Origin of the sequence: Pseudoxanthomonas sp. PXM02 (assembly GCF_014851805.1) — a bacterium.
Lineage (GTDB): Bacteria > Pseudomonadota > Gammaproteobacteria > Xanthomonadales > Xanthomonadaceae > Pseudoxanthomonas_A.
The window spans coordinates 856692-914362 of sequence record NZ_JACVAK010000002.1 but is presented as its reverse complement, the minus strand read 5'-3'; the positions used below and the strand labels follow the sequence as shown (position 1 = coordinate 914362).

The window sequence follows — 57671 nt, the reverse complement described above, 5'->3', positions numbered from 1 at the left end:
CGCCTGGGCGAGAAGCCGCTCTACTACGCGCACGACGATCGCCGCGTGCTGTTCGGGTCGGAACTGAAGTCGCTGCTGCAATCGCCCGACTGCCCGCGCGACCTCAACAACGATGCGCTGCGTGCGTACCTGACGTACGGCTACGTGCCCTGCCCGCACAGCGTGTTTTCCGGTGTCCACAAGCTGCCGCCCGCGCACTTCCTGCGCTATCGCGACGGCCAGGTCAGCCTGCAGCGCTACTGGCAGCCCAGCCTGTCGCCGAAGATCACGCTCGACGAAGCCGAAGCCTCGCAGCAGCTGGAAGAGCTGCTCGACCGCGCGGTCGCGAGCCGGCTGGTCTCCGATGTTCCGTTCGGCGCCTTCCTCAGCGGCGGCCTGGATTCCAGCACCGTCGTCGCGCTGATGGCGCGTCACCTGGGCCAGCCGGTGAAGACCTTCACCATCGGCTTCAAGGAAGCGGCCTACAACGAACTCGACGACGCGCGCCGCGTCGCGAAACACCTGGGCACCGAACACCACGAACTGGTGGTCGAACCGGATGCCGTCGACCTGCTGCAGACCCTGGTCTGGCATTTCGACGAGCCGTTCGCCGACTCCTCCGCGGTACCGACTTTCCTGGTGTCGCAGCTGGCCCGCGAGCACGTGAAGATGGTGCTCACCGGCGACGGTGGCGACGAGATGTTCGGTGGCTACGACCGCTATCTCAAGCTGATGAAGCTTGAGAGCCTGGGCGCGATGCGTGGACCGGTCGCGGCAGGACTGTCGTTGGCTGGCGCGCTGGCACCCAATCCCTACGGCGAACGCATGGCGCGCGTGGGTGAACGTCTCCGCCTGCCGTTCGACGAACGCTACCTGAGTGGCGTGGCCGTCATGCGGCCCGACATCGCGCAACGCCTGCGCCCGCAAGCCGGCGGCAAGGACCATTTCCGCCTGCCGGCGCTCGAACAGCCCGGCAGCGACCTCGGCGCCGGCGACGAAACGCTGGATCGCGCCGTCGCCATCGACCTGCAGAGCTACCTGCCCGACGACATCCTGGTGAAGCTCGACCGGATGGCGATGGCCGCATCGCTGGAAGGGCGCTCGCCGTTCCTGCAGCCGGACCTGGTGCAGTTCGCGCTGTCGCTGCCCGTGCACCTCCGTGTCCGCGACGGTCGTGGCAAGCACCTGCTGCGCGAAGTGGCGGGCAAGTGGCTGCCGCCACGTGCGATCACCAAGCCCAAGCAGGGTTTCGCGATTCCGCTGGCGGACTGGTTCCGCGGCCCGTTGCGCACCCTGGCCGCCGACACGTTCGGCAGCCGCGCGTTCCGCGAACGCGGCCTGCTGCAACCTGCCGCCGCGCAGGCACTGTTGCACGACCACGTGGAACGTAACATCGACCGCAGCGAAGCGCTGTGGCAATCGCTCTGCCTGGAACTGTGGGCACAGCGCTTCCTGGACGGCGACGCCGCCGCCGGAGCCTGAGCCATGTGGATGCGGCTGCTGCTGGCGGTGCCCCTGCTGTTCATGCCGAACATGCTCCACCTGTCGGTGGAGACCGGCATCCCGGGCCTGAACCTCGCCAACATCATCTTCATCATCGTGCTCGGCGCACTGCTGATGGGCGGCAAGCGCTATGCACCGCTGGAACCGCGCGGCTACCTGACGCCTGCGCTGCTGCTGCTGTTCGCCGCCCTGACCATCGCCTTCCTGATCGCGCAGGCCACCATGCCGCGCAACTTCATGGAGGACTTCACCTACCTCAAGAACCTGATCTTCTATCCGCTGCTGTACTTCGTGTACCGGCGCTGCGGACAGGATGCGAAGGGCACGCGGCAGCTCATCATCTTCGTGATGATCGTGGCCGCCGTCGCCGGCCTGGAGGCGATCCGCGAAGGCCTGGACTACGGCTTCGGCAACTACAACGAATCACGGCGCGCCTCGGGTCCGTTCGGTACCGACTACTCGACCGCCAATCGCGCGGGCGTGTTCTACGCGATGTTCCTGCCGATGTTCATCGCGATGGCGCTGTTCTTCCGCAAGCAGAAGTTCTGGCGGCTGGCGGCGATCGGCGGCTGCGGGATCATGGTGATCGCCATCATGGCGACCTACTCGCGCCAGTCCTACCTGATCGCGCTGGTCGCCTTCGCGCTGCTGCTGGTCCGCCGCAACGTGGTGCTGGCGGTCATCATCGCCGCGCTGATGGTGCCGGCGATCGGCCTGCTGCCGGAGAGCGTGACCCAGCGTGTGGCCGAAACCGAGCAACAGGACTCCGTCGGCGAAGAACAGCTCGACGTCAGTACCGCCAGCCGCTTCGAGATCTGGGGCGGCGCCACGCAGATGTGGACCGAGCATCCCATCGGCGTGGGCCTCAACCGCTTCAAGCAGCACATCGGCACTTACGTGCCGCGCTATGCCGGCTACGACGCGCACAGCATCTACTTCCTGATGCTGGCCGAATGCGGCCCCCTGGGACTGCTGGCCCTGCTGTTCCTGCTGTGGCGCGTGCTGTGGATGGGTGTGCGCTTCACCCGCTCGGTGCCCGCCAGCGATGCGGAGGGCAAGGCGCTGTCGTTGGGCTTCATCCTGCTCGCCGTTTCGACGGGACTCGGTAACGTCTACGGCAGCCCGTTCTTCGAAGGCGCCGTGATGGCCAACTTCTGGGCGCTGTGCGGATTGATGGAGCACTACTTCGCACTGAAGCGCCGGGCGCCCGCACCGGGTGCGGCGCTCGTGCCCGGCGCTGCCGCCGGCGCCCCGGCACCCGCGATGCAGGGCATCGGTGACCGGTTCCCGCTGGCGGCGCGCATGGCGCCCCGCCGCTACGGCAAGGACAAGGACTGAATCACTTGCCGGCGTCGGGGAACGTGCCGTCCTCGGCCGGCAACGTCGCGTCGCGGTCGTACAGGCGGTATGCCAGCAGACCCACCCATTCGTGCAGCGCGGCCTCGGTCTTGGCCAGGCCACCACTGTCGGGGACCAGAAAGCCCGCGTGCTGATAGGCCACGTAGCGCTCGTCCGTCGGCAACGGGCACGCGCGGAACCCTGCGTGCTGCAGCGAAAAATAGGCCCTGGGCATGTGCAGCGCGGAGGTGACGAGCACCACGTCGCGCGGCAGTGCCGGCTTCATGGCGGCAAGCTGGCGTGCGTTCTCCCACGTCGTGCGCGAGTGCGTCTCCAGCCGCATGGCCGCATCCGGCACGCCCATCGCACGCAGGTAGGCCGACATCAGCAGCGCCTCAGGCGGGCTCGACGACCACCCGCTGCCACCCGAAAGCACCAGCTGCCTGCCCGGCGCCTCGCGCCACCAGCGCGCCGCGGCCTCGGCACGGCGGCGGCTGGCCTGGGTCAGCACGCTGTAGTTCTCCACGTCGTGCGCCTTGCGGTCCACACCCCCGGCCAGCACCACGGCCACCGTCGGCGATTGCGCGCGGCAGGCGGCGGACGGCTTCTCCCGTCCCTCCAGCGAACGCACCAGCAGGTTGGCGACCAGCGGCGTCATCGCCACGATCGACAGCACGATCACGCCCACGCAGCCGGCGCGCCAGAGACGCAGGCGCGGGCCCCACCACATCGATACGACCAGCGCCGCGAGCGCCAGCAACAACCAGGACAAGGGGGATAGCCACCACATCAGGGACAGGCTCCCCGTACTGCCTCGATCATGCCGCGCTCCGCGTCCGCCAATGGCGTACAAGATCGCGCAGGCGGGCATCCAGCGCCAGCACCGGCACGACGTACAACAGCACCCACAAACCGCCGGCGGTGAACAGGCGCGCCCACGGCGAGACCAGGCCGAACAGGTCGCTGCCTTCCACGGCCAGCACGAACGCCAGCCCCGCTCCGCCCGCCACGCTCCACGCGCGCAGGTCCGGCCGATAGCGCAGGTCGCGCGGACACAGCACGTAGATGCCCACGCCGAGCATCGCGAAACTGCCCACGGCCGCCCAGGTCGCGCCCATGTAGCCATGGTCCGGGATCAACCAGAAATTCAGCGCGGTGTTCAGCACCGTGGCCGCGAGCGTCATGTACAGCACGGTACGCGAACGCTTGTGCAGCAGCAGACCGTAGCCGCCGATCTCCAGCAACGGATACAGCGCGTACAGCGCGCCCATCCAGGCGAACACCGGGCCGGATGCGGTCTTGTCGGCACCGCTGATCGCCTGCACCGCTTCGCTGCCGACACAGCCGATCGCCACCGCCACGCCTATCGCCGCGTAAGTCATCGGGAACAGGACCTTGGCCTTCAGCGCGCGCACCGCGTCCGCGCCACCGGTTTCCCAGCTGCGATTCGCGACGGGAATGAAGGACTCGGACAGGGCCGTGCTCATCAGCATGCTGACCTGCAGCGCCAGCGAATAGCCGATGGTGAAGATGCCGACCGCGGCGAAGTCGCCGGTCATGCCCTTCAGCATCAGACGGCCGATCGAGATGAGCAGCACGGTGGCGATCTCGTTCACCACCAGCGGCATGCCGTAGCTCAGCGTCTTGCGCATCTGCGACCAGTCGAGCTGGCGCGAGAAGGTCAGGTTGCGGCGCACCCAGTACACATAGAAAGCCACGACGATGCCGGCCGCGAGCATTTTGCCGCCATAGGCGGCCACCGCGGACCGCTCCAGCCAGGCCACCGCGCCCACCATCAGCACCAGTTCCAGCCAGCGCCACGCCACCCGCGTGACCATCAGCGTGCCGGAGTGCTCGCCCGCGCGCAGCACCATCTGCACCAGGCTAACGAAGACCTGCAGCGGCACCGTCATCACCGCCATCCACAGCACCGGCGAGAACGAGGCGCCGCCGAACCAGTCCACGCAGGCGAATATCGTGATGCCGACCGCCCAGATGCCGCACGACACCAGCAGCGGCAACAGGAACATGTTGGTGGCGAAGCCGGGCAGCGCGTTGGCTTCGTCCTGGTAGGGATAGAACCGCAGGATGGCGTGCTGCGCACCGAGCTTCGCCACCGCGACGCCGATCATCAACCACGTTTCGTAGTAACCCAGGATGCCGTACTGGGTGTTGTCCAGCAGCCGTGTCAGCAGCGGGAACGACACCAGCCCGGCCAGCATCACCAGGACGCTGGCCGATGAGTAACGCAGGTAGTGCGCGCCCACCCCGCGCTTGCGGGAGACGCCCTTGCCGTCGTCGCGGCTCATGGAGTGGGCATTCCGGCCCGGGAAACGGCGTCAGGCATGGCGAAAACGAAGGCGGGCATCGTCAGTTCAACGCGAAACGGCACGCCGGCAGGTCATCGCCGTGCCGCCTGCGCCGCGGCGACGCTCTCGGCGAAGCGCTGCGCCAGCGCCGGCTGGTCGATGAAGTCGTGATGGTTGCCGGCCAGCGCGTGGAGGTTGATGCGTCCGTCGATCCAGTCCCGCCATCCCAGCGTCGCGTCCTCGCCCTTGCTACGGACCGGTGTGCGGAACAGTTCGACATCGCCGCGGTAGCGTTGCGGGTGATAGGCGGCAAGCGCGCGATGGTTGGCGCGCTCCACCTGCTGCAGCCGGACCTGCTGCGGCAGCGCGGCGTCAGGATCCTTCTTGCCGCGCCGCATCGCGATCGGCACGTCCCACAGCCGCACGCGCAGCCGCCGCGCCAGTTCGCGCCACGGCACCTGCACCAGCGCGGCCAGCGACAGGGACCAGCGCAGCTTCCGACGCTGCCGCAGCCGTTCGGGGCCGAACGTGTCGAACATCGCCAGCAGCGCGACGTCGCGCCTCTCTTCGCGCAACCGGCGCGCCGTTTCCAGCGCCAGGATGCCGCCCATCGATCCACCGGCGAGCAGTACCGGGCCATGCGGGTGAGCATCGCGGATCACGTCGGCGTACACGTCGGCCATGGCGTCGATGCTGTCCGACGGCACGGACACGCCATCCAGCCCTGCCGCCTGCAATCCGAACACGGGCTGGCCGGCGTCCAGCGACTCCAGCAGCGGCAGATAGTTGAGGACGTTGCCTCCCACCGCATGCATCAGGAACAGCGGCGCCAGACCGTCGCCTTGGCGCAACCGCACCAGCGGTTGCCAGGAGGCCGTCGTCGCCGGGGCCTTGCCGCCGGCCGCCGCGTCGATCGCCTGCGCCAGCGCCGCGATCGTGGGATTCGCGATCAGCGTGGCCAGCGGCAGGTCGACGCCATGGCGCCGATGCAATTCGTTGAACATGCGCACCGCGAGCAGCGAGTAGCCCCCCAGTGCGAAGAAATCGTCGTCGATCCCGATGTCCTGCCGCTGCAGCAGGCGGATCCACAGCTCGCGCAGGTCGCGCTCCATCGCGGTACGCGGAGGCGTACGACGGTGCGCGTCGGTTGGCGCATCCAGGGTGGGCGGCGGCAATGCACGCCGGTCGATCTTGCCGTTCGGCGTCTTGGGCAGGCGCTGGACCACCTCGATGTACTGGGGCCGCATGTAGGCGGGCAGCGCCTCCGCCAGGCGTTCGCGCAGCCGCTGCGCCAGCACGGCAGGCGGCGTCGCGCTGCCGACGTACAGCACCAGCACCGCATCGCCACCCTCGAGTGCGCGCACGACCGCCACGCATTCCGCCACGCCGGGATCGCCGGCCGCGGCAGCTTCGATGTCGCCGGGTTCGATGCGGTAGCCGCGCAGCTTGATCTGCTCGTCCGCGCGCCCGTTGAAATGCAGTTGACCCGCATGCAGGCGGCCGAGGTCGCCGGTGCGGTACATGCGCGATCCGTCTGCCGCGAAGGGATCCGGCACGAACCGCTCGCCGCTCAGGTCGGGACGGTGCAGGTAGCCATCGGCCACGCCCGCACCCCCGATCCAGATTTCCCCGAGCGCATGCGGCAAGGCCGGCCGCTGCCGGTCGTCGAGCAGGTAGAAGCGCGTGCGTGCGATCGGCTGGCCCAGCGGCACCGCGTTCTCGCCGCCATCGATGCGATGGAGGCTGGACCACACGGTGGTCTCGGTGGGGCCGTACATGTTCCAAAGTTCGCGGCACTGCCCGTGCAGCGTCCGCGCCAGCGGCAAAGGCAATGCTTCACCGCCGACCAGCAGGCGCAACGGCGCCAGCACCTGCGTGCGGCCGACTTCCTGCAACAGCGCCATCAACGACGGCGTGGTCTGGAACATGGTGCAGCGGTGGCGTTCGATCAGGCGGCACAGCGCTTCGGGATCACGATGCTCGCCGTCGTCCGCGATGACCACCTGCGCCCCGCAGATCAACGGCAGATACAGCTCCAGCGCCGCGATGTCGAAGGACAGCGTGGTGGCGGAGCAGAGCACGTCATCGCGTGCGCAGCCAGGCGCCTCGCGCATCGAACACAGGAAATTGACCAGGTTGCGATGCAGGATGCGCACGCCCTTCGGCTCGCCCGTCGAGCCCGACGTGTACAGCACATAGGCCAGGTCGTCCGGATGGACGTCGGGCAACGTCGCGTGGGCGTCCACCGCCTCCAGCTCCGGCAGCGTCAGCAATGCCCTGCCGTCGCCCAACCCGGCGGGCAACGCAACGCCGTCGGCCGTCAGGATGGTCGGCAGGCGCGCATGCGTCGCCATGTGCAGCAGGCGTTGCGGCGGAAACGCCAGGTCGAGCGGCACATAGGCCGCGCCGGCGCGCAGCACGGCGATGACGGCCACCAGCATGTCCAGCGACCGCGGCAGCGCGATGCCGACCAGATCGCCCTGCCCCACGCCGCGCCCACGCAGTCCAGCCGCGGCCTGGCGGCTGCGCTGGTCCAGCGTGGCGTAATCGATGGTATGCGCGCCGCAGGCCGCCGCAGTGCGTGGGCCGTGCGTGGCGAAGGCGCGTTCCAGCAGCGCCACGAGCGACGATGCATCGCCATCGCGGGGCGTGTCCTCGCACGCAAGCGAGAAGGCCGCGTCTGACTGCGACGCGCCAAGGTCCAGATCGCGAACAGGGAGCTCGCTGCCGTCGGCCAGTGCCTCCAGCAGCCGGAGGTAGAGACCTGCCCAGTCCCGGATCGTGTCCTCGTCGTAGAGCGCGGTCTGGTACTGCACCTCCAGCACCAGCCCGGACGTCACCTGGTGCCAGTAGAGCCCCAGTTCCCATGCTGCCGCCGTGCGGGGCAACAGGTTCAATTCGCAGCGCACGCCGTCCATGCGCAGTCGCTCGAGCGACGGCACCAGGGTCAGGACCGACTCCAGCAACAGCATGCGTCCCGCATGCCGCGGCACCTGCAGCGCATCGACGATGCGGCCCAGCGAGATGTCCTGGTGGTCCGCCGCTTCGTCGAGGCGCGCCTGCACCTGCGTGGCCAGTGCGGTGAGCGGAGCCTGCGGATCCACCTCGACGCGCAACGGCAGGGTGTTGTCGGTATCGCCGACCACGCGCGCACCGCTGCCGCGCGCGGCGCCGGCGAACGGAATGCCGCAGACCAGATCGGTCTGCCCGCTCAGGCGATGCAGCAGCGCGAAATAGGCGGTCAGCAGCAGGACGAAGCGGGTCGTCTTCGTCTGCCGCGCGCGATCGCGCAACTGCTGCCAGCGGCCCGCCGGCATGTCGATGGTGAAGCTGGCGGCCTCGAAGCTGATCCGACCGGCACGCGGCCGGTCAGTCGGCAGGCGCAGTGGCTCCGGCAGTGTCGCGAAGCGGTCACGCCAGTAAGCCAGACTGCGATCACCCTCCGGCCCATCGCGACGCGCACGCTCTGCCAGCACGAACTCGCGCCATGAATCGGCGGCAGGAATCCGCGCGATCGCGTCCGGCGTGGTCGCGTTGTAGTGGTCCATCAGGTCTTTCAGCACGACCCGCATCGACCACCCGTCCATGACCAGATGGTGCGCCGCCATGAACAAGCGATGGTGATCGGGTCCGAACCGGTACAGCACGCCCCGCACCAGCGGCGCGGTGGCGGTATCGAATGGCGTCGCACGCCAGCGGGCGCACGCTTGGTGGTAGGCCTCGAGCGGATCGGTGCGGGAGGACAGATCCTCATGCTGCAGGCGGACGGCCGACGCCGGATGATGGATCTGCGCGGTGCCGTCGTCGGAAAACGCCACGGCCAGCGCCTGGTGGCGCGCCACCACCGACGCGACAGCCTGCTCGAACCGCGCGACATCCAGCGATCCATCGAGCAGCAACTCGAAGGCCTCGCCGAACGCCAGCGTGGCGTCATCGCTGTAGCGACTGCCCAGCCACTTTTCGGCCTGCGCATCCGTCAACGGGAAGCGGATGCCGTCCGGCAACGCTCCCGCCACGTCCCGCGCAAGCGCATCCGCTTGCACATCCATCCCCAAGAACGGCCCCCTGATGGCCTTTCCATCCGCTCACTCGGAGTATAGGCAGATTGTGAGACGTACGACCCGGTTTGGCCGGGCATCCCCTCGCTGCTGACGACATACTCCATGACACTGCATCGACGGCATCGTCCCTGCCGCAGGCGTGAAGACCCCCTTCACGACCCTGTTTTTCCGCTGTATGCAAGCCGGCGACTTCGCGAAAGCGTGAATCCCGTTTGAATCCAGCCCGCCGCGATTGGTGAATCCGTGAACCAATCGGCAGCCACGGGCATAACGTCGTATAGACTGGGAACCGGACAGGGGGTCCTCGTTATTCTCGATATACAACGGCCGACAGGAGCCGTTCTAGATGACTGCATCCCGAATTTTCTCCCCCCGTTCCCTGCTGGGCCTGGTCCTGGTCCCGCTGGGACTGATGGCATCCGCTGCCCACGCCCAGTCGCTGGGCGTCTGCAACTCCTTCTACACCGCCGGCTTCACCCTGCCCGAGGGCAAGGTCAACCCGACCATGCCGACCCTGGCCAAGCCTGCCAAGGGCGTCGTGCTGAAGGAACCGAACTTCAACACCTGCCTGGTCCGCGCCACCGACCATGCCGCCGAGCCGCCCAGCACCTTTGCCCGCAACGACTATTCGCGCCGCCAGGCGTTCAACGCGGACAACACCTACTTCATCGTCTACTCCAACGATGGTTGGTGGCACCTCTATGACGCGAACACGCTGAAGCACCTGCGCGCGCTGTCGCCGAAGGTCGCCAATGCCAACGTGTCGTCGGCGTACCACATGGCCGGCGACGCCGAGCCGCAGTGGCACCCCACCAACCCCAACCTGCTGTACTACCTGCCCACCAACGGTGGCATGCGCGTGCTGTCGCTCGACGTGCGCACCAACACGCACACCGTGGCCGCCGACTTCAACGGCAAGCTGCCTTCGTGGGCGTCCTCGGCCGCGCACATCTGGACCAAGTCGGAAGGCTCGCCGTCGGCCGATGCCCGCTACTGGGGCTTCCAGGTCGAGAACAGCAACTTCGGCCTGCTGGGCTACATCGTGTGGGACATGCAGGAAAACCGTCTGGTCGGCAGCCGCCAGGACAGCAGCCGTCCCGACCACTCCAGCATGTCCGCCTCGGGCCGCTGGTACATCACCTCGTCCGACAGCACCGGCACCTGGGCGTGGTCGCGTGACTTCACCCAGAAGAAGAAGCTGCACGCGAAGAGCGAGCACTCCGACATGGCGTTCGGTCCCGCCAACCAGGACTACTACGTCTCGGTCGATTACCAGAGCTCGGCGGGCGACGTGTTCTTCACCGACGTCGATGCCTGCCCGGCCGTCGCCGCCAGCGCCACCAGCGCGCCGGTGTGCCCGCGTACCGTGCTGTTCCCCAGCTACGCCAACGGCGCCACCACGGCGATGCACTTCTCCGGCAAGGGCTTCAAGAAGCCGGGCTGGATGGTGTGGAGCACCTACGCCAGCGCCGCGTCCCGCGATGGCAGCCGTCCGTGGTTCACCAACAAGATCTACGCGGTGGAACTGAAGGCCAGCCCGCGCGTCTACGCCCTGGCCTACACCCGCCGTGCGGAGTCCGCCGGTGGTTACTGGTCCGAGCCGCACGCCACGGTGAGCCGCGACTTCACCCGCATCGCCTTCAACAGCAACTGGGCCGTGGCCGATGCCAACAACATCGACACCTACATCATCCACATCCCGTCTTCGGCCCTGCCGGGCGGCACCACGACCACGCCGCCCCCGACGAGCGGCGGCCGCGTGACCGGCGGTACGCTGCCGCCGCTGGTGAACCCGGGCACCACGTCCTCGGGCAGCCAGCCGATCGCGGTGGGCAGCAGCCCGGTCGTTAGCACGGGCACTACGGGTTCCGCGGTGACCACGCCTACCGGCACCAGCGTCGCCTCGCGGACGGCGCAGAGCATCCAGTCGAATACGCGCCGCGCCGTGGCGGCGCTCCGGGCCACCAGCCCGAAGCTCACCACCGCGCTGCTTTCGCTGCCCCTGGTCTACTGGATCGACCAGGAGTGGGAGCTCGACACCAAGAAGTAAGTCGTCAGCGGCGGCATGCCGCAGCACGATGACATCAAGGCCGGGGAACCGCGTGGTTCTCCGGCCTTTCTGTTTTCAGAGGGTGCTTACAGGTACCACGGCCACAGCGATGCGCCCCATAGCAGACCCAGGCGGGACTGCTGCATCACGCGTTGCATGCCGGCCGGCATACGAGGCGGACGCGCGTCCGGATCATCCTCCACGCGTATCCGCTGCGCCGGCGGTGGCGGCACGCCATGCGCGTCCAGCACCTGCCATCGTCCGGCCGCATTGAAGGTGTGGCAACCGTCCTGCCCCGGCGTCCATGTCGGATCCAGGCGCGCGACCTGCCGCTCGCGATACTGCTCCGGGGTCAGTTCGACGACCTCGTTGAACACCACGGCAGCGCCATAGATGGGCGCGCAGCATTGCGCGGGCCGGTAGAGCCGGCCGTCGCGTTCGAACAGTTGGCCCGCGGGACGCGCACTGCGTACATCCGCCAGCAGCGGATTGGCCGGATGCGGGCGATAGGGCCCTTCCAGCGCATCGGCCACGAACAGGAACAGCTCGTCGGACGGATTGCCACCGCTCTCGGACACGTTGCCGAACAGGTACCACCGCCCGTCGTGGTGATGGAGCGTCGGATCCACGCAGGCGCAGCCGTCCAGCAGATCGGCCACGCGCGTCCAGTCGCGCGGGAAATCGGTCGCACGGTAGAGGCTGACGCGGTCCGCCTCGTAGGACTCCACGGTCATGTACCAGACATCGTTCCAGCGGAAGACCTGGGGATAGGAGAGATGGAATGGCTCGTCCACGATCGTGCCCAGGTTGATCGCCGTACCGTCGTCCTGCAGTTGCAGGCACGCGATCACGCCCTGGTTGCGGGCATCGACGAACTCCTCGACGAACAGCAGGCAGCGGCCGCCCTCTTCAACCAGGAACGGATCCGCCCAGTAGTTCCTGCCCGGCGCCACCAGCGCACGCCACGCGTCCACGCGCGGCGTCGCCGGATCCAGCGGCGTTTCCGCCGCCGGCAGCAGCACGTACCACGGCTGATGGGTCGCACGGCGTCGCGCGCCGGACTGCAGCAACAGCCGCAGCGCGATCCAGGCTGCATGGACGCACATCGCCATGTTCCAGCGGATGGGATCCGGCCCCACCTGCAGGCGCGCCACGGACGACGTTCCGGCTTCCGGCAAGCGACGGATCGCACGCAGCAGCAGCGCCGGCAACTTCAGGAACGCCATGTCGCGATGCTGGCTGAAGGACACCGCGCGCGTCGCACCCCAACTTCCGGCCAGTAGCGTGGGCTTCGGATCGTCGTCCTTGCGCAGTTCCAGCGTGAACGGCGTGGCGTCCTCTTCTTCCAGGATCGGCGACAACAGCGCGGCGCCCGCGCGCACCGGATCGACGAGGTCGCCATCCAGCACCCAACAGCCATGCGGCGCGAGCGCGGCCAGCGCGGTCGCCCAGTCATGGGGGCCGATGCAGAGCACCAGGTCCGGCTGCAGCGCGGACACGCGTGCGCAGATGGCCTCACGGCTTTCGCTCGCCGCGCGCCCATCGGCCGGCGCAGCGCGCAGGTCTGCCGGCAACTCCGTTTTCGTCAGCGGCCCTTCCAGCGGCCGCCCGCGCAGCCGCAGGAACAGGCGCAGCAACGTGCGCTCAAGCCAGAAGAATGGAAACAGGGCGAACGGCAGGCGGCGCCGCGAGGGCTCCGCGCGCAGATCGGCCGACACGGCAATCAGGTCGATGTCCTCGCGGCCGCGCGCCAGTTCGAACGCACAGGCCAGCCAGCGAGGCACGCGTGCCGGGCCGACCAGCACGACTCGCAACGGCGTCGGGCGCACGTTCGGGTACAGCGGTGTGCGGACCTGCGCCGTCACGAGGCCACCGCCCATGTGCTGATGCGATCGATCACGCGCGCGCGATCACTCGCCGAGAACAGGATGTGGTCGATCTGCGGCCAGAACTCCACCTCGAGCCGTCGATCGCGACGATGCCGGCCGAACGTCGCGTCGATCTGCCGCGGGTGCAACAGGTAGTACGACACGCCGCCGGTGTAGAACGCGAGGATCTTCACGCCGCGGCCGAGCAGCTGGCCCGCCTGTTCAAGGAACTGTCCGTGTGTCGACCAGTCGCGGAAATCGTTGATGCCCGGCGCATCGTCGGGCTTCGGACGGAGCAGGCGCAGCAGCATGCCCGGCCACCGCAGCGGCGAACGCGCGAGCATCAGTTTGAGCTGGCCTGCGCGGAACCATGTGCCCTGGACCGCCATGCCATCGAGCAGCAGCACACCGTCCACGCGCGTGTCGGCGAGCGCGGTGCGCCAGCCCTGGTCGGCAGCGCTGCAGATGCCACCGACGATGAAGCCGCGCGCGCCCGTCATCGCCTGGACCGTGTCCAGCACTTCGCGGACGACGGATTCCGCGTCGGCGTGGGTGCCCGCCGGTGCATCACCGATGCGCGGCATGTCGAAGCGGACGACATCCAGTCCCTGCGCCGCGAGACGCCTCGCCAGATGCACGTGCAGGCGAAGCGGTCCCATCCGGTGGATGAGGCCGGCGTTGAACAGCACGACGGCGCGTCCTTTCGGCGTGCCCTGTGCGCGCGTCAGCAGACCGAAGGCACGCCCGCCATCCAGCGCGATCACCTCATCCACGGGCACCTCCCTTCGCCAGGCGCGCAAGCAGTCCTTCGAGTGCATCGCGTGCATCACGCAACGGGATCAGGCCGTCCAGGTCGATCTCGTTCGTCCATGCCGACAACGTGGCCGGCAGGGTGAGGTGCGCATCGGCTGTGATTGCACGGCCCTCGCCGTCCGCCGTATCCACCACCGACAGCGGCAGGCCCGGACCCGGTCCTTCGAGCGTCAGCGACGCCAACGCTTCGCGTGCGCCCGGTGACAGGCGGAAGCCCATCAGGTCATCCGGCATTGCCGGTGCCTTGCCCTTCAACAATGGATAACGATGGTTCGACGCGCGCTCATCGTTGTCGCGTGCCACCAGCGTCTGAACGTAGCGCTCCCCATCGACCACCGGCTGCCACAGCCACAGCGCCGAGGCACCAAGTGCTGCGGCGTCGCGCCACGCGAACAGCGCCGAGGCGCGTGCGCCCATGACGATCAGGGGCACGTCGGGCGCGATGCGCTGCAGCTCTGCGGCGGCCAGCGTCAGATCCTGCGTCGTCGCTTCGGGCCGGAACTGGCCGTCATCGCCTTCCGAATCGCCCGTGCCGTAGTAATCGAAACGCAGGCAGGCGATGCCCGCACCCGCCAGTTGCGAGGCAACCTGCGAGAAGAAGCGGTAGCTGCGCATCTGTTCGTGCAGCAACGGAGGACACATCAGCAGCGCCGCGCGCACGCCCTCGGCGGGCAGGTGGCGAACCCCGAACAGGCGGCGCTCCTGCGGACCGAAGAACGCCGGCACCATCTGTACGTCCTTCACCATGTGCACGACCTTCCTGGCACCGTGCGCGGCAGGATCGCCATGCGCCGTCCATGCCCGCCCGTCGAGCGTGGCCACGCTGCCAGCACGTCCGCCTTGCCGTCCATCCGTCATCCCCGCATCAATATCCGCCGCACCCGCCACAGGCCGGGCCGCGTGATCCCCTGGAAGCAAGCCTAGCACGCAGTTCTCCCGCGCCGCGGCCGCATGTCCGACCCTTGCCCGGCGCAAACGGCACCGGCGGCCAACGTGTTTCCTGACGGCGTCATGTGCCGGTATCCGCGCTGCCCAGCCATCGCCGCACGCGTCCCCACCAACCACGCGATGGGCCGTGGGAGGGCGTTGCGCGCGCCGTGGTCGTCAGCGGTAGCTCGCCCGCCGCCTGCGCCAGCGTCTGCGTCGCCAGTGCGAGCAGCCGCAGGCGCACGCCGGTGTCGCGTGCCACGCGGTTGGCCATCTGCACCGCCAGCATCGAATGCCCGCCCAACTCGAAGAAGTTGTCGTCCGGGCCTGCGTCGGTCCCCAGCAGCTCGCTCCATACCTCCATCAGGTAGGCCACGCGCGCATCGGCATGTCGTGGCAGTGCAGCACGCGCCGGCGTGCCCGTCTCGGCAGGTGCATGCGCCAGCGCCGGCAATGCCTTGCGGTCGGTCTTCCCGTTCGGCAGCAGCGGCACCGCCGCGAGGTGCACGATGTGCTGCGGCACCATGTAGTGCGGCAGCGCACCGCGCAGCGCCCCCAGCAGCGTTGCGTCGTCGAGCACGGCCTGCGGCGCGGGCACCACGTAGGCCACCAGGCGCACGTCGCCCGGCCGGTCCTCGCGCACCATCACTACGGTGCGCGCGACCCCCGGCTGCACGGCGAGCGCGTGTTCGATCTCGCCCAGCTCGATGCGGTGTCCGCGCACCTTCACCTGGAAGTCGAGGCGGCCCTGGTGTTCCAGCACGCCATCGTGCCGCCAGCGCCCGCGGTCGCCGGTGCGGTACAGGCGCGGCGGCAGGCCGACCGGCCCCACGCCCGTCGGCTGGACGCAGGTATCCGGGATGAAACGCTCCGCCGTGAGTTCCGGGCGATGCAGGTAACCCAGGGTGACGCCATCACCGCCGATGTGGATTTCGCCCGACACACCGGGCGGACAGATCTGCCCGCGCTCGTCGAGCACCCACACCGTGGTGTTGTTGATCGGACGGCCGATGTGGATGTCGGGCGCGCCGCCGTCGTCCGGGCGCTGCACGCGCATGCAGGTCGACCACACCGTGGTTTCGGTAGGGCCGTACATGTTCCAGAGCTCCACGCCGCGCTCGAGCAACTGGATCGCCAAGTCCGCCGGCAGCGGTTCGCCGCCGCACAGGCCCTTGAACGGCCCGCGCGCACGCCAGCCGGCTTCGACCAGCATGCGCCAGCTGGCCGGCGTGGCCTGCATGACGTTGGCGCCCGTGCGCTGCAGTAGCGCCGCGATCTCGGTGCCTTCCATCGCCGCCTCACGCGAGGCGAGCACCACTTCCGCACCCACGCTGAGCGGCAGGAAGAGTTCCAGCACGGCAATGTCGAACGAGGTGGTGGTGACCGCCAGCAGGCGATCGTCGGGCGCCAGGCCCGGCTCGCGCCGCATACTGTGCAGGAAGTTGACCACTGCACCATGCGGCACCTGCACGCCCTTCGGCTTGCCGGTCGAGCCCGAGGTGTAGATGACATACGCAGGCGATGCCGGCGACGCCGGATCGTCCTTCAGTACCGATACCGTCGCGGGCGCCGCGCCGATCTCGGCCGCGTCCGCATCGATCAGCAGCAGTTTGGCGCGCGGCCATGCGAGTGGTGCCGCCAGCTCGCCCTCCGACAGCACCAGCGCGAGCCCGGCGTCTTCGGCCATGAACTGCAGGCGGTCGCCGGGATACGCAGGATCCAGCGGCACGTAGGCCGCACCGCACTTGAGCACCGCCAGCATGCCGGCGACCAGGTCGGGATGGCGATCCAGGCAGACGCCGACCAGATCGCCAGCGCGCACGCCTCGCGCATGCAGGGCATCGGCGATGCGGTCGGCGCGCGCGTGCAGCTCGGCGTACGTCAGCGCCTGCGCACCGAAACGCAGCGCGGTGCGCCGGGGTGCGGCGGTCGCCTGTGCCTGCAACAGGCCATGCAGCGTGCGCTGTGCGGGCCAGTCAGCGGCCGTGGAGTTCCACACCGCGAGCGACGTGCGGTCTTCATCGCTGAGCAGGTGCGCGTCTCCGACACCGATCGAGGGATCGCGCCGCACCGTTTCCAGCAAGGCCAGGAACCGCCGGTGCAGGCGTTCGCCGGACGCGGGCGACAGGATGTCGGCGTTGTAGTTGAGGTCGGCCGTGAGTCCGTCGGCATCCTCGAAGCACCACAGCGCGAGGTCCTGGTTGGCGGTGTGGTGCGGCAGCATCACGTGTTCGTAGCGCAGGCCGCCCCACGTCGCCTTGCGGTCGCGGATGTCCTGGAACGAGAACACCGACTGGTAGATCGGCGGACGGCTGGGATCGCGCGGCGTGCCGAGTGCCTGCACCAGCTGCTCCAGCGGAACGTCGGGATGCGAGAAGCAGTCCAGCACGGCGGCACGCACGCGCGACACCAGCGTGGTGAACGGCATGTCCGGTTCCACCTGCACGCGCACGGGCAGGATGTTGACGAAGAAGCCCATCACGTCGTCCATGCCTTCGGGCACGTTGCGCACCGGCAGGCCGACCACCAGGTCGCGCTGGCCGGTGATCCGGTGCAGCAGCACGTACCACGCGGCCAGCAGCGTCATGAAGAGCGTGCTGTCGGCCTGCGCGCCCACCGCACGCAGGCCGTTGGTCAATGCGGCGTCCATCTGCATGAGCTGCGCGCCGCCGCGCCCGGACGGCTGCGTCGGGCGTGGCAGGTCCTCCGGCAGGTGCAGCGGCTCCGCATGGCCCTGCAGGTGTGCGGTCCAGTGCTGCAGCTGCGCCCGCATGGCATCCGAGTCGCGGCGCCCGGCATTCCAGGCGGCGTACTCGGCGTAGGTGCGTTCGGGATCGGGCAGCGTACACAGCCCGCCGGCGGTGTAGGTCGCGTACAGCGCGGCCATTTCATCGCAGAACAGGTTGATCGACATGCCGTCCCACACGGTGTGGTGCACCATGAAGAACAGCACGTGCTCCTGCGGCGACAGACGGAACAGGCGCGCACGGTACAGCGGCGCCTGGTCGAGCGGGATCACTTCGGCGGTCAGTTCGTCCATCCGCCGCGCCAGCACCGCCTCGCGCTCGGCCTTCGGCAACGAGGCCAAGTCTTCCACCGGCTGCAGCGTCGGCACCACGTCCTCGAGCACGCGCTGCACGGCACCGTCGCCGACGGTTTCCAGGCGCGTGCGCAACACCGGCTGACGACGCACCACCTTGGCGAAGGCATCCTCCAGCGCCGTCAGGTCGAGTGGACCATGCAACCGGTGCGCGGACTGGATGTTGTAGCCGGTGTACCCGGGCTGCATGTGGTCCATCACCCACAGGCGCTGCTGCATCAGCGACAGCGGCGCGACCGACGGATCGTCCAGTCGCGGCACGGCGATGGCAGGCGCCGGCGTGGCCGGCGCCTGCGCGCCGCCCAACAGCGTCGCCAACTGCGCGACCGTCGGCGCTTCGAACAGGCTGCGCAGCGGCACGGCGACACCGAAAGTGGCGGACAGGCGCGACGCCAGCCGCGCCGCCAGCAGCGAATGACCACCGATGGCGAAGAAATCGTCTTCCGCACCGACCGACGGCGCACCGAGGACATCGGCCATCACCGCGGCCACCTGTTCCTCCACCTCACCGCGTGGCGCGCGGCGTTCACCGCGCGGCGCGTCACCGCCCTGCGGCGCGGGCAAGGACTTGCGGTCCACCTTGCCGTTGGGCAGCAACGGAATCGCCGGCAGCGTCACCAGATGCTGCGGAATCATGTAGTCCGGCAGGCTACCGCGCAGGTGCGCCGCCATGCCTGTCTCGTCCAGCGTCGTCCCGGACTGCAGCACCACGTAGGCCACCAGGCGCACATCGCCGGGGCGGTCTTCGCGTGCCATCGCGACCACACGCGCGACGGCGGGGTGAGCAGCGAGGTTCGCTTCGATTTCGCCCAGTTCGATGCGGTAGCCACGCACCTTGACCTGGAAGTCCAGGCGGCCCTGGTGTTCGAGCTGCCCGTCGGGACGCCAGCGTCCGCGATCGCCGGTGCGATAGACGCGCGCGCCTTCCGGCGCCTCTGCGTGGTACCGGTCGGGAATGAAGCGGTCTGCCGTCAGTTCCGGCCGGTTGAGATAGCCGAGCGTGACGCCGTCGCCGCCGATGCAGATCTCGCCGGGAACGCCGCGCGGACACAGGCCGCCCTGTTCGTCGAGGATCCAGATCTGCGTATTGGCGATGGGATGCCCGATGTGGATATCGGGAACGCCGCCCATGCCCTGCTCCACGCGGGAACAAGTCGACCACACCGTGGTTTCGGTGGGGCCATAGAGATTCCACAACGCGGCGCAGCGCGGCAGCAGCTGCTGGGCGAGATCCGGCGCCATGGGTTCGCCACCGCACAGCGCCACGAAGCCCACGCCGCCCTGCCAGCCCGCTTCCAGCAGCAGGCGCCAGGTGGCCGGGGTCGCCTGCATCAGGGTGATCCGTTCCTCCTGCAGGCGTGCGCGAAGCGCGCCCGCGTCGATCGCGGTGTCGCGGTCGGCAACGACGACCTGCGCACCGACCGACAGCGGCAGCATCAGTTCGAGCACGGCGATATCGAAGGACAGCGTGGTCACCGCCAGCAGGCGATCGTCCGCACCGATACCGGGTTCGGCCTGCATGCCGACGAGGAAGTTGGATACCGCACGGTGCTGCACCTGCACGCCCTTCGGCTTGCCGGTGGAACCGGAGGTGTAGATGACGTACGCGGCCGATTCCGGCAGCGCGCCGTCGAGGTCGCGGCCGATGCGCGTCGCCGGCTGCGTCGCCAGCGCGTCCTGCAGTTCGTCCAGCACCAGCACGGGACGGTCGGGCAGCGCGCATTGCGCGGCGTGGCGCCGCTGCGTCACCAGCGCGGCGAGACCGGCGTCGGCGGCCATGTAGGTCAGGCGTTCGGCGGGGAATCCCGGATCGAGCGGGACGTAACCTGCCCCGGTCTTGAGGATGCCAAGCAGCGCGGCCAGCATGTCGGCGTCGCGGTCGACGGACAGCCCGACCAGGCTGCCACGGCGCGCACCCTGCGCGCGCAGCAGGTGCGCGATGCGGTTGGCGCGTGCTTCGAGTTGCGCGTACGTCAGTGCCTTCGTTGCGTCGCGCACCGCGATGCGGTCGGGCGTCAGGTCGCTCTGCCGCTCGAAATGCTCGTGCATGCGTGCATCGCGGTCGTACGGCACCGGTGGCGGCTGCAGGGCGGCCAGTTCCGCGCGCCCCGCGGCATCGACCAGCGGCAGTTCCACGATGGCAAGGCTGCTGTCGCGTACCGCCGCACGCAACAGGCTCTCGTAGCCGGCGAGCCAGCGGCGCACCGTGGTCTCGTCGAACAGGTCGCGGTTGTACTGGCATTCCAGCCGCAGCGTGCCATGCACCTGCGCGGCGTTGATGAACAGCTCGAACGTGTCGAAGCGACGCGGGTTGTCGAAGAACTCCAACGCCAGGCCCGGGAACGCCTGTGCTTCGCTGTCGAGCGCCTGGTCGATGTTGAACAGCACGCTGACCAGCGGCATGCGGCTGGGATCGCGCGCGATCGGCAGCTTCTTGAGCAGCGTGCCGAACGTGTAACGCTGGTGTTCAAGCGCATCCAGCAGCACGCCCTGCGCGCTGTCCAGCGCATCACCGAAGGCCTGGCGCGCCGACAGGTCGAAGCGCAGCGGCAGCGTGTTGACGCAGTGGCCGACGAGCGTGTCATGTCCACCGACCGCCTGGCCGGCGGCGGGAATGCCGACCACCACGCTGTCCTGGCCCGCAAGGCGACCCAGCAGCGTGGAGAATCCGGCCAGCAGCGTGGCGAACAGGCTGGCGCCACGGCGCGCGCCCAGCTGGCGCAAGGCCGACGTCAGCGCATCGTCCAGCACATGGTCGACGCGGGCCGACGCGAACGTGCGGCGTGCCGGCCGCGGATGATCGGTCGGCAGGTCGAGCACCGGAATGTCGGTCGCGAAGCGGCCGAGCCAGAACGCTTCGTCTTCCTGCTGCTGTTGCAGGTCGGGACTGGCGGCTTCGGCCATCGCATAGTCGCTGTAGGCCTGCGCGGGCGGCAGCAACGGCACGTCGCGCCCCGCATGACGGGCATACAGGGTGCCCAGTTCGCGCACGATGACCCACCACGACCAGCCATCGCAGGCGACGTGGTGCGCACTCAGCACCAGTTGGTGATCGTTCGCGGACAGGTGCAGCAGTTCCGCACGGAACAGCAGGTCGTGCGAGACACGGAAGGGCGTCTCCACCGAATGGCGTACCCGCTCGGCTATCGCGTCGCGCTGTGCATCGCCCTGCAATGCCGCGAGATCGGTCTCCACCATCTCGAACGGCAGCGGTTGGCGGATGCACAGGCGCTCACCGGCGGGGTCGAGCACGGCGCGCAGCGCTTCGTGGCGGTCCACCAGCGCCTGCAGTGCGGCCGCCAGGGCGGCGCGGTCCAGCTCGCCCTGCAGGCGCAGCGACACCGACAGGTTGAACGACAGCGACGCATCGGTGCCGAGCTGGTCGGCGAGCCAGATCTCGCGCTGCGGCTCGGTACTGGGAACGACGCAGGCCAGTTCACCGCCGGCGAACGGGTCGTAATCGACGGCAAGCAGGGACGACGCGGACTGCGGCAACGCGGGGTTCATCCTGCCACCTTGAGATAACGACCGGTCTGATCCGGATCGGGTACATACCACGCCGGCTCGCCCTCGGGCGAGCGACCCAGGCGCGCACCCGGCGCGACCGGATGACGCGCGTCCATCAGTGCACGCGGCAGCGGTGCGGGCGACGACGGCACGGGCAACTGCGGCTGCACGGGCATCTCCGCCGCTGCGCTGTCGACAGACGACATCTGCACGGCATCACGGGCACCGCCGGCCACCAGCGACAACTGGCGCGCCATCAGCGCGTGCTGTTGCTGGACGACGTTGCGCACGGTGTCGGCATCGACGGTGCCCGCCTGCATCAGCAACGCCAGTTGCTGCGACATCAGCTGCAGCTGCCGGTCGACCACCGCACGCACGCCGGCATCGTCATCGGCAGGCGCACGAGGTGCGGCTGCTTCAAGCGGCGGGGCCACGGGGGCCACCGCGACCGGTGTCGCGGCCGGCTGCACCTCGGCAGGCACATGGGGCGCCAGCATGGCGGCCAACGTCGCCAGCGTGGCGCACTCACCCATCAGCTGCCGGAAGGTGACCTTCACGCCGAACGTCTTCTGCAACCGCAGGGCGATCTGGGTCAACATCAGGCTGTCCAGCCCGGCCTCGATGAAGTGCGTGTCCGCATCGGTGACCTCGAGGCCTGCCGCATCTTCGAAAAGAGCGCGCAGGCGCACGACCAGGCGGTCTTCGCCCGACGCGGCCGCGGCGTCGCCCGGAACGCTCTCGACCAGGTGCAGGCCCTGACTCTCCTGTGCCTGCGCGGCGACCGCAGGATGCGGCAGCACGGTGGCGCTCGCCGCAGGCGAGGCTTCAATCCAGTAGCGCTGCCGTTCGAAGGCGTAGGTCGGCAGGCAGATGCGCTGCTTGCGCGTGCGTCGATCCAGGCTGTGCAGATCGATGGCGACGCCGTGCGCCCACAACTGACCCGCCGCCTGGCGGAACTGCGACAGCTCGGTCTGCGGCGAGTCCGCGAGCGAGGACACGGCCACCTTCTGCGCCTTGGCCAGCTGCGGATGCTGCCGCGACAACGCGGACAGCGTGGTGCGCGTGCCGACCTCCAGCATCACGCCCGCCGGCAGCGCCAACGCTTCCAGCAGTGCTGCGGAGAAGCGAACGGGTTGCCGCAGATGCTGCGCCCAGTAGTCGGGCGAGGTGGCCGTCGCTTCATCCAGCCACTGCACGGTGGCCGTGGACAGCACAGGCAGTTGCGGCGCATGGCGCGGTACGGCGGCCACTTCGGCACGGAACTGGTCCACCACCGCATCCATCATGGCCGAGTGGAACGCATGCGAGGTGTGCAGCGGACGGCAGGCGGTGCCCTCGCCTTCCAGCACGGCCTGGAACGCGGCCACGGCATCGCTCGGCCCGGACACCACGCACGCACCCGGCGCGTTTTCCGCAGCCAGCGACAGGGTCGCGGGCAGGCGTGCGGCCAGCGCATCGGCCGGCATGCGCACTGACAGCATGGAACCGGTCGGCTGCGACTGCATCAGGCGTCCGCGACGCGCCACCAGCGTCAGCGCATCCTCGAGCGAGAACACGCCCGCCAGCGTCGCCGCGGCGAACTCGCCGATGCTGTGGCCCAGCATCGCCGAGGGCGTCACGCCCAGGCTCATCCACAACCGGGCCAGTGAGTATTCGATCGAAAAGATCGCCGGCTGCATCACCGAGGTCGGCAGCAGCGCATCGGCATCATCGCCGAACACCACATCGCGCAGGTCGAAGCCGAGTTCCTTGCGCAGCCCGTCGGCGCAGGCATCGAACGCCTCGCGGAAATGCGGTTCCGCCGCATACAGCGCGCGCCCCATGCCGGCGTACTGCGAGCCCTGCCCGGGAAACAGGAAGACCGTACCGGTCGCGTGTGCAGGGCGTCCGCGCGCGATCGCCGCAGAAATCTCCGGGCTGCGCAGCAAGCTGACGGCATGCGCCGCGTCATCGGCCGTCACCGCGATGCGGTGCGGAAACGCCTTTCGGCCCACACCCAGCGTCCAGGCCGCATCGGCAAGATTGATGTCGCGCTGCACGTCGAAATGATCGGCCATCGCCTGCGCCGCGCGTCCCAGCGCGGTCGGCGTGCGTGCCGACAGCACCAGCACCTGCGGACCGCTCGCGGCCTCGGTCGGCATCGCCGGCGGCGCTTCTTCCATCACCACGTGGGCATTGGTGCCGCCCACGCCGAACGAACTGACGCCGGCCAGTCGCGGTGCGGTTTCGTTGCGCTTCCAGTCGGTGAGCGCGCCGTTGACCACGAACGGCGTGCTGGCGAAATCGATGGTCGGATTGGGCCGTGTGAAGTGCACGGTCGCGGGAATACGCTCCTCGCGCAACGCACATGCCGTCTTGATCACGCCCGCGGCACCTGCCGCGATGACCAGGTGCCCGACATTGCTCTTCACCGAACCCACCCGGCAGAAGCCGGTGTCGGCGGTGCCGCGGCGGAACGCCTTGGTCAGGCCTTCGATCTCGATGGGATCGCCCAGCGGCGTGGCCGTGCCGTGCGCTTCGACATACCCGATATCGCGCGGCGACACGCCCGCGTCGGCCTGCGCCATGGCGATCACCGCCGCCTGGCCATCGCTGCTCGGCGCCGTGAAGCTGGCCTTCTGGCCACCGTCGTTGTTGATCGCCGCGCCACGGATCAGCGCGTGGATGGTGTCGCCATCGGCCAGCGCATCGGACAGCCGCTTCAACAACACGACCGCTGCGCCATCGCTGAAGACCGTCCCACGTGCCTGCTCGTCGAATGCACGCGTGTGGCCATCCGGCGACAGCATCGCGCCTTCGATGTGGCGATAGCCGCTGTTCGGCGGACACGTCGCCGACGCCGCGCCGGCCAGCGCCATGTCGCACTGCCCCGCGCGCAGGCTGTCCACGGCCTGGCAGATCGCCACTAGCGAGGTGGAACACGCGGTGTGCGTGCTGACCGCCGGCCCGGTGAGGTTGAGCTTGTGCGCCACGCGCGTGGCGATGTAGTCCTTCTCGTTGTTGACCATCACCTGGAACGCGCCGAGCTTCTCGATCAGGTCGGGGCGCTGCGCCAGGTGATGCTGGAAATAGGTGGCGTTGTTCATGCCGGCGAACACGCCCACCGGGCCCGGCGTCGCATCCGGTGCGTAACCGCCACGCTCCAGGCATTCCCAGCAGAGTTCCAGGAAGATCCGCTGCTGCGGATCCATCAGCTCCGCTTCGCGCGGGCTGATGCCGAAGAAGCCGGCGTCGAACTGCTCCAGTCCGTCGATGATGCCGCGCGCAGCGACGTAGGCAGGATCCTGACGCTCGCTCGCGGGAATCGAGGGATCGAGTTCTTCCGGCTTGAACAGGGTGATGGTGTCGCGGCCGTCCAGCAGGTTCTGCCAGAACGCCTCGACCGTCGACGCGCCCGGGAAACGCCCGGCCATCGCGATCAGCGCGATGGGCTCGCGTGCGCTCGCCTCATTGCGGCCACGCCCCAGGCGCGCCGCATCCAGCCCGGCACCGCCCTGTCCGTCGAGCGCCATCGCCAGCCCTGCCGGCGTGGGATCGCGGAAGAACACGGTGGCGGGAACGGCCGCCGCGTCGCTCTCCGCCGAGGCGCGGTCGCGACGGACGCGTTCGAGCAGGCGCATCGCCAGCAGCGAGTTGCCGCCCAGGTCGAAGAAATTGTCGTGCCGCCCCACCGTCGCCACGCCGAGGATGGCGGTGAAGGCCTCGCAGAGGCTGCGTTCGGTCGCCGTGGCCGGCGGCTCATACGCCGTCGCGAGTTCGGGACGCGCGTTGTCCGGCGCCGGCAGCGCGCGGCGGTCCAGCTTGCCGTTCGGCGTGACAGGCAACGTCTCCAGGCGAACGAACAGCGCGGGCACCATGTGCTCGGGCAAGTGTTGCGACAGGTGCGCACGGAAATCCTGCACGCTGATCGCCACATCGCCCTGGCGCGGCACGTAGTACGCCACCAGCCGCAGTTCGCCATCCGCGCCCGGAATGGCCAGCACCACGCCGCCGCTCACCTGCGGGTGCGCCAGCAGGCGGGCCTCGATCTCGCCGAGTTCGATGCGGAAGCCGCGGATCTTCACCTGGAAGTCGTTGCGGCCGAGGTATTCGATGTTGCCGTCCGGCAGCCAGCGACCCAGGTCGCCGGTGCGGTACATGCGCGCGTCGTTGTCACCGGCAAACGGGTCGCGCAGGAAACGTTCGGCCGTCAGCTCGTCGCGATTGAGGTAGCCACGCCCCACCTGCACACCGGCGATGAACAGTTCGCCCGCCACGCCCTGCGGCACCGGCTCACCGCACGCGTCCAGCACGTACATGCGCGTGTTGGCGATCGGCTTGCCAATCGGAATGCTGACGCGCGCCACGCCCGGCGTGCAGGCGAATGCGGTGACGTCGACGGCCGCTTCCGTGGGGCCGTAAAGATTGTGCAGCTCGACACCGGGCAGCACCTGGTGGAAGCGATCCACCAGCGAGGCCGGCAGCGCCTCGCCGCTGCACATCACGCGCTCGAGGACACCGGCGCAGCTGCCGGCATCGGGATGTTCGAGGAACGCGTGCAGCATGGAGGGCACGAAATGCAGCGTGGTCACCCGCTGTGAGCGGATTAGCTGCGCAAGATAGGCGGGATCCTTGTGGCCTTCCGGCCGCGCCATCACCAGCCGCGCGCCGGTCAACAGAGGCCAGAAGAATTCCCATACCGAGACGTCGAAACTGAAAGGCGTCTTCTGCAGCACGGTGTCGTGCGCATCCAGGCCATAGGCTTCCTGCATCCACAGCAGGCGATTGACGATGCCGCGATGCTCGTTCATCGCGCCCTTCGGCAGACCTGTCGAGCCCGAGGTGTAGATCATGTAGGCCAGGTTGCGCGGACCCACGCCGCTCTCGCCGACCGCGATGTCGTCGGCGGATTCGCGCGCCCACGGCGGCGATGCCTCGGTCAGGTCGAGCACCGGACAACGCACATCGAGCGACGCCAGCACCGGACGCAGCGCCGCCTGCGTCAGCAGCGCCACCGGCGCGCTGTCGGACAGCATGTGCGCCAGGCGGTCCTGCGGATAGTGCGGATCCAACGGGACATAGGCGCCGCCCGCCTTCAGGATCGCCAGCAAGCCGACCACCATGTCCAGCCCGCGCTCGGCGCAGATGCCCACGCGCGTTTCGGTGCGGACGCCCAGCGTGCGCAGATGGCGCGCGAGCTGGTTGGCGCGTGCATTGAGCGCCGCGAAATCCAGCTGCGCGTCGCCGGCCACCACCGCGGGCGCGTGCGGCGTGCGCCGCACCTGGGCTTCGATCAGCGTGTGCAGGCAGACATCCAGATCGTAGTCCGTCCGGGTGTCGTTCCAGCGCTCGAGCAGCGCCCGGCGCTCGTCCGCATCGATCATTGGCACGCGCGCGATGGTCATCTCCGGGTCGCGCAGCGCATTGGACAGCAGTTGGCGCCAATAACCCAGGAAGCGGCGCGCGGTCCCGGGCTCCAGCAGCGAGGAGGCGTAGTGGAGCGTCGCATCCGTCGGCAGATCCTGTCCGGTCACCACCAGGGCGAGTTCGGCCGCCTCGCCCGCACGCGGACCGAAGACCACCTGCGGCGCGTCGGCGGACGCGGCCTCGGCGATCTGGCGTTGCGCTGCCACGACATGCCCGACAAGACCTGCGAACGAGATGCCCGGATCCAGCTCCACGCGCAACGGCAGCAGCCGTTCACCCGACGGCACCGCCAACACCAGATCGTCCTGGGCCGATATGCGATGCAGCAACAGGATCCAGGCTGCCAGCGATACCTGGGCGGCGGACGTACCGCTGCGCGATGCGAACGACGCGATGGCGCTTTGCAACGCGGCGTCGATGCCGATAGAGAGATGCGCATCCACTCGCGGTGCGATCGCGCCACGAGGGCGGTCCAGCGGCAGCTCAATCAAGGCAGGCGCGCCTGCGAGTGCCGAAGACCCATGGACCTTGCCCGGGGACATCGTGTCACTGCCGGCATTGGAAGCTTGCATCCGTACGTCCATCCCCATGGGTGTGCTTTCCAGACAACGGAAGAAACACCGCCCGACGGCCAGTGCAGGGATGCCTCGCGATGCGCGCCGACACAGGCTAGGATGTCGCCCGGAGCACCGGATGACGACGCCAGACTTCTCTCGCCTCTACGCAGAATTGAACCTCAGGCCCGACTGCAGCCTGGAGGAGTTCAAGCGTGCGTATCGTCGGCGTGTCGCCGAACTGCATCCCGACCGGCGTGGCGCCGGGGCGCCGGTCATCGGCGACGACGAGTTCAGCCTGTCCGAACTCACGTCGCTGTACGGGTTGGCGATGCAGTTCCTGAAGCAGCACGGTCGCCTGCCCGGCGGCCCCGTCCTGCATGCGGCGCGCGCGCGCGCCACGATCGGCTACCCGGGTTCGCATTCGCTGCGGGCTCCGCCCTCCAGCGGCGACGGCTTCGCCAACGTATCGCGCCGCAGCTGGTTCGTGCTGCTCGTGCTGATGGCCATCGCGGCCTATCTGGTGTTCTCCGCGCCGCCCGCTTCGGCGGCGCGTTTCTGATCGCTCAGCGCGCGCCGCGGCCGAACAGCACCACTTCGACGGTCTGCAGCAGGATCATCATGTCGAAGACGAGGCCGTGGTTCTTGACGTAGAAGAGGTCGAACTTCAGCTTCTCTTCGGCGTCCTTGACCGAGGCGCCGTACGGATAGCGCAACTGCGCCCACCCCGTCAGGCCCGGCTTCACGCAATGGCGCACCCGGTAGTAGCGGACTTCGTCGTTCAGCATGTCGACGAACTGCGGGCGCTCGGGGCGCGGCCCCACGAAACTCATGTCGCCGCGCAGCACCGCGAACAGCTGCGGCAGCTCGTCCAGGCGCGTCTTGCGGATGAAGCGGCCGACACGCGTCGTGCGATCGTCGTCCTTGCTTGCCCATACCGCGACACCACCCTTCTCCGCGTCCGTCCGCATGCTGCGGAACTTGGTCAGCTTGAAGTGGTTGCCACGTTCGCCGACACGGATCTGGCTGTAGAGGATGGGGCCGCCGGATTCGAGCCACACCGCCAGCGCCGTCAACAGCATCAACGGCCAGGCGAACAGCAGCAACGCGCCCGCAGCCAACAGATCGAAGAAGCGCTTGCTGAGCCGACGCGGCGTGGAGTAGTCGAAGCCGCCCGAGAACACCAGCCATGACGGATCGACGATATTGAGCTGCACCATGCCGGCTTCGCGCTCGAAGAACGTCGACAGATCGATCACGTTCACGCCGTGCTGCACGCACTGCAGCATGTCCTCCATCGGCAGGCCGCCGCGGCGTTCGTCCGGCGCGATCACCAGCTCGTCGATCTGCAACTCTTCCACCAGGTCCGCGAGGGTGCTGCTCGGCTTCACCAGCAACTCATCGCGGACAACCACCGCCTGTCCGGCGACCGGCACGAATCCCACGACGAGGAAGCTGCGCCGGTCGGCCTGGCGCCGCATGCGGCTGTTGATCAGGTCGGCATTGTTGCCGGCGCCCAGCACGAGGATGCGCTGCTTCAGCACGTCGGTACGGAACAGGCTGACCGACAGCATCCGGACCGCGACGATGCCGGCGGCGGACAGCGCCAGCGAGAGCGCCAGGACGCCGCGACCGATGTAGGCCTGCGGGACGAGGTAGTACAGGACCACCAGCGCGATGCCGCCCAGGACGAACGACATCAGGAAGCGCAGGAAGAAATCCATGCGGCTGTGGCGCATGTGCACCTGATACAAGCCAAATGCCGCCATCGCGCCGGTCAGGCTGAGCGCCACCAGCAACGCGCGCGCCGGCGCATGCTCGACGAACTCCAGGTGTGTCTCCTGATCGTTCAGGAACCGGAGCCAGGCCGAGCCCAGCACCGCGAGCACGATGATCACTACTTCCAGAAGCCACAGGAACCGGATGGCCCTGGACTTGTGGCTGGCATGGGTCGATTTCATGGCTTCCCCCGTTAGTTCACCGGGCCCGACTGCACCCCGTCACGCGGCCCTGCCGCATGAGCAAGCACCCGGCCCCGGTGCCTCTCTTTCACCCAAAAACGCAAAACGTGACATATCCGGACACGACGTCCGGGTCCTACGCTCCGTCCGCCGTTTCCGCTGGCCTTGCCCAGCCGGCGACGCACGCCACGTCAGGCCTCCGAGCAACCGCGCACACGACCCCAGGGCCGAGGCTCAGCACGTCGGCGGTGACTTCCTCCGCCTCACCAGGATGCAAAGCCAGCGCCTCCCCTTCAGGCAGGACGAAGGTATCCATCTCGCGCCCGAGACCGACGCCGGCCGCCTTGAGGAACGCCTCCTTCCGCACCCAGAGTTCGAGCAGTCCCATCCCCCGCTCCCCTTCACTGTGCGCGGCAATGCGAGCCCGCTCATCGGGGTGGCATATCCGGTCGGCGATTTCCCGCATCATCCCAACGCGGCTCGCGGGCTCGACATCCACGCCGACAGGCCCATGCAGGCTCAGCGCCACGGCAACGAAACCCTCGGCATGACTCAGGCTGGTGTCGGCTGCCAGACCCTGCAGCATCGGGCGACCTCGTGGATCGCGCTGCAGCGGTACCTGCGATGGCGGCATGCCCAGTGCCCGCGAAAGGAAAAGCCTATGCAGGGCGTAGGCCACCGCCAGATCGTTCCGGTGCCCTGTTTGTCGCTGACGCTGCACAGCCTCACGCTCACGCGCATCCAGGATGTCGAACGCATCGACCATCCACGGCCACCAGTCCGCAAGTGCGAACGCCAACACCACGACATGGCGTGCGAGCAGCCGGTCGAAAGCTTGGCCGTCGAGCGCACGCGGAAACATCGACGCGATCGATGTCTTCATCCCCGGCTTGGCATTATCGGAAACAGACATCGGCGGCTGTGCGGATACCAGAGACATGCCGAGGCCATGTGCGCCCAACGGCGCGATCACTCCTTGTCACGCAAGCCGCGACGGGAACAGGCCATTCCAGAGGGAAAAGCGCGTTGTCGGGACGCGGAAACGCAAAGAGCCAGCGGATGACCGCTGGCTCTTTGCGTTGTAATGGCGCGCCCGGAGAGATTCGAACTCCCGACCGCCTGGTTCGTAGCCAGGTACTCTATCCAGCTGAGCTACGGGCGCGTGAGGAGCGGAATTATGCGTGAAGCGTTTTCCACTCGTCAATCTTTTTTCTACTTCTTTACCGCTTGCCTTGGCGCAGTAGACAACGCTTCCGGACAACGCAGTGAGCAGGAAACCTTCCCTGCAACACTGTCACCACCAACCTGGCGCATACGCATCCGATGGATGCGGAACGACGGATTTCAAACTGGCGGAGTGAGAGGGATTCGAACCCTCGATAAGGCTTTTGACCCTATACTCCCTTAGCAGGGGAGCCCCTTCGGCCACTCGGGCATCACTCCGGTTTGTCGCCGTTGCAGCCAAGCTGCAGCGGCCGCATAGGATAGCGGCTCACTGCGCAGGCGGCAAACAAAATCACTCGGAAGTGACGTTCTCCGACGATGCGGGCGATGAGATCTCTTCGCCACGCTGGATGCGCTGATAGATTTCTTCGCGATGCACGGCCACATCCTTGGGCGCGGTGATGCCGATGCGCACCTGGTTGCCTTTGACGCCAAGCACGGTCACCGTGACCGAATCGCCGATCATCAGGGTTTCGCCGACACGGCGGGTCAAGATCAACATGTTTCTTCTCCGTAATCCGGCAAAGGATAGTGCCGGGGGCGCGCTGGTTCCGTGAAAACGGTTTAGCGGCTTCCTGGTACATTCATGAACCTAAAGCATGGTAGCGGCCGGAGGTACACGGCCGCAAGCGCCGATTGGTCCAATTCCGGGTCAGCCGAGACGCTGCTGGACCCACTCCGGAACACCCTGCAGGGCCGTCGCAAGGGCGGGCCCGTCCTCGCCACCACCCTGGGCGAGATCCGGGCGGCCACCGCCCTTGCCGCCGATCTGACCCGCGATATGTGAGAGGAGTTCCCCCGCCTTGACCCGGCCGGTTGCGGCTCCGTTCACACCCGCCACCAAGGCAGCCTTGCCGTCCGCGGTGCCTGCCAGGACGATCACCGCGTCTCCCAGTTGCTGCTTCAGACGGTCCACCGCGTCGCGCAGAGCCTTGGCATCAAAACCTTCCAGGCGCGAGGCGAGCACGCGGATACCCCCGACCTCGACAGCGGCACTGCCGAGATCCGAGGTAGCGCTGGAGGCCGCCTTGGCCTTCAGCGATTCCAGCTCGCGCTCGAGCTTCTTCTGCCGGTCGGCCAGCGCACGGATCTTCTCGACCACGTCGCCGGTGTTCCCACCCAACAGACCAGCGGCTTCGGACAGCCGCCGCTCCTCGTCAGCCACGTAATCCAGGGCGCCCTGCCCCGTCACCGCCTCGATTCGCCGGACGCCGGCGGACACGCCGCTCTCGCCGACCAGCTTGAACAGCCCGATGTCACCCGTACGGCCGACGTGGGTGCCACCGCACAACTCGGTGGAGTAGTCGCCCATTTTCAGGACGCGGACGTTCTCGCCGTACTTCTCGCCGAACAGGGCCATGGCGCCGAAATCCAGCGCCTCCTGCATGCCCATGTGATGCACTTCGGCCGCACTGTTCGCGCGGATCTGCGCGTTGACGCGGCGCTCGATCTCGGCCAGCTCGGCTGTCGTCATCGGCTGGAAGTGGGAAAAGTCGAAACGCAGGCGGTCCGGCGCGACGAGCGAGCCCTTCTGCTGTACGTGCGTACCCAGCACTTCGCGCAACGCCGCATGCAACAGGTGGGTGGCGGAATGATTGAGGATGGTGCTGGCGCGGCGCGCGGCGTCCACCGAAGCCACCACGTGGTCACCCAGCTTCAAGGCGCCCTTGGCGACACGACCGGCGTGACCATGGAACTGGCCCGCGAACTTCAGCGTGTCCGCGACATCGAACTCGACGCCCTGTTCGGCCAGCACCCCCATGTCGCCGACCTGACCACCGGATTCCGCGTAAAACGGGGTGCGGTCCAGGATGACCACCGCCTCGTCTCCCGCTTCCACGGAAGGCACGGGGCGACCGTCCTTCAGCAGTGCGACGACCTGCAGGCCGCCGGCATCGAGCTGGTCGTAGCCAAGGAACACCGTCGGCGACAGCTGGGCCACCAGGTCCGCCGGCAGGCCGGTGTTGGACGTGAACTTGCCGGCGGCGCGCGCGGTTTCGCGCTGCTGCTCCATCGCAGCGTCGAAACCGGCCATATCCACCGTGAGCCCGCGCTCGCGCGCGATATCGGCGGTCAGATCGACCGGGAAGCCGTAGGTGTCGTACAGACGGAACGCATCGCCGCCGGGGATCACACCATCGGCAACGCGGGATGCAACGTCGTCGAAGATGCGCATGCCGGAGTCCAGCGTCTCGGCGAAGCGTTCTTCTTCGGCCTTGAGCGCACGCTCCACCAGTTCACGTGCAGCCGGCAGCTCCGGATAGGCATCGCCCATCAGTTCGGACAGCGTGCCCACCATCTTGTGGAAGAACGACTGGCGGACGCCGAGCATCCAGCCGTGACGCAATGCGCGACGGATGATCCGACGCAGCACGTAGCCCCGGCCTTCGTTCGACGGCAGCACGCCATCGACGATCAGGAAGCTACAGGCACGGATATGGTCGGCGATGACGCGCAGCGACTTGTTTTCGAGATCCGCCGTGCCCGTCAGCTCGGCCGCTTTGCGGATCAGGCCCTGGAACAGGTCGATCTCGTAATTGGTGTGGACATGCTGGAGCACTGCGGCCAGGCGCTCGAGGCCCATGCCGGTATCGACACAGGGCGCCGGCAGCGGCACCAGCGTCCCGTCCGGCTGCCGGTCGAACTGCATGAAGACGTTGTTCCAGATCTCGATGTAGCGATCGCCGTCCTCATCGGGCGAACCCGGCGGACCACCGGCGATGTGGTCGCCATGGTCGTAGAAGATTTCGGTGCATGGCCCGCACGGGCCGGTGTCGGCCATCTGCCAGAAATTGTCCGATGCGTAGGGAGCACCCTTGTTGTCGCCGATGCGGACGATGCGCTCGGCGGGCAGGCCGATCATGTTGTGCCAGAGATCGTAGGCTTCGTCATCGGTGTGGTACACCGTAACGAGCAGGCGCTCTTTTGGCAGCTTCCAGACCTCGGTCAGCAGTTCCCAGGCCCAGCCGATGGCTTCCTTCTTGAAGTAGTCGCCGAAGGACCAGTTGCCCAGCATTTCGAAGAACGTGTGGTGGCGCGCCGTGTAGCCGACCGAGTCCAGGTCGTTGTGCTTACCGCCCGCACGCAGGCACCGCTGCACGTCTGCCGCGCGCACGTAGCTGCGCTTCTCGGCTCCCAGAAACACGTCCTTGAACTGCACCATGCCGGAGTTGGTGAACAGCAGCGTGGGGTCGTTGCCGGGCACGAGCGAGGCCGAGGGCACGATGGTGTGGCCCTTGCCGGCAAAGAAATCGAGGAAATCCTGGCGGATCTGGCGGGTGCTGAGGGTCTTGGAAGTGGTCATCTGGCAGGCATTGGCTGGAAGGCGCTCCATTGCGCCGCTCCATCCACCTAGATGCGGATGCGGCCGGGAGAAGCAACCCAATGCGCTAGATTATCAGGCCGCCCCGCCCCAGTCCTCCGGGTCAAGCTGGCTGGCGGCGCGAACCGCGGCCGCGTCGAAGCCGCGCCGAACCAGGAAATCCGCGATCTTCCGGGCCTGCGCCGGATCGATCCGGCGGGCTGGACCGAAACGCCGGCGGACGAGGTCGCACGCCGTTTCGGTCCAGTCGCCATCGAAGGTGGCCATGGCCGCCGCGACCGCCTCGCGATCCAACCCGTGGGTAGACAGCTCAGCCTTGATGCGCAGCGGGCCGTAACCCCCCGATACCCGGCTCCTGACAAGGGCTTCGGCAAAGCGCGTGTCGCTTTGCCAGCCCTCATCTGTCAACCGGTCCACAGCCGATCGCACATCGGCCGCATCCACACCGCGGGACGCCAGTTTCCGGGACAACTCCCGGCGGGAATGTTCCCGCCGGGTCAGCAGGCCAAGCGCGCGTTGCAGGGCTGTCTGTTCAACCGGCTTGCGCCGCCGCCCCGCTCTTTTTTCTGCCTGGCGGCTCTCTTCGGTCATCGTGCGTCGCCGCAGACCAATCAATCGTCGCTGTCGTCGTCGGCGTTCTCGTCACGCTGCGCTTCGGCGGGCTGGAACTTCTCACGCAGTTCCGCCTCCAGCTTCGCGGCAATGGCAGGGTTCTCGCGCAGGAAGGTCCGCGAGTTGTCCTTGCCCTGGCCGATGCGCTCGCTGCCGTAGCTGTACCAGGCGCCTGCCTTATCGACCAGCTTGGCGTCCACACCCATGTCGATCAGCTCACCCTCGCGACTGATGCCCTCGCCGTACAGGATCTCGGTAACCACCTGCTTGAAGGGGGGAGCCAGCTTGTTCTTGACGACCTTGATCTTGGTCTGGTTACCGATGATCTCGTCGCCCTTCTTGATCGCACCGATGCGGCGGATATCGAGGCGCACCGAAGCGTAGAACTTCAACGCATTGCCACCGGTGGTGGTTTCCGGGCTCTGGCCAGGCATCATCACGCCGATCTTCATGCGCAACTGATTGATGAAGACCACCAGCGTGTTGGAACGCTTGATGTTACCGGTCAGCTTGCGCAGCGCCTGGCTCATCAGGCGCGCCTGCAGACCAGGCAGCTGGTCGCCCATTTCGCCCTCGATTTCGGCCTTCGGCGTCAGTGCCGCCACGGAGTCGATCACCACGATGTCGATCGAGCCCGAGCGGACCAGCATGTCGGCGATTTCCAGCGCCTGCTCGCCGGTATCGGGCTGTGACAGCAGCAGGTCGTCCACGTTCACGCCCAGCTTGGCGGCGTAGATCGGGTCCAGCGCGTGCTCTGCGTCGATGAACGCAGCCGTGCCGCCCTGTTTCTGGCACTCGGCGATCGCCTGCAGGGTCAGCGTGGTCTTGCCGGAGGACTCCGGACCATAGATTTCGACCACACGGCCCTTGGGCAGGCCGCCGATGCCTAGCGCGATGTCGAGCATCAGCGAGCCGGTGGGGATGACGTCGACGGGTTCGATGACCCGGTCACCCATGCGCATCACCGAGCCCTTGCCGAACTGGCGCTCGATCTGGGTCAGTGCGGCGGAAAGGGCGCGCTTCTTGTTCTCGTCCATCGTCGTAGTCCTAGTAGTCAATGTGGTCAGGTGCGATCAGTGTGGGGAACGTCCATCGCACAGGCTGCGACAGGACGGGGAGGAGTGAAATTAATCGTCGCTGCGATGCATGGGGATCGGCTTGTGCCGTAACCGGACATCGGAAAACGCCGCCCGGCGGCATCGGATGCGTCCGTGGGCATCACCGGTTCGGCCTCACCAGCCCGCAATACAGACCTTCGATGGCGAAGTCCTGGTCGGGCTGGACTTCGATGGGGGCATAGTCCGGGTTGCGCGGCAGCAGACGGATGCGGTCCTTGCCGATCTTCAGCAATTTGACGGTAATCGCGTCGTCGACGCGCGCCACGACGATCTGCCCGGAGCGCGCGTCCCGCGTGCGATGCACGCCGATCAGGTCACCGTCGAAGATGCCCTCGTCGCGCATCGAGTCACCCTTCACCTTCAACAGGTAATCCGGCGCAGGGGCAAAAAAGGCACGGTCGAGCAGTACGTAATCATGATGGTCCGCATCGGCACCTATCGGTGCACCGGCCGCCACCTGCCCGAGTACCGGCACGCGAAGTCCGTCGTCGTTGGCGGATGGGAACGCCAGATCCGGCTGCGCGGACGGCGGCGCCTTCAACAGCCGGATGCCGCGGGCACGGCCCGGGACGCGCTCGATGGCGCCCGCCTGCTCCAGCGCCTCCAGGTGGTATTGCGCGGCACGAACGCCCTTGAAGCCGAAGGCCTTGGCGATTTCCGCCTGCGAGGGCGGCATGCCTTCGGCTTCCAGCCGTTCGGCGATCAGGGCGAGGATGGCGTGCTGGGTATCGGTCAGGTCCATGATTAGTAGTAATACTACTAACTTGAGCGACTGGCAACTACCCGGCGGCCGTCCTTCGTTACTGACGCTGTATCAGAGGCCTTCCAGACCCTTGAGGGCGCTCTCGACCGTCTGTCGGCGCACCGCCTCGCGATCTCCGTCGAACAGGAAGACCTCTGCCCGCGCATAGCCTCCGCGCCGCTTCCAGCCGATCCACACCGTGCCCACCGGCTTGTCCGGGCTGCCGCCGCCTGGACCGGCAATGCCCGTCACCGCCACCGCAACACTGGCGCCGGAATTCACCAGTGCCCCGGAGACCATCTCGATGACGGTCTCGCGGCTGACCGCGCCGTGCGTTTCCAGCGTCTGCGGGCGCACGCCCAGCAGGGCTTGCTTGGCCTCATAGCTGTAGGCGGCCATCCCGCAATCGAACCAGTCCGACGATCCCGCGATGTCGGTAACGCATTTGGCGATCCAGCCGCCGGTGCAGCTCTCCGCGGTGACCAGATGATCGCGCCCCTGCCGGAGGCGTTCGCCGACATGCTGGGCCAGGACGCGTAGCGCTTCATCGTTGGGCACGGACATCATCGGTTCCGACAGGGGGGCGTGCGTGTTGTAGCTGATTTGCCCGGCGCTGTCGCCCTGCCGGCGGCCGGAAAGAAAACGGCCCGCCTGGACGGGCGGGCCGTTCGCTCCAGCGAGCGAAGGGGATCAGTACCGGACGCGCAGCGTCATGCCGTACATGCGCGGTGCACCGAGGAACGCGTTGAACGTGTTGAGCGGGTTGTTCGGATCCGGGAACAGGCCCTGCAGCGGACCATCGAAGCCGACCTGCACGTAGTCCTCGTCGGTGAGATTGGTGCCCCACAGTTCGAGCATCCAGCGACCGTCGGCGCGGCCGAAGCCGAGGCGGGCATTGAACACCGTGTAGGCGCTCTGGTGCTTCTCGACGTCCAGGTCCGAGCCGGTGTTGTAGTCGCCCATGTACTTGCCGCCAATGTTGAACCGGCCGATGTGGTCGGCGCCGAAGTCCCACTCGTACGTGGCGGACAGCGAACCGGACCATTCCGGTGCGAACGGCATCGTCGCGCCCGGCAGCTTGTACAGCGCGCCCGACGTGCTCAGCGGGGTACGCTCCACGAAGTCGCCACCCGGGATGTCGTCACCGAACTCGGTCTTGGCATACATCAGGCCGCCCTGCAGCATCAGGCCCTGCACGGCGCGCGGCTGCCACAGGATTTCCGCATCCAGGCCCGAGGAGGTCACTTCCGGGATCGACCGCACCACGAAGCTGGTGCCGAGGAAGCTGTTGAGTTGGAAGTCCTCGTACTCCTGGTGGAACAGCGTGGCGTTCAACAGCAGCGTGCCGTCTGCCCAGGTGGTCTTGGTGCCCAGCTCGAAGCTGTCGACGAACTCACCGCCGAACGAGGTGTCGTTCACCGGGCGGATGCCCTGCCCGCTGCTCGACAGGCCGTCAGCCGACTGCACGCGGTCCAGGTTGAAGCCGCCGCCCTTGTAGCCGCGGGCGTAGGACGCGTAAGTCATCACGTTCTCGTTCCAGCGGTAGGCGGCCTTCACCGTGCCCGACCATTCCTTGTCTTCCATCTCCTGGAACGTGTTGCGACCGTTATGCAACGCGTTGGCCCAAGGCAAGCACATGTAGCCGGCAATGGTCGGTCCCACGGACGCCAGGATCGCGTTCTGGTTTGCGGTCGGCAGCGAGGCGAACACCGAGCTGCGCGATGCCAGCGCCGCCCGCAGCAGCGCGAAGCGGTTGGGGTTCGCCGCGCTCTGGTCGGCCAGGGTGCCACCGCAGGCCAGGCTGCCGTTCGGGTTGGTGTAGGACGAGGTCAGATCCTTCTTCTCCCGGGTGTAACGCAGGCCCAGCGTCAGGTCCAGCGCGTCCGTGGCGTGCCAGGTGTTGTTGGTGAACAGCGCCAGGCTCTTGGCGTTCTGCTTGTAGCGGTCCAGCGACCCCAGGCCGGTGAAGCCGGTGCCGTAGGGACGTCCACCCACCTGCGCCAGGAACGCGGCCGGCGAGATGTTGTTCGGATTGTTCAGCGGGACGCCCGCCGCACCGAGGCTCTGGCCGACCAGCTGGTACACCAGCGTGGACACGTAGGGTTCGTAATGCGGACCGATGCGGTAGGTCTCGTTGCGGGTCAGTTCCTCATCCGAGTAGAAAGCGCCCACCATCCAGTCGATGCGCTCGCTGGAACCCGTCAGGCGGAATTCCTGGCTGAAGGTGTCGAAACCGGTGAACGACTCGTCCTTGTCGGCATTGCGATAGAGCAGGTCAGCCGTACTGAAGTCATAGTCGAGGCCGTTGATCGCCTCCCATTGTCGCGAGGCGGTGATCGACGTCAGGGTCGCGCCACCGAACCAGGGCGTATCCCAGTTGATCTCGGCGGACAGACCCTTGTCCTCGATTTCCTGTGTGGTGGGGCGGTTGCTGTAGGCCACGCGATCGAACGGATCGTCACCCGGGCGGGCGACCGCCTGGCCACCGGCCAGCGCGTTGAGGATCGCGGCAGTCCCGCCGACGGTGGTCTGCACGGCCGTGCAGCAATTCTCGTCGCGGCTGGTGAAGTCGCCCGACAGCAGGATCTCCAGGTTTTCGGTCGGCTCCAGCAGCAGCTTGCCGCGCAGGGTGTGGAAGTTCTGGTCGTAGTCGTCGGTCTCCTGGCGCGGCCCGTTGCCGGTGCGCACGTCCATCCAGCCGTCACGCTTGCGCTTGGCGGCGAAGATGCTGAAAGCCGAGTTGTCGGACAGCGAATCGTTGTAGCTGCCGGACACGCCGACCGCACCGTAGTTGCCGACGGTGACCTCGCCCTCGGCGCTCTGCGTATAGCTCGGGCGACGCGTCACCACGTTGATCACACCGGCCGAGGTGTTCTTGCCGAACACCGTGCCCTGCGGCCCCTTCAGCACTTCAATGCGCTCGAGCTGGCCGAGGTCGCCGAAGCCGACGCTGTTGCGCGGCCGGTACACGCCGTCGATCACCACGCCCACCGACGACTCCAGGCCGACGTTGTCGCCCACCGTGCCGATGCCACGGATACGCGCCGTGGTGATGGCTTCGTTCTGCGTGCTGGTCACGGTTAGGCCCGGCACCAGGACCTGCAGGTCCTTGATGTCACGGACGCCGGTGTCCTGCAGCAGCTCCTCGGAGATGACGGCCACCGTGATCGGCACGTCCTGCAGCACTTCCTCGCGCTTCTGCGCAGTCACCGTCATGGTCCCCAGCGTCGTGGGCTCGTCTTCGCCGGCTGGCGCGGCCGCCTGTTGCGCGTAGGCATGCGAGCTGGCGCAGAGCGCGGTGAAAACGGCGAGCGAAAGCGCTTTGTGCCTGGGCAATGCGTTGACCATGTTCTCCCCTCCCAAGGGTCATGTTCTGGCGGTTGGTGCCTGTGTGGTTCCCGATGTGACGTGCGGCGATGCCGCTGACGACGAACGCAACTCCCCTTGCGTCAACGCGAAACTAACATCCGCTTCACAATGCAGCATTCTGCACTGCGTCGATACGCCGCACGTGACTTTGGCACGGATAAGCCACTGATTTTTCGAACGATCGTGCGGAAGTGGGATTACGCCGGCATGACGATCACGCCTTTCCTGCATACCGGTGGGTGTCACGCACATACCGCAGACCATCTACGAAGCACCGTGAGTGCCGATCGCCAACCGCTACAATCAACGCCCTTTTGCCTTCCTTTCCCCGCTGGCCTCGTGAGCAAAGACAAGTCGGAACACACGCCCCTGATGAAGCAGTTCTTCGCCGCCAAGGCGGAGTATCCGGACCTGCTGGTGTTCTTCCGGATGGGGGATTTCTACGAGCTGTTCTACGACGACGCGCGCAAGGCCGCACGACTGCTGGATATCACGCTGACCCAGCGCGGCAGTTCCGGCGGAGCGCCGATCCCCATGGCAGGCGTGCCGGTGCATGCCTGCGAGGGCTATCTGGCGCGGCTGGTCGCGCTGGGCGAATCGGTGGCGATCTGCGAACAGATCGGCGACCCGGCGCTGGCCAAGGGTCTGGTGGAACGCAAGGTGGTGCGTGTCGTGACGCCGGGTACGGTGACCGACGAGGCCCTGCTCAACGAACGTCGCGACACCCTGCTGATGACGGTGAGCCGTGGACGCTCGGGCTACGGCCTGGCCTGGGCCGACCTGGCCGGCGGACGCTTCATGGTCAACGAGGTGGACAGCGACGATGCGCTGGAAGCCGAGCTCGCACGACTGGAACCGGCCGAACTGCTGATCCCCGACGAAGAAGGCCTGCCGGCATTCCTGCAGCAGCGCACCGGTATCCGGCGGCGCGCACCGTGGCTGTTCGATCCGGACAGCGGACGCCGGCAGTTGCTCGCCTTCTTCGGCCTGCATGACCTGACCGGCTTCGGCATTGACGACAAGGCCTTGGCCACCGGTGCGGCCGGTGCCCTGCTCGGCTATGTCGAGGAAACCCAGAAGCAGCGCCTGCCCCACCTGACCGCGATCGCCCTGGAGTCCGCCGGCGACGCCATCGCAATGAATGCGGCCACGCGCCGGCACCTGGAACTCGACACCCGCGTCGACGGCGACACGAAGCACACCCTGCTTGGCGTGCTGGACACCACCGTCACGCCGATGGGGGGCCGCCTGCTGCGCCGCTGGCTGCACCGGCCGTTGCGCGATCGCGCCGTGCTGGGTGGACGTCACCACGCCGTGGCGACGCTGATCGGACATGGCACGGACCGCGACCTGCGTACCGGCTTCCGTGCGCTGGGCGACCTGGAACGCATCCTCACCCGCGTGGCGCTGCGCTCGGCGCGGCCGCGCGACCTGTCCACGCTGCGCGACGGCCTCGCGCTGCTGCCCGACGTCCGCCACCACCTGCAGCCGCTCGACTCGCCACGCCTGCAGGCGCTGGCGGCCGAACTGGGGGAACACGACGACACTGCGGCGCTGCTGCTGGCCGCCGTGGCGCCGCAGCCGCCGCTCAAGCTCACCGATGGCGGTGTGCTGGCCGATGGTTACGATGCCGAACTCGACGAGCTTCGCCGGCTCAGCACCAACGCCGACCAGTTCCTGGTCGATCTGGAAGCGCGTGAGCGCGCGAGCAGCGGCATCGCCACGCTGAAGGTCGGCTACAACCGCGTGCACGGCTATTACATCGAGATCAGCAAGGGCCAGGCCGACAAGGCGCCCGTGCACTACACCCGCCGGCAGACGCTGACCGGCGCCGAGCGCTACATCACCGAGGAACTCAAGCAGTTCGAGGACAAGGTGCTGTCGGCGCGGGAGCGCTCGCTGTCGCGCGAGAAGCTGCTCTACGACGCATTGCTGGACACGCTCAATGCACGCCTGGAGCCGCTGAAGCGCTGCGCCGGCGCGCTGAGCGAACTCGATGTGCTGGCGTCGTTCGCCGAGCGCGCGCAGGAGCTGGACTGGGCGCAACCCGAACTCGGCGACGCGCCGGGCCTGTGCATCGAGCGCGGCCGCCATCCGGTGGTGGAAGCTGTCCGCAAGGAGCCGTTCGAACCGAACGACCTGCGGCTGGACGACGGCCGCCGCATGCTGGTGATCACCGGCCCGAACATGGGCGGCAAGTCGACCTACATGCGGCAGAACGCGCTGATCGTGCTGCTCGCGCACATCGGCAGCTTCGTGCCCGCCTCGCGCGCGGTTATCGGTCCGATCGACCGCATCCTCACCCGCATCGGCGCCGGCGACGATCTTGCGCGCGGGCAATCCACCTTCATGGTGGAAATGGCCGAGACCAGCTACATCCTGCACCACGCCACCGCGCAGTCGCTGGTGCTGATGGACGAGATCGGCCGTGGTACCTCGACCTACGACGGCCTGGCCCTGGCCGATGCGGTGGCGCGCCACCTGGCTGCCAGCAACCGCTGCTACACGCTGTTCGCCACGCATTACTTCGAGCTGACCGCACTGGCGAGCGAACCCGCCAGCGGCATCGCCAACGTGCACCTGGATGCCGTGGAGCACGGCGACACGCTGGTCTTCATGCATGCGGTGAAGGACGGCGCGGCCGACCGCAGCTTCGGCCTGCAGGTCGCGGCGCTGGCCGGCCTGCCCAGGACGACGCTGCAGCAGGCACGTCGCCGTCTGGCGGAACTGGAGCAGCGCGGTCGCGAAACGCATGCCTCCGACATGGCGCCGCAAGCTCTCGACGCACCGCAGCAGTTCGGCCTGTTCGCTGCGGCGCCATCGGCGGCGCAGGAAGCGCTCGCGGCGATCGATCCGGACGAGCTGACACCGAAGCAGGCGCTGGAAGCCGTCTACCGGCTCAAGGCCCTGCTCTGACCGGACGCGCCTGCGCGCACCGCACACGTCTCCGGATGTCGCGGCGAAGGCCGCGGCATCTGCCTGCGCACGCATCTACAACATCCGCGTAACGCTCGCGGAGTATCGTGACGCCAGCGACGGAGAGCGCCACTGATGGCGCAACGCACCATTGAACAGCGCTATCGAACTCTTCGTCACAAACGATTTTCATTGATCGTTCGCACTCTCTAGTCTGGTCGCCATCCGCCAACGCCCTTCAAGGACGTCAGCCATGCAAGCGCCCCCGCCGCCGGACCACCGGCATCCCCCGCCCCTCTTCTTCCATGGTGTGCGCGACTGAGGTCCCGTCGTGCTGCATCGCCTTGCGCATCCCCTGTTCCATCGACATTCCCACCCACAGACCCGACGGCCAAAGGAAGGAAATCCATGACCACCGAATCGAAGTGCCCGTTCCACCAGACCGCAGGCGGCGGCACCGGCAACCGCGACTGGTGGCCCAACCAGCTGCGCGTGGACCTGCTGAACCAGCATTCCTCGCGCTCCAATCCGCTGGCGGGCGACTTCGACTACGCCGAGGCCTTCAACAAGCTGGACTACCACGCACTGAAGAAGGACCTGCGTGACCTGATGACGGATTCGCAGGACTGGTGGCCGGCCGACTTCGGGCACTACGGTGGCCTCTTCATCCGCATGGCTTGGCACAGCGCAGGCACCTACCGCATCGGCGACGGGCGCGGCGGTGGCGGACGTGGCCAGCAGCGCTTCGCGCCGCTCAACAGCTGGCCGGACAACGTCAGCCTGGACAAGGCGCGCCGCCTGCTGTGGCCGATCAAGCAGAAGTATGGCCAGGCCATCTCATGGGCCGACCTGATGATCCTGGCCGGCAACGTGGCGTTGGAAACGATGGGCTTCCGCACCTTCGGTTTCGGTGGTGGCCGCGAGGATGTGTGGGAACCCGACCAGGACGTGTACTGGGGGCGCGAAACGACGTGGCTGGGTGGCGACATCCGCTACGCGCACGGTTCGGAAGGTGTCGAGAAGCCGGGCGACAAGGGCGTGCTGGTTTCCGATGACGACGCTGACGGCGACGTGCACTCGCGTCGGCTGGAGAACCCGCTCGCCGCCGTGCAGATGGGCCTGATCTACGTGAATCCGGAAGGCCCGGACGGCAACCCCGATCCGCTGCTCGCAGCGAAAGACATCCGCGACACCTTCGGTCGCATGGCCATGGACGACGAGGAAACCGTCGCCCTGATCGCCGGTGGCCACACCTTCGGCAAGACCCACGGCGCCGGCCCGGCCGACAACGTGGGCGCCGAGCCCGAAGCCGACGAACTCGAAGCGCAGGGCTTCGGCTGGCACAACAAGTTCGGCAGCGGCAAGGGCGGCGACACCATCACTTCCGGCATCGAAGTGACGTGGACACAGACACCGACGCTGTGGAGCAACAAGTTCTTCGAAAACCTGTTCGGCTTCGAGTGGGAACTCGAGAAATCGCCGGCCGGCGCCCACCAGTGGGTGGCGAAGGATGCGCCGGAAGACGTGCCGTTTGCGCACGACAAGACGAAGAAGCAGCGTCCGAAGATGCTGACCACCGACCTCTCGCTGCGCTTCGACCCGATCTATGGCCCGATCTCCAAGCGCTTCCTGGAGAACCCGCAGGCGTTCGCCGAAGCCTTCGCGCGTGCCTGGTTCAAGCTGACCCATCGCGACATGGGTCCGCGCGTGCGCTACCTCGGCCCGGAAGTGCCGAAGGAAGAACTGGTGTGGCAGGACCCGTTGCCGAAGGCGGACTACGCACAGATCGATGCCGGTGACGTCGACGCGCTGAAGCAGAAGATCGCCGCCTCCGGCCTGTCGGTCGCCGAACTTGTGTCGACCGCCTGGGCATCGGCCTCGACGTTCCGCGGTGGCGACAAGCGCGGCGGCGCCAACGGTGCGCGCATCCGCCTGGCTCCGCAGAAGGACTGGGCGGTCAACCAGCCCGAGCAACTGGCGAAGGTGCTGAAGGCACTGGAACGCATCCAGATGGAATTCAACCTGGACGCCTCCGGCGGCAAGAAGGTGTCGCTGGCCGACCTGATCGTGCTGGCCGGTGGCGTCGGCGTGGAGCAGGCCGCGAAGGCCGGTGGCCGCGACATCACCGTGCCGTTCCGCGCGGGCCGTACCGACGCACGGGCTGACCAGACCGATGTCGAATCGTTCGCCGTGCTGGAACCGTTCGCCGACGGTTTCCGCAACTACCTCAAGGGCCGCTCGGCGGTGCCCGCGGAACACCTGCTGGTGGATCGCGCGCAGTTGCTGACGCTGACGGCGCCCGAGATGACCGCGCTGGTCGGTGGTCTGCGCGTGCTGGGAGCGGGCGCCGATGGCGGCAAGCAGGGCGTCTTCACCGACGCACCGGGCACGCTGAGCAACGACTTCTTCGTCAACCTGCTCGACATGGGCACGGAGTGGAAGCCCACCGGTGCGAACAGCTACGAGGGTCGCGATCGCAAGAGCGGCGACGTGAAGTGGTCGGGTTCGCGCGCCGACCTGGTGTTCGGCTCCAACTCGGTCCTGCGAGCACTGGCCGAGGTGTATGCCAGCCATGACGGCAAGGCGAAGTTCGTCGACGATTTCGTGGGCGCCTGGACCAAGGTGATGGAACTGGACCGCTTCGACCTGCACTAACGTTGGGTGCGACTCCGGCGCCGCATGTCCCCTCGGGCATGCGGCGTCGTTGTTTCCGCCGGTCGGGCGGACGTTATTGTGAGTCGGAGAGCGCTCAGATTGGCGCTAGCATGATGCGCCGCTTCCCAACGCGTCCAGGAGGACGAACGCACCATGAGCAACGCTTCCCTCGCCGAAGACCTCTTCGCCCAATTGCAGGGCGCGCCGCTGCAGCAGGTGTCGCAACAGCTGGGTATCGGGCAGATGCAGGCCTCCAGTGCCGTCGGTGCCGCCCTTCCCCTGCTGCTGGGTGCCCTGGGCCGCAACGCGTCGCAGCCGCAGGGAGCGGAAGCCCTGTTCGGTGCGCTGCAGCGCAACCACAACGGTCTTGATATCGGCAGCGTGCTGGGCGCGGTGCTCGGTGGCGCCTCGTCACCGCAGGCCAATGGCGCCGGCATCCTCGGCCATGTGTTCGGTGGACAGCAGAATCGCGCAGAACTGGGCCTTGGCCAGGCGACCGGCCTGGGCGGCGAACGCGCCGGCCAGTTGCTCAAAATCCTCGCCCCGATCGTGCTCGCTTTCCTGGCCCAGCGCATGGGCCAGCGCAGCGCACAGAACAACCCACTGGGCCTGGCCGAAGTGCTGGGGCAGGAGCAGCGTCAGGTACAGCAGCAGGGCGGATTGGGCGGAGGTCTGCTCGGCGCCGTGCTGGACCAGGATGGCGACGGCCAGCTGGGACTGGGCGACATCCTCAAGATCGGCAGCGGCATGTTCGGTGGAGGACGCTGAGCCTTCCGCGGACATCGATGCGATGAAGAAGAAGGGCGCCAAGGGCGCCCTTCTTTGTTTCCGCAGCCGTTACAGCGCGTCGATGTCGCCCAGCGCGCGGATCAACCGGCGCGCCCGCTTGTCAGGACGCGACTGTGGTGCCTGATAACCCGCACGTTCCGCCCGCCGGGCCGCCAGCGCAGCTTCGCGCCGCTGCCGGGACGCCTCCGATTCCGTGTACAGCGCCTGCGCAACCGACGCCGGTCCCCGCTGCTCGCTGAGTGCCTGCACCTCGATCTCGAAGACGTCTTCGCCGCGCGTGATCGTCAGGACATCACCCACCCGCACCGCGCGCGATGATTTCGCGCGCTGGCCCGCGGCATCAACCTTGCCGGTCTCGATGGCCTGCTTGGCCAGGCTGCGGGTCCTGAAAAAGCGCGCCGCCCAGAGCCACAGGTCCAGGCGGACGGAGGAGAGCGGAGATTCGATCATCGCGATTGACGGAAAACTTCAGTTTCGCGCCACGGCGCGGAGGGAGGTGCAGGCAGTGTGCCTTCTTGTGCCATCACCGGAAACGCAAACGGCCACCCGAAGGTGGCCGTTCGTGCGACGTGCTTGTGCCGGAATTACTCGGCAGCAGCAGCGGCGGCAGCCTGGCGGGCGATCTTGGCGGCGGCGTTCGCGGCCAGATCTTCCTTGATGCGGGCAGCCTTGCCTTCCAGGTCACGCAGGTAGTAAAGCTTGCCGGCGCGGACCTTGCCGCGACGCTTCACTTCGACCGAGTCGATGGAGGCGCTGTGGGTCTGGAAGACGCGCTCGACGCCGTAACCGTGCGAGATCTTGCGGACGGTGAAGGCCGAGTTCAGGCCGGCGTTCTTCTTGGCGATGACGACGCCTTCGTACGCCTGCACGCGCTCGCGGTTGCCTTCCTTGACCTTCACGTTGACGACCACGGTGTCACCGGGGCCGAACGCGGGCAGCTCGCGCGTGATCTGGGAGGCTTCGAATTCCTGGAGGAGCTTGCTCATGTTGGCACCAATGCTTGTATGCGTGATCGTGTCTTGCGACAGCTGAAACTGATGCAGTCGCCGGATTGCGCTGCACGATATTGTTATGGGATCCGGGGGCGAGAACCGCCCAAGGGTCGCGCATTCTACCGGATTCCCGGCCGGGCTGGCTACCCTGCCCCTTCCCCGCCCGTGAGACTCGCCCGGAAGGCCGCCAGCAGGGCTTTGTCCGCCTTGGACAGGGCTGTCTCGTCCAGCAGGTCCGGCCGTCGTAACCAGGTCCGGCCCAGCGACTGCTGCCGGCGCCAGCGGGCGATGGCGGCATGGTCGCCAGACCGCAGCACCGCCGGCACCTCGCCCAGCGGATGGCTGGACGGATGGGTGAAATGGGGGCAATCCAGCAGCCCATCGCCTTCGAAACTGTCCTGGACGGCCGAATCGGCATCATTCAGCGCACCGTCCTGCAAGCGGCCGACCGCGTCGATCAGCACCGCGGCAGCCAATTCGCCACCGGACAGCACGTAGTCGCCGATGGAGATTTCCTCGTCGACTTCGGCGTCGAGGAAGCGCTCGTCCACGCCTTCATAGCGGCCGCACAGCAGGATCATCCGTGGCAGCGCCGCCAGTTCGCGCGCCCTCTTCTGGGTCAGCGGCGCGCCCTGGGGGCTCATGTAGATCACCGGCGCCGGGGCCGGATCCGCAGCGCGTGCGGCCGCCAGACAGGCCTGCAGGGGCTCGATCATCATCACCATGCCGGGCCCGCCGCCGAAGGGACGGTCGTCGACGCGCCGGTAGCCGCCGCTGGCGTAGTCGCGAGGATTCCAGCCGTGCAGCGACAACAGGCCCCGCTCCTGCGCACGCCCTACCACGCCCACGGCGGCGGCCTGGGCGATGAAGTCGGGGAACAGGGTCATGACGTCGATGCGCATGGCGATCGGCTGCAAGTCGGTGAGGATGCAGGGTACCCGCGCGAGCGGTCGCCTGCGAAACGGCTAGAACTCGGGATCCCAGTCCACGGTGACCACGCCGGCCTCGAAATCCACGGATCGGACGTAATCGGGGTCCACGAACGGAATCAGCCGCTCGCGATCCCCGCGCGCCACCAGCACATCGTTGGCGCCGGTCGAAAACAGGTGCGAGACGGTGCCGAAATCGGTGCCGTCGGCATTGATGACGCGCAGGCCTTCCAGATCGACCCAGTAGAACTCGCCGGCACTCGGCGGCGGCAGCGCGGAGCGCGGGACGAGGATCTCCTGCCCGTGCATCGCCTCCACCTGGTCGCGATCCTCAACACCCGGCAGGGTCGCCACCAGATGCTTGCCCGAGGCCTTGCCACGCGCACCGCTGAGCTCACGCTCGGCGCCGCTGGCATCGCGAAGAATCCACGGCTGGTAGCGGAAGATGGCCTCGCGCGGCTCCGTCCAGGATTCGATCTTGATCTGGCCGCGCACACCAAAAGCGCCCAGAAGCCTTCCCAGCAGAATCATTTTCTGCGGAGTCGGTGGGCGCTCGGTGTTCATGCGAACAGAAGGCCGCGCGATGTGCGCGGCCTGGTCACTCAGGCCGCGGAAGCGGACTTGGCGACTTCCTTGTACAGGTTGCGGACCTTTTCGGTCAGCTGGGCGCCGTTGCCGACCCAATGGTCGACGCGGGCCACGTCGAGTTCGACGCGCTTTTCGTTACCGGCGGCGACCGGGTTGTAGTAACCCACGCGCTCGATGTTGCGACCGTCGCGCGCGCTGCGCGAGTCGGTGACGATGATGTGGTAGAAGGGGCGCTTCTTCGCGCCGCCGCGGGTGAGACGGATCTTGACCATGGTGTTTTCCAGTGTTGCCCAGTCGCCAGAATGGCGAGGTAAGCCGGCTATTCTAAGCCATTGAATCGCTCAGGAAAACCCACCCCGGCTCCGATACCGCACGGGCTCAGGCCAGCGGCTCCCACGCCACGGCGTCCAGCGCCGCTTTAAGCCGGGTCATCAGGGCGGTATCAGTTCCCCATGCGACAGCGTCCACGGCCACCACCGGCTGCAAGCCACTGGCATTGCAGGCAAATCCGGCGCGGAAGCCCGCCACGTCGGCCAGATTGACCGGGGCGGACCGATGGGGGATGCCCGCCTCGTCCAGCGCGGCCTGAAGCAGCCGCTCCGCCGTACCCCGCAGGGCCGGCCCCTCGGGCCAGACGACGGACTGGCCATCCCACAGGCCCAGGTTCCAGATCGAACCCTCGACCACCTGCCCCGCCGGATCGACGAACAACGCGTCGTCGTAGCCGTCGGCCAGTGCCTGCCGGCGATAGTGGAACAGCGGAAACGTGCCCACGTGCTTGTACTGCGGCAGCGGGCGCACGAACGGATACGACTTCACCCGCAGCGCCGGCTTGTCCGGCGACGACGCGGGCGACAGCGACACCAGCACGTCGGGTACAACGCTGCGTGCGGGATCGCGGTAGTCGAACCGGGTGGAGAACACGGTGATCCGCACCGAGGCATCGCGCAGGCCTGCCTCGCGCATCGCGCTTGCGGCCAACTTCAACGCATCTTCGCCATCCAGCGTGGCACCGAACAACGCGAGCGTCGCCTCTTGCAGGCGCTGCACGTGCAACGTGCGCCCCTGCACGGCGCCGTCGCGCACCTGCATCGAGGTGAAGTGACCGTAGTTGGCCAGTGCCAGTGCGCGCAGGTCGTCGGCGGTAGCGGGTTTGCCGTTGAGGAAGGCGGATGTCATGCGGGCCGGATCTACGCTTCAGTCGAATGTGGGAGCGACGTCAGTCGCGATGAACGGAGACAAGATCGCGACTGACGTCGCTCCCACAGGAAAGAGCGCCGCGACTCAGCGGAACGGCATCCCGCCGCGGCCGCCCATCATGCCCTTCATGTTGCGCATCAGGCCCTTCATGCCGCCGCCGGCCAGCTTGCCCATCATCTTTTCCATCTGCTGATACTGCTTCATCAGCTTGTTGACGTCGGCCGGCGTCAGCCCGGCGCCCTTGGCGATGCGCGCGCGGCGCGAGCCGTTGAGTAGCGCCGGATTGCGACGCTCCTTCTTCGTCATCGAATTGATGATGGCGATCATGCGCGGCACTTCCTTGCCCTGTTGCACCTGCTGCTTCACGTGCTCGGGGATCTGGCCCATGCCCGGCAGCTTGTCCATCAGGCCGCCGATGCCGCCCATGTTCTGCATCTGCTCCAGCTGGTCGCGCATGTCGTTGAGGTCGAACTTCTTGCCCTTGATGACCTTCGCGGCCAGCTTCTCGGCCTTCTCGCGGTCGACGTTCTGCTCGACCTGCTCGACCAGCGACAGCACGTCGCCCATGTCGAGGATGCGGTTGGCCACGCGCTCCGGATGGAACACGTCCAGGCCGTCGGGCTTCTCGCCCACGCCGATGAACTTGATCGGCTTGCCGGTGATGTAGCGCACGGACAGTGCGGCGCCACCGCGTGCGTCACCGTCGGTCTTGGTCAGCACCACGCCGGTCAGCGGCAGCGCTTCGCTGAAGGCCTTGGCGGTGTTGGCCGCGTCCTGGCCGGTCATCGCGTCGACGACGAACAGCGTCTCGACCGGCTTGACCGCCGCGTGCAGCGCCTTGATCTCGGCCATCATGGCCTCGTCGATCGCCAGGCGGCCGGCGGTGTCGACCAGCAGCACGTCGACGAAGGACTTCTTCGCGTCGTCGATGGCGGCGCGGACGATGGCTTCGGGCTTCTGCCCGGCATCGGACGGGAAGAACAGCACGTCGACCTGCTGCGCCAGCGTCTTCAACTGCTCGATGGCGGCCGGACGGTACACGTCGGCGCTGACCACCATGACCTTCTTCTTGCGCTTCTCGCGCAGGTGCTTGGCCAGCTTGCCGACCGTGGTGGTCTTGCCGGCGCCCTGCAGGCCGGCCATCAGGATGACGGCGGGCGCGGGCACGTTGAGGTTGAGGTCGCTGGCCTGCGAGCCCATCACCGCGGTCAGCTCGTCGCGGACCACCTTGATCAGCGCCTGGCCGGGCGTCAGCGACTTCAGCACTTCCTGGCCGACCGCACGCACCTTGATGCGTTCGATCAGCGCCTGCACCACCGGCAGGGCCACGTCGGCTTCCAGCAGGGCGATGCGCACTTCGCGGGTGGCCTCGCGGATGTTCTCCTCGCTCAGGCGGCCACGGCCGCGCAGGCGTTCGATGGTGCCGGAGAGTCGCTGGGTCAGGGATTCGAACATGGGGCAGGCAGGACCAGGGAAAACGGACGGCGATTATAGCGGCCCCGCCGTGCGCCTCCGTCGCGCTCCCCTGCAGGCCGTCTTCGCCCCTGCGCCCGCGCCGTCCGCTGTGCGACACTCCTCCGATGACAGTCATTCTCATCGCCGTCGCGCTTTACCTGCTGGCTGCCGCCCTGCTGGTCCGTTCCGTGACCCGCGACGCCGGCGATGCGCCGCGCCCCTGGGTCTGGCCGGCCCTGGGCGCCGTCCTCCTGCATGGCACCTACCACCTGCTGGTCGCCTGGCGTACGCCGGGTGGGCCGGACATGCACTTCTTCGCCGCGCTGTCGCTGGTGTCGCTGGGGATGGCCGTGATGACGCTGCTGGTCGCGGTCCGCGGCCGGATGGCCGCCCTGGGCGTGGTGGCCTTCCCGCTGGCCTCGCTGATGCTGACGCTCTACCACGTCTACGGGCACCAGACGTCGGTCGGGCTGGACTGGCGCGTGCAGTTGCACGCCTGGCTGGCGTTGCTGGCGTATGCCGCGCTGGCGATCGCCGCGCTGCTGGCGGTGATGCTGTCGGCCCAGGAGCGCGCCCTGCGCCGGCGCGAATTCCACGTCTGGCTGCGCGCGCTGCCGCCGCTGACCGAACTGGAAGACCTGCTGTTCCGCACGATCACGGTCGGCTTCATCCTGCTGACCGCCACGCTGCTGACCGGCGTGCTGTTCGTCGAAGACTTCCTGGTCCAGAAGCTCACCCACAAGACGGTGCTGAGCGTGCTGTCGTGGCTGACCTTCGGCGCCCTGCTGGTCGGCCGCTGGCGTTACGGCTGGCGCGGCGCCAAGGCCGTGCATTGGACACTGACCGCGATGGCGCTGCTGCTGCTGGCGTTCTTCGGCAGCAAGTTCGTCTATGAAATGGTGCTGAGGCGCGGTTGAGTACGCGCCTGGGCGACCGGATCCTGAAGGTCGATCATGCGGGCGAGCACGGCGCCGTCAACATCTATCGCGCGCAGATCCTGGTGTCGAGCTGGACCGCGCCGCAGCTGACGCCGCTGCTGCGGCATTTCCTCGACCATGAACTCGGCCACCGCGCGCTGTTCCGCGATCGTCTGCAGGCGCGCGGTGTGCGCCGCTGCCGCAGCTACGTTCTGTGCGGTATCGGCGGCTGGACGCTGGGCCTGCTGACCGGCGCGTTGGGATCGTCCGCCATCGCCGCCACCACCTATGCGGTCGAAAGCGTCGTGCTGGCGCATCTGCTGGAGCAGCAACAACAGCTGCGCGACACCGATCGGGAGGCATTCGACGCGGTCTCGCGCATCGTGGCCGAAGAACAGGAGCATCACGACCACGGACGCGACGCCATGCAGGCGGGCGCCTTCTGGCCACCGCTCCTGACCCCCATCGTGCGCGTGTCGACCGAAGCCGTCATCTGGCTGGGCATGCGCCTCTGACAACGCGCGCAACCCGCTTCCTGTAGGAGCGACGTAAGTCGCGACCGCACGATCGACTTGTCTTGAAACGTCATCGCGTGCGCGAGCCGTGCGGTCGCGACTCACGTCTCTCCTACAACGGCTCCGCCCTACTCCGCCGCCGCTTCCAGCGCCTGCGACAGCCGTTCTACCGCCACCACCTCCAGGCCCTTGAACGTGCCCGACTTCGGCGCGTTGCCCTTGGGCACGATGGCACGCTTGAAGCCGTGTGTCGCGGCTTCGCGCAGGCGCTCCTCGCCGTTGGGCACGGGGCGGATCTCGCCCGACAGGCCTACTTCGCCGAAGGCCACGGTCTTCTCGGCCAACGGGCGGTCGCGCAGCGAGGACAGCACGGCCAGCAGCACCGGCAGGTCGGCGGCGGTCTCCTGCACGCGGATGCCACCGACGACATTGACGAACACGTCCTGGTCGCCCACCACCACGCCGCCGTGCCGGTGCAGCACGGCCAGCAGCATCGCCAGGCGGTTCTGCTCCAGGCCCACCGCCACGCGGCGCGGGTTGGAGAGCGGTGAGCTGTCCACCAGCGCCTGCACTTCCACCAGCAGCGGACGCGTGCCTTCGCGGGTGACCATCACGCAGCTGCCGGGTTGCTGGGCGCTGCCGGACAGGAAGATCGCCGACGGGTTGGGCACTTCCTTCAGGCCCTTCTCGCCCATCGCGAACACGCCCAGTTCGTTCACCGCGCCAAAGCGGTTCTTGAAGGCGCGCAGCACGCGGAAGCGGCTGCCGCTCTCGCCTTCGAAATACAGCACGGCATCGACCATGTGCTCCAGCACGCGCGGGCCGGCGATGCCGCCTTCCTTGGTCACGTGGCCCACCAGGAACACGGCCGTGCCGGTCTCCTTGGCGTAGCGCACCAGCCGGGCGGCGCTCTCGCGCACCTGGCTGACGGAACCGGGCGCGGCGGTCAGTGATTCGGTCCACAGGGTCTGCACGGAGTCGGCGACGATCAGCTTGGGCCGGGCGACGGAGGCGTGCTGCAGGATGCTCTCGATGCCGGTCTCGGCCAACGCCTGCAGGTTGTCCAGCGGCAGGTCCAGGCGCACGGCACGGCCGGCGACCTGGGCCAGCGACTCTTCGCCGGTGACATACAGCGCCGGCAGGCTGGCCGACATGCGGGCCAGGGCCTGCAGCAGCAGGGTCGACTTGCCGATGCCGGGATCGCCGCCCACCAGCACCACGGCGCCTTCCACCAGACCGCCACCCAGCACGCGGTCGAACTCGCCGATGCCGGTGGTCACCCGCGCCTCTTCGCTGTGGCGGACGTCCTTCAGCGCGGTGATCTTGGGCGCTTCGGCCTTCCCGGCCCAGCCGGAACGGCGGGCAGCGGCGGGTGCGCCGGCGGCGGTCTCCAGCACGATCTCGCTGAGCGAGTTCCAGGCCCCGCAGTCGGCGCACTGGCCCTGCCACTTGCTGTGCTCGGCCCCGCATTCGGTGCAAACGTAGGCGGTACGGGACTTGGCGGAGGTCTTGGCCACGGGGAACCTGTCGGGACGGCGAGCGGCTACTGTATCGGCCCGCCGTCTCCGCGGGCGAGACCCGGAAAAAACAAAGCCCCGCCGAAGCGGGGCCTTGTCACGACTGGTGCCGGAAATAGGAATCGAACCTACGACCTACGCATTACGAATGCGCCGCTCTACCAACTGAGCTATTCCGGCGGAGCCGCGAATTTTAGGGGCTGGGGTGGGGGCGGGTCAATGCGGGGGGTACGGCCCGATGTTGTGGAAGTAGTCCTGCGACTAGTCCACGGGCATGATGGATCTAGGGTGGAAGGGGTACTGCCGGCATGAGACTGGACTGGGATAAGCCTCTGGTAAGCCGGGAAGGCGAGCCAGTCAGACAATGACCGACAACTGGGCAAGGGGCTAACACGTGCGATTGGTGCTTCTGATACTGATGCTTGGCAGCGCCCTGCCCTGTCTGGCGCAGCAGAAGGCTCCTACGTGCCCGAATGGGAACAATCTGGGTCAGCTGTGCATCGCAGTCATGGATGCGCAGAGAGATCCCACTGGCGAATATCAGTTCCGCTATCAAAAGATCGTGTCAGACGCCGCTTGCGCCAGCCCGTCCGATTCGGAGTCCGTCGCAGCGGAGAAGATTCGCGCGATGTGGAAACAGTTCGAGGATCGCCTAACGTGCAATCACGTTCGGTTCGATGTTCAGAATGGAAGTCTACTGAAGTACGCGGCGAGTGCTCGCTTCGAGGATTTATTGTTCGACGCTGCGATGGTCTGGAAGGTCGACCTGAATCGTATTGATGCGTCTGACGGCCGAACATTGCTCGACTACGTGAGCAAGGAAATCGATCGGAACAAGGGAAACGCCATCGAGCCGAAGCTGAAGTCCTACTACGACATGTTGCGGGTATCTGGCGCCAAGCACAGGTCGGAGCTATGACACCCAAGTCAGCCACCGAGACCGCGAAGGGGAATCTAAGGCGCTTGGCGCCACTGTTCCTAATGATCGCAACTCCCGTTACCTGCCTTGCCCAGAAGGCCCCCGTCTGCCCGAACGGCGACAAGCTGCCCAATATCTGCATGGCGATAGGGACGGCCTCGACGGACAACACAGGCAGGTATCAGTTCACGTACCAAAGGATCATTTCGGATGCGGCTTGCGTGACCCCCGAAGACTCGGAAGAAGAAGCGGGCCGAAAGATCCGTGCAATGTGGACCAAGTACGAAGACAAACTGATCTGCAACAACACGCGGTTCGACGTACAAAACGGCAGCATGCTGAAGTTTGCGGCGAGCGCCAGATTCGAGGACTTCCTGTTCGACGCCTCAATGATCTGGAAGGTCAACTTGAATAGGGTCGACCCCAGCGATGGACGCACGGTCTTGGACTATGTCCAGAAAGAAATCGAACGCAATAGAGGGACTTCCATCGAAAGTAAGCTGAAGTCCTACTACGACATGTTGCGCACCGCTGGCGCCAAGCACAGGCCGGAGCTTTAGCTCACTGCGCCTACAACTCTGAGGCGCGTTTTGCGCCCGCCTTTCTCAGCATGTCGTGGTACTGCCGCAACGATGGCTCGTTGACCGTTCCACGCTTGAGCTCCAACTCCTTGTCGACGTAGTCCAGCAGGGTTCTTCCGTCTGCATCGTCTACTTGGTTGAGATCTACCTTCCACACTTGGGCCGACATCACAAGGAAGTCCTTGAACTGATAGCGGGCGGCCAACTTCAAGATGCTGCCCGGATTGACGTCGAACCCTGGGATGTTCTTGCAGATGAAGGCGCTAGGATGGGCCACCCAAAGATCGCGCACTTTTTGCGAGTACCGGTCCGCCTCATCGTGCTCGTAGTCGGCACACGCCGCCTTGTCCACGATGCGCTGGTATGCGTACACGTAAGGACTATCAGGATCCCGATCTTCCTGCAGCAGACTGACGGCAGTGCACAGGCTGGCCAAACCTTCATTGCTCGGGCACTGCCCACCCGTAATGGCCTCGTTGGGGCCAGCCGCAAGGCCAGCAAAAGGCCAAGCGAGCACCCCCATCAAGATCGCTTTTGGCGCGTAGCCCATACCCTTCCCCCTCGTCGTCCCGGAAGTATCCATCAGGGGCTCCGGATCATCCAATCAGGCCCCGAAAGGAGCATCATTAGCCCGGGGTGGCCCAGCAATTGCATGCCATAGGGCCAAAGTACTGATCAGTAAGGGGACAACAAGGATGCGTGCCAGATTCACTGCCTTTGCCGTGGGGCTCTCGATTGCGTTGGGCTCGTTGCCCGCCATTGCAGCCACGCTGAAGGAACCCGCCCCGATCTCGATAAATCCGCAACGGCACCCATTGCAGCTGCTGGGTGTTGCCCTCGAAGCCGTAAAGTCGTCCAAGAACGATTGGAAGGTTGATGGCTCGTACGGCATGACGGAAGTTCCGGGCGGCTACCGGATGCGGGTCACCAAGGAATGGAACAACCGACATGTCATCTATGCCTACCTGACGACCACGCCCCAGTCGGTGTCCATTACCTATGCTGACAGTAGGGAACTGGATTTCAAGCAGGGCTCAAACGGCGAACGCAAGATCCACGGCTCATACAACGACTTCACCAAGCTGCTGACCAACGAGATCGCCGCGTCGCTTTCGACCATGTGCAGCGACTACAGCTTCCTGCAGAACTCGAAAGACACGCCCTATGTGGCGATATCAGCAAGCCAGCCGCTTGCACGCATGCCACGCACAACCGAGCAGATTCCCGGCACGGGTTTCGTCATCCGCGAGTACACCGGCTTTCTGGCGAATGGACTGCCCTACAACTGCGGACCGGTGGTCGCCGTCTTCCGCGACGACAAGCTTACCGATGCCTATGGTGGAACTGCTGCTCTGGCCAAGTTGAACATCCAAGGCGAGCTAATCAGCCAAAGGCATGCATCCGGGCAAATCTCCTACGGCCAAGCTGCGGTCGAGTACAAAGAAGCCGAACTCGACTTCTCCCAGGCATTGGAAGCCCATCGCAAGAAGCAGCTGGTCACGTACTACCGCCTGTTGGCGTCCCGGCTCGCCAAGAAGGAAATTTCGGTCGAGGAATTCGACTACCTCGCTATCGAGAAGGAAGCCGATATCAGGGACCAGCAGGACGCCATCCAGCAGAAGCAGATGTTCGAACGGGGGCTAATTGCTGCCGAACAGGGCAAGGTAATGGCGATGCAGGATCAAGCTGCTGCCATGCAGGCACAAGCACGCGCGCAACAACAAGCCAACTTCCAGAACTTCCTGCGCAGCCTTAAGACGACTACTTGCCGAACGGTGGGTTATGGCAATACGGCGACTACGACTTGCAACTAAGCTGCCTTTGTTGACCAAAAAGCCCGGACTCGCCAGAGCTTTAACGTCGAACTGGAGATTGAAAGATGGCAATCTGCGCGTACTGCGGAAACGATAAGCCGGCCACAAGAGAACACATAAT

The 57671-nt window shown here is 67.1% G+C and carries 39 protein-coding genes and 3 tRNA genes (2 of these 42 cut by a window edge); 13 read left to right on the top strand and 29 right to left on the bottom strand.

The window, feature by feature from the left end; all coding sequences use genetic code 11:
- Nucleotides 1–1461, top strand: partial view of an asparagine synthase (glutamine-hydrolyzing) gene (asnB, locus tag IB225_RS12945; RefSeq protein ID WP_192311625.1) — the 3' portion only. It extends 420 nt beyond the left edge of the window; 1461 of the gene's 1881 nt are visible here — the last part of the coding sequence; its start codon lies off the left edge, out of view; the stop codon is at nt 1459–1461.
- A gap of 3 nt (nt 1462–1464) precedes the next feature.
- Nucleotides 1465–2820 (top strand): O-antigen ligase family protein, encoded by a 1356-nt coding sequence (locus tag IB225_RS12940; protein WP_192311624.1) that lies wholly within the window; start codon nt 1465–1467, stop codon nt 2818–2820.
- A gap of 1 nt (nt 2821) precedes the next feature.
- Here the strand turns inward: IB225_RS12940 and IB225_RS12935 are convergent, their stop codons facing one another.
- The 3 genes from IB225_RS12935 to IB225_RS12925 all read right to left on the bottom strand — a co-directional run bounded on the left by IB225_RS12935 (nt 2822) and on the right by IB225_RS12925 (nt 9178).
- On the bottom strand, nt 2822–3592 hold the full coding sequence (locus IB225_RS12935; RefSeq protein ID WP_192311623.1) for an ElyC/SanA/YdcF family protein: 771 nt from the start codon (nt 3590–3592) through the stop codon (nt 2822–2824).
- 46 nt (nt 3593–3638) lie between these two features.
- A complete protein-coding gene (locus IB225_RS12930) occupies nt 3639–5129 on the bottom strand; it encodes an oligosaccharide flippase family protein (protein ID WP_192311622.1) in 1491 nt (496 codons plus the stop codon).
- Between the two features lie 92 nt (nt 5130–5221).
- Nucleotides 5222–9178 (bottom strand): non-ribosomal peptide synthetase, encoded by a 3957-nt coding sequence (locus tag IB225_RS12925; RefSeq protein WP_192311621.1) that lies wholly within the window; start codon nt 9176–9178, stop codon nt 5222–5224.
- Nucleotides 9179–9536: 358 nt separating this feature from the next.
- Here IB225_RS12925 and IB225_RS12920 point away from each other — a divergent pair, with 358 nt between their 5' ends.
- A complete protein-coding gene (locus IB225_RS12920; RefSeq protein ID WP_192311620.1) occupies nt 9537–11240 on the top strand; it encodes a hypothetical protein in 1704 nt (567 codons plus the stop codon).
- 86 nt (nt 11241–11326) lie between these two features.
- On the opposite strand, the gene IB225_RS12915 is transcribed toward IB225_RS12920, so the two are convergent.
- From IB225_RS12915 to IB225_RS20585, 5 genes are all read right to left on the bottom strand, one after another.
- Nucleotides 11327–13120: a hypothetical protein gene (locus IB225_RS12915; protein WP_192311619.1), complete on the bottom strand. Its 1794-nt coding sequence runs from the start codon at nt 13118–13120 to the stop codon at nt 11327–11329.
- Nucleotides 13102–13881, bottom strand: a complete 780-nt coding sequence (locus IB225_RS12910) for a hypothetical protein (protein ID WP_192311618.1) — start codon at nt 13879–13881, stop codon at nt 13102–13104. Before IB225_RS12910 ends, IB225_RS12915 begins: the two co-directional genes overlap by 19 nt.
- Nucleotides 13874–14743: an alpha/beta hydrolase gene (locus IB225_RS12905; RefSeq protein ID WP_192311617.1), complete on the bottom strand. Its 870-nt coding sequence runs from the start codon at nt 14741–14743 to the stop codon at nt 13874–13876. The genes IB225_RS12910 and IB225_RS12905 overlap by 8 nt, the downstream gene beginning before the upstream one ends.
- 187 nt (nt 14744–14930) lie before the next feature.
- Nucleotides 14931–21455, bottom strand: coding sequence for a non-ribosomal peptide synthetase (locus IB225_RS12900; RefSeq protein ID WP_192311616.1), 6525 nt, complete (start codon nt 21453–21455; stop codon nt 14931–14933).
- A complete protein-coding gene (locus IB225_RS20585; RefSeq protein WP_305076412.1) occupies nt 21452–27433 on the bottom strand; it encodes a polyketide synthase in 5982 nt (1993 codons plus the stop codon). The genes IB225_RS12900 and IB225_RS20585 overlap by 4 nt, the downstream gene beginning before the upstream one ends.
- A gap of 121 nt (nt 27434–27554) precedes the next feature.
- Here IB225_RS20585 and IB225_RS12890 point away from each other — a divergent pair, with 121 nt between their 5' ends.
- Nucleotides 27555–27977, top strand: a complete 423-nt coding sequence (locus tag IB225_RS12890) for a J domain-containing protein (protein WP_192311614.1) — start codon at nt 27555–27557, stop codon at nt 27975–27977.
- Nucleotides 27978–27981: 4 nt separating this feature from the next.
- On the opposite strand, the gene IB225_RS12885 is transcribed toward IB225_RS12890, so the two are convergent.
- From IB225_RS12885 to IB225_RS12835, 11 genes are all read right to left on the bottom strand, one after another.
- Nucleotides 27982–29376 carry a TIGR03013 family XrtA/PEP-CTERM system glycosyltransferase gene (locus IB225_RS12885; protein WP_192311613.1) on the bottom strand — a complete coding sequence of 465 codons (1395 nt, stop codon included), beginning with the start codon at nt 29374–29376 and terminating at the stop codon, nt 27982–27984.
- Between the two features lie 136 nt (nt 29377–29512).
- On the bottom strand, nt 29513–30289 hold the full coding sequence (locus IB225_RS12880; RefSeq protein WP_192311612.1) for a 4'-phosphopantetheinyl transferase superfamily protein: 777 nt from the start codon (nt 30287–30289) through the stop codon (nt 29513–29515).
- 172 nt (nt 30290–30461) lie between these two features.
- A tRNA-Arg gene (locus IB225_RS12875) sits at nt 30462–30538 on the bottom strand.
- A gap of 188 nt (nt 30539–30726) precedes the next feature.
- Nucleotides 30727–30819 (bottom strand) — tRNA-Ser (locus IB225_RS12870).
- A gap of 73 nt (nt 30820–30892) precedes the next feature.
- Nucleotides 30893–31102 (bottom strand): carbon storage regulator CsrA, encoded by a 210-nt coding sequence (gene csrA / locus IB225_RS12865; protein WP_192311611.1) that lies wholly within the window; start codon nt 31100–31102, stop codon nt 30893–30895.
- Nucleotides 31103–31252: 150 nt separating this feature from the next.
- Nucleotides 31253–33904, bottom strand: a complete 2652-nt coding sequence (gene alaS, locus IB225_RS12860) for an alanine--tRNA ligase (RefSeq protein ID WP_192311900.1) — start codon at nt 33902–33904, stop codon at nt 31253–31255.
- A 93-nt stretch (nt 33905–33997) separates the two neighbouring features.
- Nucleotides 33998–34513, bottom strand: a complete 516-nt coding sequence (gene recX / locus IB225_RS12855; RefSeq protein WP_192311610.1) for a recombination regulator RecX — start codon at nt 34511–34513, stop codon at nt 33998–34000.
- A gap of 20 nt (nt 34514–34533) precedes the next feature.
- On the bottom strand, nt 34534–35571 hold the full coding sequence (gene recA, locus IB225_RS12850) for a recombinase RecA (protein ID WP_192311609.1): 1038 nt from the start codon (nt 35569–35571) through the stop codon (nt 34534–34536).
- A gap of 181 nt (nt 35572–35752) precedes the next feature.
- Nucleotides 35753–36394: a transcriptional repressor LexA gene (gene lexA / locus IB225_RS12845; RefSeq protein WP_192311608.1), complete on the bottom strand. Its 642-nt coding sequence runs from the start codon at nt 36392–36394 to the stop codon at nt 35753–35755.
- 72 nt (nt 36395–36466) lie between these two features.
- Nucleotides 36467–36958, bottom strand: a complete 492-nt coding sequence (locus IB225_RS12840; RefSeq protein ID WP_192311607.1) for a CinA family protein — start codon at nt 36956–36958, stop codon at nt 36467–36469.
- A 126-nt stretch (nt 36959–37084) separates the two neighbouring features.
- A complete protein-coding gene (locus IB225_RS12835) occupies nt 37085–39742 on the bottom strand; it encodes a TonB-dependent receptor (RefSeq protein ID WP_192311606.1) in 2658 nt (885 codons plus the stop codon).
- 393 nt (nt 39743–40135) lie between these two features.
- Here IB225_RS12835 and mutS point away from each other — a divergent pair, with 393 nt between their 5' ends.
- From mutS to IB225_RS12820, 3 genes are all read left to right on the top strand, one after another.
- The gene (gene mutS / locus IB225_RS12830; protein ID WP_192311605.1) at nt 40136–42679 is read left to right on the top strand and encodes a DNA mismatch repair protein MutS; all 2544 of its coding nucleotides are present in this window, start codon (nt 40136–40138) and stop codon (nt 42677–42679) included.
- Nucleotides 42680–43087: 408 nt separating this feature from the next.
- A complete protein-coding gene (gene katG / locus IB225_RS12825) occupies nt 43088–45334 on the top strand; it encodes a catalase/peroxidase HPI (RefSeq protein WP_192311604.1) in 2247 nt (748 codons plus the stop codon).
- Between the two features lie 153 nt (nt 45335–45487).
- Nucleotides 45488–46102: a DUF937 domain-containing protein gene (locus tag IB225_RS12820; protein ID WP_192311603.1), complete on the top strand. Its 615-nt coding sequence runs from the start codon at nt 45488–45490 to the stop codon at nt 46100–46102.
- A gap of 69 nt (nt 46103–46171) precedes the next feature.
- Here the strand turns inward: IB225_RS12820 and IB225_RS12815 are convergent, their stop codons facing one another.
- From IB225_RS12815 to ffh, 7 genes are all read right to left on the bottom strand, one after another.
- Nucleotides 46172–46573, bottom strand: coding sequence for a S4 domain-containing protein (locus IB225_RS12815; RefSeq protein WP_192311602.1), 402 nt, complete (start codon nt 46571–46573; stop codon nt 46172–46174).
- A 134-nt stretch (nt 46574–46707) separates the two neighbouring features.
- Nucleotides 46708–47109: a 50S ribosomal protein L19 gene (gene rplS / locus IB225_RS12810; RefSeq protein WP_192311601.1), complete on the bottom strand. Its 402-nt coding sequence runs from the start codon at nt 47107–47109 to the stop codon at nt 46708–46710.
- 149 nt (nt 47110–47258) lie between these two features.
- Nucleotides 47259–48017, bottom strand: a complete 759-nt coding sequence (gene trmD, locus IB225_RS12805; RefSeq protein ID WP_192311600.1) for a tRNA (guanosine(37)-N1)-methyltransferase TrmD — start codon at nt 48015–48017, stop codon at nt 47259–47261.
- Nucleotides 48018–48080: 63 nt separating this feature from the next.
- Entirely contained in the window at nt 48081–48608 is a 528-nt protein-coding gene (gene rimM / locus IB225_RS12800) for a ribosome maturation factor RimM (protein ID WP_192311599.1), read from the bottom strand.
- A 38-nt stretch (nt 48609–48646) separates the two neighbouring features.
- The gene (gene rpsP / locus IB225_RS12795; RefSeq protein WP_187573069.1) at nt 48647–48904 is read right to left on the bottom strand and encodes a 30S ribosomal protein S16; all 258 of its coding nucleotides are present in this window, start codon (nt 48902–48904) and stop codon (nt 48647–48649) included.
- Between the two features lie 106 nt (nt 48905–49010).
- On the bottom strand, nt 49011–49811 hold the full coding sequence (locus IB225_RS12790; protein WP_192311598.1) for an aminotransferase class IV family protein: 801 nt from the start codon (nt 49809–49811) through the stop codon (nt 49011–49013).
- Between the two features lie 105 nt (nt 49812–49916).
- Nucleotides 49917–51287 (bottom strand): signal recognition particle protein, encoded by a 1371-nt coding sequence (ffh, locus tag IB225_RS12785; RefSeq protein ID WP_192311597.1) that lies wholly within the window; start codon nt 51285–51287, stop codon nt 49917–49919.
- A gap of 125 nt (nt 51288–51412) precedes the next feature.
- Here ffh and ccsA point away from each other — a divergent pair, with 125 nt between their 5' ends.
- Both ccsA and IB225_RS12775 read left to right on the top strand, forming a co-directional pair.
- The gene (gene ccsA / locus IB225_RS12780; protein ID WP_192311596.1) at nt 51413–52204 is read left to right on the top strand and encodes a cytochrome c biogenesis protein CcsA; all 792 of its coding nucleotides are present in this window, start codon (nt 51413–51415) and stop codon (nt 52202–52204) included.
- Entirely contained in the window at nt 52201–52719 is a 519-nt protein-coding gene (locus IB225_RS12775) for a demethoxyubiquinone hydroxylase family protein (RefSeq protein WP_225583732.1), read from the top strand. Before ccsA ends, IB225_RS12775 begins: the two co-directional genes overlap by 4 nt.
- Nucleotides 52720–52847: 128 nt before the next feature.
- Here the strand turns inward: IB225_RS12775 and radA are convergent, their stop codons facing one another.
- Entirely contained in the window at nt 52848–54236 is a 1389-nt protein-coding gene (radA, locus tag IB225_RS12770; protein WP_192311595.1) for a DNA repair protein RadA, read from the bottom strand.
- A gap of 104 nt (nt 54237–54340) precedes the next feature.
- A tRNA-Thr gene (locus tag IB225_RS12765) sits at nt 54341–54416 on the bottom strand.
- 214 nt (nt 54417–54630) lie between these two features.
- Here IB225_RS12765 and IB225_RS12760 point away from each other — a divergent pair.
- Together IB225_RS12760 and IB225_RS12755 are read left to right on the top strand one after the other, a co-directional pair.
- Nucleotides 54631–55155 (top strand): hypothetical protein, encoded by a 525-nt coding sequence (locus IB225_RS12760; protein ID WP_192311594.1) that lies wholly within the window; start codon nt 54631–54633, stop codon nt 55153–55155.
- Nucleotides 55156–55199: 44 nt separating this feature from the next.
- A complete protein-coding gene (locus IB225_RS12755) occupies nt 55200–55715 on the top strand; it encodes a hypothetical protein (RefSeq protein WP_192311593.1) in 516 nt (171 codons plus the stop codon).
- Nucleotides 55716–55725: 10 nt separating this feature from the next.
- Here IB225_RS12755 and IB225_RS12750 read toward each other — a convergent pair whose 3' ends face one another.
- On the bottom strand, nt 55726–56319 hold the full coding sequence (locus IB225_RS12750) for a hypothetical protein (protein ID WP_192311592.1): 594 nt from the start codon (nt 56317–56319) through the stop codon (nt 55726–55728).
- 112 nt (nt 56320–56431) lie between these two features.
- On the opposite strand from IB225_RS12750, the gene IB225_RS12745 reads away from it, so the two are divergent.
- Complete coding sequence (locus IB225_RS12745) at nt 56432–57550, top strand: hypothetical protein (RefSeq protein WP_192311591.1); 1119 nt, start codon at nt 56432–56434, stop codon at nt 57548–57550.
- Nucleotides 57551–57615: 65 nt separating this feature from the next.
- A protein-coding gene (locus tag IB225_RS12740; RefSeq protein ID WP_192311590.1) for a hypothetical protein crosses the window boundary here: on the top strand, nt 57616–57671 show its 5' end (the start). Its footprint extends 1237 nt past the window's final position; only the first 56 of its 1293 coding nucleotides appear in the window; the start codon lies at nt 57616–57618; the stop codon falls past the right edge of the window.

What these genes read in the sequence shown, in the direction of transcription:
- ffh (WP_192311597.1), bottom strand. Translation starts at nt 51,287, where the DNA reads ATGTTCGAATCCCTGACCCAGCGACTCTCCGGCACCATCGAACGCCTG.
- IB225_RS12745 (WP_192311591.1), top strand. Translation starts at nt 56,432, where the DNA reads ATGCGTGCCAGATTCACTGCCTTTGCCGTGGGGCTCTCGATTGCGTTG.
- mutS (WP_192311605.1), top strand. Translation starts at nt 40,136, where the DNA reads ATGAAGCAGTTCTTCGCCGCCAAGGCGGAGTATCCGGACCTGCTGGTG.
- IB225_RS12925 (WP_192311621.1), bottom strand. Translation starts at nt 9,178, where the DNA reads ATGGATGTGCAAGCGGATGCGCTTGCGCGGGACGTGGCGGGAGCGTTG.
- IB225_RS12880 (WP_192311612.1), bottom strand. Translation starts at nt 30,289, where the DNA reads ATGTCTGTTTCCGATAATGCCAAGCCGGGGATGAAGACATCGATCGCG.
- IB225_RS12940 (WP_192311624.1), top strand. Translation starts at nt 1,465, where the DNA reads ATGTGGATGCGGCTGCTGCTGGCGGTGCCCCTGCTGTTCATGCCGAAC.
- IB225_RS12900 (WP_192311616.1), bottom strand. Translation starts at nt 21,455, where the DNA reads ATGAACCCCGCGTTGCCGCAGTCCGCGTCGTCCCTGCTTGCCGTCGAT.
- trmD (WP_192311600.1), bottom strand. Translation starts at nt 48,017, where the DNA reads ATGCGCATCGACGTCATGACCCTGTTCCCCGACTTCATCGCCCAGGCC.
- IB225_RS12815 (WP_192311602.1), bottom strand. Translation starts at nt 46,573, where the DNA reads ATGATCGAATCTCCGCTCTCCTCCGTCCGCCTGGACCTGTGGCTCTGG.
- IB225_RS12915 (WP_192311619.1), bottom strand. Translation starts at nt 13,120, where the DNA reads ATGGGCGGTGGCCTCGTGACGGCGCAGGTCCGCACACCGCTGTACCCG.
- rpsP (WP_187573069.1), bottom strand. Translation starts at nt 48,904, where the DNA reads ATGGTCAAGATCCGTCTCACCCGCGGCGGCGCGAAGAAGCGCCCCTTC.
- IB225_RS20585 (WP_305076412.1), bottom strand. Translation starts at nt 27,433, where the DNA reads ATGCAAGCTTCCAATGCCGGCAGTGACACGATGTCCCCGGGCAAGGTC.
- IB225_RS12920 (WP_192311620.1), top strand. Translation starts at nt 9,537, where the DNA reads ATGACTGCATCCCGAATTTTCTCCCCCCGTTCCCTGCTGGGCCTGGTC.
- IB225_RS12835 (WP_192311606.1), bottom strand. Translation starts at nt 39,742, where the DNA reads ATGGTCAACGCATTGCCCAGGCACAAAGCGCTTTCGCTCGCCGTTTTC.
- IB225_RS12890 (WP_192311614.1), top strand. Translation starts at nt 27,555, where the DNA reads ATGACGACGCCAGACTTCTCTCGCCTCTACGCAGAATTGAACCTCAGG.
- recX (WP_192311610.1), bottom strand. Translation starts at nt 34,513, where the DNA reads ATGACCGAAGAGAGCCGCCAGGCAGAAAAAAGAGCGGGGCGGCGGCGC.
- IB225_RS12930 (WP_192311622.1), bottom strand. Translation starts at nt 5,129, where the DNA reads ATGAGCCGCGACGACGGCAAGGGCGTCTCCCGCAAGCGCGGGGTGGGC.
- IB225_RS12820 (WP_192311603.1), top strand. Translation starts at nt 45,488, where the DNA reads ATGAGCAACGCTTCCCTCGCCGAAGACCTCTTCGCCCAATTGCAGGGC.
- katG (WP_192311604.1), top strand. Translation starts at nt 43,088, where the DNA reads ATGACCACCGAATCGAAGTGCCCGTTCCACCAGACCGCAGGCGGCGGC.
- IB225_RS12840 (WP_192311607.1), bottom strand. Translation starts at nt 36,958, where the DNA reads ATGTCCGTGCCCAACGATGAAGCGCTACGCGTCCTGGCCCAGCATGTC.
- ccsA (WP_192311596.1), top strand. Translation starts at nt 51,413, where the DNA reads ATGACAGTCATTCTCATCGCCGTCGCGCTTTACCTGCTGGCTGCCGCC.
- lexA (WP_192311608.1), bottom strand. Translation starts at nt 36,394, where the DNA reads ATGGACCTGACCGATACCCAGCACGCCATCCTCGCCCTGATCGCCGAA.
- alaS (WP_192311900.1), bottom strand. Translation starts at nt 33,904, where the DNA reads ATGACCACTTCCAAGACCCTCAGCACCCGCCAGATCCGCCAGGATTTC.
- IB225_RS12790 (WP_192311598.1), bottom strand. Translation starts at nt 49,811, where the DNA reads ATGACATCCGCCTTCCTCAACGGCAAACCCGCTACCGCCGACGACCTG.
- rplS (WP_192311601.1), bottom strand. Translation starts at nt 47,109, where the DNA reads ATGAGCAAGCTCCTCCAGGAATTCGAAGCCTCCCAGATCACGCGCGAG.
- recA (WP_192311609.1), bottom strand. Translation starts at nt 35,571, where the DNA reads ATGGACGAGAACAAGAAGCGCGCCCTTTCCGCCGCACTGACCCAGATC.
- IB225_RS12885 (WP_192311613.1), bottom strand. Translation starts at nt 29,376, where the DNA reads ATGAAATCGACCCATGCCAGCCACAAGTCCAGGGCCATCCGGTTCCTG.
- IB225_RS12750 (WP_192311592.1), bottom strand. Translation starts at nt 56,319, where the DNA reads ATGGATACTTCCGGGACGACGAGGGGGAAGGGTATGGGCTACGCGCCA.
- csrA (WP_192311611.1), bottom strand. Translation starts at nt 31,102, where the DNA reads ATGTTGATCTTGACCCGCCGTGTCGGCGAAACCCTGATGATCGGCGAT.
- rimM (WP_192311599.1), bottom strand. Translation starts at nt 48,608, where the DNA reads ATGAACACCGAGCGCCCACCGACTCCGCAGAAAATGATTCTGCTGGGA.